Origin of the sequence: Staphylococcus simiae (assembly GCF_017357005.1) — a bacterium.
In the GTDB taxonomy this organism is placed as follows: Bacteria; Bacillota; Bacilli; order Staphylococcales; family Staphylococcaceae; genus Staphylococcus; species Staphylococcus simiae_A.
Map to the genome: position 1 here is coordinate 1 of NZ_CP071589.1, position 57,671 is coordinate 57,671.

A 57,671-nucleotide genomic window follows, 5' to 3' on the forward strand; every position below is an offset into this window, starting at 1 on the left:
ATGTCGGAAAAAGAAATTTGGGAGAAAGTACTCGAAATTGCTCAAGAAAGATTATCTGCAATGAGTTATTCAACTTTCCTTAAAGATACTGAACTCTATTCCATTAAAGATAATGAAGCAATTGTGCTTTCAAGCATGCCATTTAACGCAAATTGGTTAAATCAACAATATGCTGAAATCATTCAAGCCATACTCTTTGATGTAATAGGTTATGATGTTAAGCCACATTTTATTACTACTGATGAATTAGCAAATTATAGTAATAATGAAGTTTCGACTACTAAAGAAACTTCAGATAAACCAAGTGAACCAAATTATGACAACCATGTTTTAGGAAGAGAGCAATTTAATGCTCACAATACCTTCGATACATTTGTTATTGGACCTGGAAATAGATTTCCACACGCAGCTAGTTTAGCTGTAGCAGAGGCTCCAGCAAAAGCATATAATCCTTTGTTCATTTATGGAGGCGTAGGTTTAGGAAAGACCCATCTAATGCATGCCATTGGTCACCATGTCTTAGATAATAACCCTGATGCTAAAGTGATTTATACATCTAGTGAGAAATTTACAAATGAATTTATTAAATCTATACGTGATAATGAAGCTGAAGCTTTTAGAGAAAGATACCGTAATATTGATGTCTTACTTATAGATGATATTCAATTTATTCAAAATAAAGTACAGACTCAAGAAGAATTTTTCTACACATTTAATGAATTGCATCAAAATAATAAACAGATAGTTATTTCAAGTGATCGACCACCTAAAGAAATTGCTCAGTTAGAAGAACGATTAAGATCGCGTTTTGAATGGGGATTAATTGTAGATATCACACCACCAGATTACGAAACTCGAATGGCTATTTTACAGAAAAAAATCGAAGAAGAGCATTTAGATATTCCAGCTGAAGCACTGAATTATATTGCCAACCAAATTCAATCTAACATTCGTGAATTGGAAGGTGCATTAACACGTTTATTGGCATACTCTCAATTGTTAGGTAAGCCAATCACAACTGAATTAACTGCAGAAGCATTAAAAGATATTATCCAAGCTCCGAAATCTAAAAAAATAACAATCCAAGATATACAAAAAGTAGTAGGTCAATATTATAATGTTAGACTTGAAGATTTTAGTGCTAAAAAACGAACTAAATCGATTGCATATCCACGTCAAATCGCAATGTACCTATCTAGAGAACTAACAGATTTTTCATTACCTAAAATTGGTGAAGAATTTGGTGGACGTGATCATACAACAGTTATTCATGCACATGAAAAAATCTCAAAAGATTTAAAAGAAGATCCTATTTTTAAACAAGAAGTAGAAAACTTAGAAAAAGACATACGCAATGACTAAAATACTACGGGAAATAACAACTGTTATATAACAGAAGCGATGTATAGTCCTTTTTCTCTCTAAATTAACAAGTAATAATGAAAATAAGTAACTTTCGAATATGTGGATAATCTTTAAAAGTTGTACACATCATACACAAGTTATGCACATGTGAATAACTTTGCTATTCGTGGATTTTATAGACTTATCCACCAATCCACAGCACCTACTACTATTACTAAGAACTTAAAACCTATATAATTATATATAAACGACTGGAAGGAGTTTTATTTAATGATGGAATTCTCAATTAAACGTGATTATTTTATTAATCAATTAAATGACACATTAAAAGCAATATCACCAAGAACAACATTACCAATTTTGACTGGTATTAAAATTGATGCCAAAGATAATGAAGTTATCTTAACTGGATCAGATTCAGAAATATCAATTGAAATCACTATTCCTAAAACTGTTGATGGTGAGGATATAGTTGATATAACAGAAACAGGCTCAGTAGTACTTCCTGGTCGTTTCTTTGTCGATATTATTAAAAAATTACCTGGTAAAGACGTTAAATTATCTACAAATGAACAATTTCAAACGTTAATAACATCAGGTCATTCTGAATTTAATTTAAGTGGATTAGATCCAGACCAATACCCATTATTACCACAAGTTTCAAGAGATGATGCGATTCAATTATCAGTAAAAGTATTAAAAAATGTCATAGCACAAACCAACTTTGCAGTGTCCACCTCAGAAACACGCCCGGTGTTAACAGGTGTAAACTGGCTTATACAAGATAATGAATTAATATGCACAGCGACTGACTCACACCGCTTGGCTGTAAGGAAATTGCAATTGGAAGATGCTTCTGAAAATAAAAATGTCATCATTCCAGGTAAAGCTTTAGCTGAACTTAATAAAATTATGTCTGATAATGAAGATGAAATTGATATCTTCTTCGCTTCGAACCAAGTGCTATTTAAAGTAGGTAATGTCAACTTTATTTCACGTTTATTAGAAGGTCATTATCCAGATACAACGCGCTTATTCCCTGAAAATTATGAAATTAAATTAAGTATAAATAACGGTGAATTTTACCATGCTATTGATCGTGCGTCATTATTAGCAAGAGAAGGTGGCAACAATGTTATTAAATTAAGTACTGGAAATGATGTTGTTGAATTATCATCAACTTCACCTGAAATTGGAACAGTGAAAGAAGAAGTTAATGCTAATGATGTAGAAGGCGGTAACTTAAAAATTTCTTTCAACTCTAAATACATGATGGATGCACTTAAAGCCATTGATAATGATGAAGTTGACGTAGAATTTTTCGGAACTATGAAACCATTTATCTTAAAACCAAAAGGTGACGATTCAGTCACTCAATTGATTTTACCAATTAGAACATATTAGATTTAGCCAAAGATAAGAGTTGGGACGTAATTAATTTTGTCCTAACTCTTTTTTTAATTTACTCTTATAAGCCATTTAGAGCTGCGATATAAAAATAATTTATATAAATCGATAAATAGAACGTAAAATAAATAAACACGCTAAAAAGCCCTTTAAAATGTCAAAAACATACAAATGTAAAATCACACTGATAAAGTGTGTATGATTACTTATTTATCACTAGTGATATTGAAAATTTAGAAGCTAATGTCAAATTCAAACTAATTATCAATAAGTAAACGATTTCAAACGCTATTTTAAATGAAATTTGTGTCAAAAAAAGGTATAATATATTGATGACATACAAAGAAACGGAGTGATTATTTTGGTTCAACAAGTTGTAGTGGAAGGCGACATTAATTTAGGTCAATTTCTTAAAACAGAAGGTATTATAGAGTCAGGTGGTCAAGCAAAATGGTTTTTACAAGACTTTGAAGTGTTGATCAATGGGGTACGAGAAACTCGTCGTGGTAAAAAATTAGAACATAATGATCGTATAGATATCCCTGAATTGCCTGAAGATACCGGTGCTTTTTTAATCATTCATCAAGGTGAACAATGAAGTTAAATACACTCCAATTAGAAAATTATCGTAACTACGAGGAAGTTACACTTAACTGTCATCCTGATGTTAATATCCTAATCGGTGAAAATGCACAAGGAAAGACAAACTTATTAGAATCAATTTATACCTTGGCATTAGCAAAAAGTCATAGAACAAGTAACGATAAGGAACTCATACGTTTCGATGCTGAGTATGCTAAAATAGAAGGTGAACTTAGTTACAGACATGGCAAAATGCCATTAACGATGTTTATAACTAAAAAAGGTAAACAAGTCAAAGTGAATCACTTAGAGCAAAGCAGACTAACGCAGTACATTGGTCATCTCAACGTGGTTCTTTTTGCGCCAGAAGATTTAAATATCGTCAAGGGCTCTCCTCAAATAAGACGACGTTTTATTGATATGGAGTTGGGTCAAATTTCTGCTGTTTACTTGAACGATTTAACACAATACCAACGTATTTTAAAACAAAAGAATAACTACTTAAAACAACTGCAAATGGGTCAAAAGACAGATTTAACGATGTTAGAAGTATTAAATCAGCAGTTTGCAGAATATGCATTAAAGGTTACGACCAAACGTGCACATTTTATTAAAGAACTTGAAACTTTAGCTAAACCAATACATGCCGGCATTACAAATAATAAAGAGATACTCTCTTTAAATTATTTGCCTAGTCTTAAACTTAGTAATGAAACTGAAGATGACAATGTCTTACTTGAAGAAGTAATGACGATACTGAGTGACAATATGCAAAGAGAAAAAGAAAGAGGTATGAGCTTATTTGGACCTCATCGTGATGATTTAGGCTTTAGTGTAAATGGCATGGACGCACAAACATATGGTTCACAAGGACAGCAACGTACGACAGCTTTGTCTATTAAATTAGCGGAAATCGAGCTAATGAATATTGAAGTTGGGGAATACCCAATATTACTGTTAGACGATGTTTTAAGTGAGTTAGATGATTCACGGCAAACACATCTGCTAAGTACTATTCAACATAAAGTACAAACATTTGTCACAACGACATCTGTAGATGGTATTGATCATGAAATAATGAATAACGCTAAATTGTATCGTATTAATCAAGGCGAAATTATAAAGTAACAGAAAGCGATGGTGACTGCATTGTCAGATGTAAACAACACGGAAAATTATGGTGCTGGGCAGATACAAGTACTAGAAGGTCTTGAAGCGGTTCGTAAAAGACCAGGTATGTATATTGGTTCAACTTCTGAAAGAGGTTTGCACCACTTAGTTTGGGAAATTGTCGATAACAGTATTGATGAAGCTTTAGCAGGATATGCAAACAAAATTGAAGTTATCATTCAAGAAGACAACTGGATAAAAGTAACAGATAACGGACGTGGTATACCTGTAGATATTCAAGAAAAAATGGGACGTCCTGCAGTAGAAGTTATCTTAACTGTTTTACATGCTGGTGGTAAATTTGGTGGCGGAGGCTACAAAGTTTCTGGTGGTCTACATGGTGTAGGTTCATCAGTAGTTAATGCCTTATCAGAAGATTTAGAAGTATACGTTCATAGAAACGATACAATATACCATCAAGCATACAAAAAAGGTGTACCTCAATTTGATTTAAAAGAAGTAGGTACAACAGATGTAACGGGTACAACAATTCGTTTCAAAGCAGATGGCAGTATTTTCACTGAAACACAAGTTTATAACTATGAGACATTACAACAACGTATTAGAGAGTTAGCATTTTTAAACAAAGGTATTGAAATCACTCTAAGAGACGAACGTGATAAAGAAAATATCAGAGAAGACTCATATCACTATGAAGGTGGTATTAAATCTTACGTTGAACTACTCAATGAAAATAAAGAGCCTTTATACGATGAGCCAATCTATATTCATCAGTCAAAAGATGATGTCGAAGTTGAAATTGCCATCCAATACAATTCTGGTTATGCAACGAATTTATTAACATATGCTAATAACATCCATACGTATGAAGGTGGTACACATGAAGATGGCTTTAAACGAGCATTAACACGTGTATTAAATAACTATGGTCTTAACAGTAAGATCATGAAAGAAGATAAAGAAAGATTAACAGGTGAAGATACTCGAGAAGGTATGACAGCCATTGTATCTATCAAACATAGTGATCCACAATTCGAAGGTCAAACTAAAACGAAATTAGGTAATTCCGAAGTTCGCCAAATTGTAGACAAATTATTTGCAGAACACTTTGAAAGATTTTTATATGAAAATCCACAAGTTGCTCGTGTCATTGTCGAAAAAGGTATTATGGCATCACATGCCCGTGTAGCAGCCAAAAAAGCACGTGAAGTGACACGCCGTAAGTCAGCGTTAGATGTGGCAAGTTTACCAGGTAAATTAGCAGACTGTTCAAGTAAAGTACCTGAAGAATGTGAAATCTTCTTAGTCGAAGGTGACTCTGCCGGAGGGTCTACAAAATCAGGTCGTGATTCAAGAACACAAGCAATTTTACCGTTACGAGGTAAAATTTTAAATGTTGAAAAAGCTCGTCTTGATCGAATTTTAAATAATAATGAGATTCGTCAAATGATTACAGCGTTTGGTACGGGTATCGGTGGCGACTTTGACTTATCAAAAGCACGTTATCATAAGATTGTCATTATGACGGATGCCGATGTAGATGGTGCGCATATTAGAACATTATTACTAACATTCTTCTATCGCTTTATGAGACCATTAATCGAAGCTGGTTATGTTTATATTGCACAACCACCGTTATATAAATTAACTCAAGGTAAGCAAAAATATTACGTATTCAATGATAGAGAGTTAGATAAACTTAAAGCTGAACTTAATCCAACACCTAAATGGTCAATTGCACGTTATAAAGGTCTTGGTGAAATGAATGCAGATCAATTGTGGGATACAACTATGAACCCAGAACACCGATCACTACTACAAGTTAAATTAGAAGATGCAATAGAAGCAGACCAAACATTTGAAATGTTAATGGGTGATGTAGTAGAAAACCGTAGACAATTTATTGAAGATAATGCAGTTTATGCCAACTTAGACTTCTAAGTCAGATGAACTGAAATTTGAAGGAGGATCTCTTGATGGCTGAATTACCTCAATCAAGAATAAATGAACGAAATATAACCAATGAAATGCGTGAATCATTTTTAGATTACGCGATGAGTGTAATCGTAGCGCGTGCGTTGCCAGATGTTCGAGATGGATTAAAACCAGTTCATAGACGTATCTTATACGGTCTGAATGAGCAAGGTATGACACCAGATAAGTCATACAAGAAATCGGCACGTATTGTTGGTGACGTAATGGGTAAATATCACCCACACGGTGACTCATCTATATACGAAGCAATGGTACGTATGGCACAAGATTTTAGTTATCGTTATCCACTTGTAGATGGTCAAGGTAACTTTGGTTCAATGGACGGCGATGGTGCAGCAGCAATGCGTTACACTGAAGCACGTATGACAAAGATTACGCTTGAATTGTTACGAGATATCAACAAAGATACAATTGATTTTATAGACAACTATGATGGTAATGAAAGAGAGCCGTCAGTCTTACCTGCAAGATTTCCTAACTTATTAGCGAATGGTGCTTCTGGTATTGCGGTAGGTATGGCAACCAATATACCACCACATAACTTAACAGAACTTATCAATGGTGTCCTAAGCCTAAGTAAGAACCCAGACATCTCTATTACAGAATTGATGGAAGATATTGAAGGTCCAGACTTCCCAACAGCAGGACTTATATTAGGTAAAAGTGGTATAAGACGTGCTTACGAAACTGGTAGAGGTTCGATTCAAATGCGTTCACGTGCTGAAATTGAAGAACGTGGTGGTGGTCGTCAACGTATCGTTGTTACAGAAATACCTTTCCAAGTTAACAAAGCGCGTATGATTGAAAAAATTGCTGAATTAGTAAGAGACAAGAAGATTGATGGTATCACTGATTTACGAGATGAAACAAGTTTACGTACAGGTGTACGTATCGTTATTGATGTTCGTAAAGATGCCAATGCGAGTGTTATTTTAAATAACTTATATAAACAAACACCATTACAAACATCATTTGGTGTTAATATGATCGCTTTGGTTAATGGTAGACCGAAGTTAATCAATCTTAAAGAAGCTTTAGTACACTACTTAGAACATCAAAAGACAGTGGTTCGTCGTCGTACAAAATATAATTTAAGAAAAGCTAAAGATCGTGCGCATATTTTAGAAGGTTTGCGTATAGCACTTGACCATATCGATGAAATTATCACAACGATTCGTGAATCTGAAACAGATAAAGTAGCAATGGAAAGCTTACAAACACGTTTTAAATTAAGTGAAAAACAAGCTCAAGCTATTTTAGATATGCGTTTAAGACGCTTGACAGGTCTAGAACGTGACAAGATTGAAGCGGAATATAATGATTTATTAAATTATATTAGTGAGTTAGAGGCTATCTTAGCTGATGAAGAAGTGTTATTACAATTAGTTCGAGATGAATTGACTGAAATCAAAGAGAAATACGGCGATGAGCGTCGTACTGAAATTCAACTTGGTGGTTTTGAAGATTTAGAAGACGAAGACTTAATCCCAGAAGAACAAATTGTTATTACACTTAGTCATAATAACTATATTAAACGATTACCTGTTTCTACATATCGTGCCCAAAATCGTGGTGGTCGTGGTGTACAAGGTATGAATACATTGGAAGAAGACTTTGTTAGTCAGCTTGTAACATTGAGTACACATGATAATGTGCTATTCTTCACTAACAAAGGACGTGTTTATAAACTTAAAGGTTATGAAGTACCTGAGTTATCACGTCAATCTAAAGGTATACCTGTAGTTAATGCTATAGAGCTTGATAGTGATGAAAATATTAGTACAATGATTGCTGTTAAAGATCTGGAAAGTGAAGAAGATTTCTTAGTATTTGCAACAAAACGTGGTATTGTCAAACGTTCTCGACTAAGCAACTTCTCACGTATTAATAGAAACGGTAAGATTGCAATTTCATTTAAAGAAGATGATGAATTAATTGCAGTACGCTTAACAAGTGGCGATGAAGATATCTTAATCGGTACAGCACATGCGTCATTAATTCGTTTCTCAGAATCAACATTACGTCCATTAGGTCGTACGGCGACAGGTGTTAAAGGTATTACACTTCGAGAAGGTGATGAAGTTGTAGGTCTTGATGTAGCACATACTGATAGTGTTGATGAAGTACTTGTTGTTACTGAAAATGGTTATGGTAAACGTACACCAGTAGATGAGTATCGTTTATCAAATCGTGGTGGTAAAGGTATTAAGACAGCAACAATTACTGAACGCAATGGTAATGTAGTATGTATTACAACAGTATCTGGTGAAGAAGACTTAATGATTGTTACTAACGCTGGTGTGATTATCCGTTTAGATGTAGCTGATATTTCACAAAATGGTCGTGCGGCACAAGGTGTACGCTTGATTCGTTTAGGTGAAGGTCAATTTGTATCTACAGTAGCAAAAGTTAGAGAAGAGCCAGAAGAAGAAGTTGTAGAAGTGAATGAACAACAAGATACTGCAGATGGTACAGATGTAATTAGTGAAACTGTAGTATCAGATCAAACACCTGGTAATACTGTCCATACTGAAGAAATCATTGAACAGAACATTGAAAGTAATGACGGCGATGAGACAGATGAACGCATTGAAATTAGACAAGACTTTATGGAACGTGTCGAAGAAGACATGGAACAAGCATCAGACAATGAAGAAGAATAACAATATATAAAAATAAGACTTCCCTATCATTGAGGGAAGTCTTATTTTTATTGCTTTTTAGCTTTCTAACTGTTTCATAGCGTATGGAATTTCATTAATTAATCGAGATGGTGGAACTACATACATATCTTTAGCTAAATTTTCACCGATATAGCTATGTGTATAAGTAGCACTCATGACAGCATCTTTTAAACTATCAAATTGACCAACGAAACTAGTAATCATACCAGCTAATGTGTCACCCATACCACCTGTTGCCATAGCTGGGCTACCAATCGTTAATTTATAATCTTCATTTTTAAAGAAAATTTCAGTACCATGTTTCTTGAGTACGACTGTTGCACCTAAGCGATTAACCGCTTCGCGATTACGTTCATATGTTTGTTCCTCAATAGGAATACCACTTAAACGTTCCCACTCTTTTAAATGAGGTGTGAAGATTACACGACATGTTGGAATTTGTGGTTTCAGTTTACTAAAAATTGTAATTGCATCACCATCAACAATTAAATTTTGATGTGGTTGAATATTTTGTAATAAGAATGTGATAGCATTATTGCCTTTAAAGTCAACACCAAGTCCTGGTCCGATTAAGATACTGTCTGTCATTTCGATCATTTTAGTGAGCATTTTCGTATCATTAATATCAATGACCATAGCTTCAGGGCAACGAGAATGTAATGCAGAGTGATTGTTAGGGTGTGTTGCAACTGTAATCAATCCACTACCACTAAATACACATGCGCGTGCAGCTAACATAATGGCACCGCCTAAATTAGCAGATCCACCTATTAATAAAATTTTGCCGTAATCACCTTTATGTGAATCTTCTTTTCTTTTAGGAATGTTAATAGAATCTAACGTTTCCATCATGATATAACCTCCGTTATAAAAGTAATCATTACCCATCTAGCGCGTGAGTAATCGTGAAGTGAAGTTTGTCCTATGTTATATCTTTTAGCAGCACTACTTCAATTGTGTGCATCATTATAATATAGAGTCATTAAATACAATAGAAAATACTATACCTGTAACAGCGTTTCGTCAATAGGTAAGTTGTGACATTCATCATATGAGTTAAGACAATTATTAAATTACTTTAGCACATCACATTAGTAGTATGATAATAGAGTATAAATATGGTTGAAACCATTGTTTCTACAACAATGAAAACGTATACTTCAAAGTGATAGATTATATATCACAAGGGGGTATCATCTATGATGACATTGAATTTAGATGGACAAACATTAACAATTGAGGACATAGCTCGTTTTTTACAACAACAATCACGTGTAGCAATTAGTGATGAAGCACTTGAACGTGTTAAAAAAAGTAGAGCTGTCGTTGAACGTATTATCGACAATAAAGAAACTGTTTATGGTATTACAACTGGATTTGGCTTATTTAGTGATGTGTTAATCGATCCTAGTCAATACAATGAATTACAAGTTAATTTAATTCGTTCACATGCATGTGGTGTTGGACAACCATTTTCACAAGAAGTAGCACTTGTTATGATGATTTTACGCTTGAATACCTTATTAAAAGGACATTCAGGCGCAACTGTAGAACTTGTGGATCAATTACAATACTTTATTAACGAACGTATTATTCCTGTTATACCATCACAAGGTTCATTAGGTGCCTCTGGAGATTTAGCACCGTTATCACATCTTGCTTTAGCATTAATCGGAGAAGGTGCTGTATATTATCAAAATGAAGAAACAGATAGTATACACGTATTACAACAATTAGGTAGACAACCACTACAATTACAAGCTAAAGAAGGCTTAGCACTTATCAATGGTACACAAGCGATGACTGCACAAGGCGTCATTAGTTACATAGAATCAGAAAATTTAGGCTATCAAGCAGAATGGATTGCTTCACTCACACATCAAGCGTTGAATGGTATTACAGATGCATATCGTCATGAAGTACATGCAGTACGTAATTTCCAAGAACAAATCGATGTAGCTGCGCGTATGAGAGAGTGGTTAGCAGAATCTCAATTAACAACAAGACAAGGAGAATTACGAGTACAAGATGCGTATACATTACGTTGTATTCCACAAATACATGGTGCAAGTTTCCAAGTGTTTAATTATGTTAAAGAGAAATTAGAACTTGAAATGAATGCAGCTAATGACAATCCATTAATATTTGAAGAAGATAATGAAACATTTGTTATTTCAGGAGGTAACTTCCATGGCCAACCTATTGCATTTGCCTTAGATCATCTAAAACTAGGTATTAGTGAATTAGCGAATGTATCAGAACGTCGATTAGAACGTTTAGTTAATCCACAATTAAATGGGGACTTGCCAGCATTTTTAAGTCCTGAACCAGGGTTACAAAGTGGCGCGATGATTATGCAATATGCAGCAGCTAGTTTAGTTTCTGAAAATAAGACATTAGCACATCCAGCGAGTGTTGATTCCATCACTTCATCAGCCAACCAAGAAGACCATGTTTCTATGGGCACGACAGCTGCTAGACATGGTTATCAAATTGTTGAAAATGCCAGACGTGTGTTAGCAATTGAATGTATTATTGCATTACAAGCAGCAGAGTTAAAAGGCGTAGATAAATTATCACCAAAGACACGCCAAAAATTTGAAGAATATCGTAAAATAGTGCCAGCTATTACACACGATCGTCAATTTCATAAAGATATAGAAGCGGTAACACAATATTTAAGAGACGATGCTTACAGACAATTAGAAATTTAAATAGTAGCAATAAACTCTAAGAGAATCACTTGAAAATATAAGAGTAGTTTGCTATATTAAAAATAACTTAATAAAGTTATTGTTCGTAGGATAAGTAATATAAATAAATTGATTTCAGAGAGCTTGTGGTTAGTGTGAACAAGAATCAATATTTATATGAATCTACCTACTATATGAGAACAATCGGTCATAACCGTTATTTTAGTGAAGTGCAATTTAGTTATAACTAAATTGTTAAATAGGGTGGCAACGCGTAGACCACGTCCCTTGTAGGGATGTGGTCTTTTTTTATTTGTCATAATAAATAGCAGTGATAGTTAAGCAACTTAGATGAATAAGTAGTAGTCTCAGTTGTCAGAGTATCATCACGTGTTAGCCCCCAATAAAAAAGATATTCAAAGGGAAAGGATGAAGGTTAATGTTAGATCTAAAATTATTTAGAAATGAACCTGAAGCAGTTAAGAGCAAAATTAAATTACGTGGAGATGATCCAAAAGTTGTCGATGACGTATTAGAGTTAGATGAACAACGTCGTAAATTAATTGCTGAAACAGAAGAAATGAAAGCACGTCGTAATAAAGTCAGTGAAGAAATCGCTATTAAAAAGCGCAATAAAGAAAATGCTGATGACGTTATTGCTGAAATGCGTTCACTAGGCGATGACATAAAGAAAAAAGATGAGCAATTAAATGATATAGATAATAAAATGACAGGAATTCTTTGTCGTATTCCTAACTTAATTAGTGATGACGTACCACAAGGTGCATCAGATGAAGATAACGTAGAGCTTAAAAAATGGGGTACACCTCGCGAATTTACATTTGAACCAAAAGCACATTGGGATATTGTAGAAGAATTAAAAATGGCTGACTTTGATCGTGCAGCAAAAGTATCAGGTGCTCGCTTTGTTTATTTAACAAATGAAGGTGCTCAATTAGAGCGTGCTTTAATGAACTATATGATTACAAAACATACAACACAACATGGTTATACAGAAATGATGGTACCACAACTTGTTAATGCTGACACAATGTATGGTACTGGTCAGTTACCAAAATTCGAAGAAGATTTATTCAAAGTAGAAAAAGAAGGATTATATACGATTCCAACAGCAGAAGTACCGTTAACAAACTTCTATCGTAATGAAATTATTCAACCAGATGTCTTACCTGAAAAATTCACAGGACAATCTGCATGTTTCCGTAGTGAAGCGGGTTCAGCTGGTCGTGATACAAGAGGATTAATTCGCTTACACCAATTTGATAAAGTTGAAATGGTACGCTTTGAAAAACCAGAAGATTCTTGGGATGCATTAGAAGAAATGACTTTAAATGCCGAAGCAATCTTAGAAGAGTTACAACTACCATACCGTCGTGTCATTTTATGTACTGGTGATATTGGCTTTAGTGCAAGTAAGACATATGATTTAGAAGTATGGTTACCAAGTTACAATGACTATAAAGAAATTAGTTCATGTTCAAACTGTACAAACTTCCAAGCACGTCGTGCAAATATCCGTTTCAAACGTGATAAATCTGCGAAACCAGAATTAGTACACACATTAAATGGTAGTGGTTTAGCAGTTGGTCGTACATTTGCTGCTATTGTTGAAAATTACCAAAATGAAGATGGAACAGTAACAATTCCAGATGCATTAGTACCATTTATGGGTGGTAAAACTCAAATTTCAAAACCAATTAAATAAGTATTAATGTCAAGCAACTGATTCAATACTCTTGGAATTATCGATAAATTTGTCGATGATTTTAAGAGTATTTTTATGTGTGATTATAGTTATGATAATAAGAGAGAATATAGTCAAAGTGCGAAGAAGGCCACAACGAAAAATGATGAGGTAGATAATTTATAAATACAATAATAGGGGAGGGGAGTAACCAAATAATTGAAGTAAAAAACAAACAATAACATCCAAATATTAACAAAATAAACAAGGGTAAGTCTAAACGAATAACGAAAAATTCTGAAATTTCAAAGCTTATTAATTCAAGATTCTTAGACGGTTGTATGTCTAACCTCACACAAACGGTAGTCTAAAGTCATTGCGCATCTACCAACCATATATTAGACTAGGTATATTCTTTTTACATTGTAATAAAAAATTAATTAAAGGAGGTACAGTATAAATGACGCATTTAACATTTAAACAAGGTGTTAAAGAATGTATTCCAACATTGCTAGGTTATACAGGTGTGGGAATTTCATTTGGTATTGTAGCCGCTTCACAAAATTTTAGTATTTTAGAAATTATCTTACTGTGCCTCGTTATATATGCTGGTGCAGCACAATTTATTGTCTGTGCCCTGGTGATTGCTGGTACACCTATGACTGCCATTATTCTCACTACAGCAATAGTCAATTCTAGAATGTTCTTATTAAGTATGTCTTTAGCACCTAATTATAAAACATATAGTTTCTGGAATAGAGTAGGACTTGGTTCATTAGTTACTGACGAAACGTTTGCAGTTGCAATTACCCCTTATTTAAAAGGAGAAAAAATTAATGATCGCTGGTTACATGGTTTAAATATTACAGCTTATCTATTTTGGACAGTGTCGTGTGTTGCAGGTGCAATATTTGGTAAATATATTTCAAATCCAGAAATGCTTGGTTTAGATTTTGCCATTACTGCGATGTTTGTCTTTTTAGGAATTGCTCAATTTGAATCAATAACAAAATCAAGATTCCGTATTTATGTCGTATTAATTGTTGCGGTTATTGTTATGATGTTGATATTGAGTTTAATGATGCCTTCATATGTTGCAATTTTAATTTCAGCTGTTTTAGCAGCAACACTAGGGGTGGTGATGGATAAATGACGATTTCTACATATATGCTCATACTTATTTTATTATGTGGTTTAGTCACGCTCATTATTCGAATTGTGCCATTTATGCTGATTTCTAAAGTACATCTACCTGATAAAGTTATACAGTGGCTATCATTTATTCCTATCACATTATTCACAGCGTTGGTCATAGATTCAATAATACAACAGCCAATGCATGGTCATGGTTACACGTTAAATATGCCTTATGTCATTGCGTTAGTTCCGACCTTATTGCTAGCTATCATTTCTAGAAGTTTGACGATAACGATTGTTGGTGGCATTGTTGTCATGGCATTACTGAGATTTTTCTTTTAAATAGGTTGAACGACATGGCTAACTTAGTTAAAATACTAGTAATTAGAAAATTCTGAATAGTTATCGAAACAGCATGGAATAATTATCACAACAGTGTGTTAGTCACTTTCGAAAATGAGAGTGGGTTACAAATAATAAAAAATATTTCATAGACCTACCCCAGCAAGACTGATTTGCACTAACAACTAACGTTTAACAATTTCATATATCTTATTAGGAGAAGTTGAGGGACTTGGCCCGATGATACTTCAGCAACCGACTTTTTAGCACGGTGCTAATACCAACGAATCACTCGAATGATAAGTATACAAACTTCTTACTGTTCATTGAGTAGGAAGTTTTTTTAATAAGGAGGAAAGTACGATGACAAATTACACAGTAGATACTTTGAATTTAGGTGAATTTACAACTGAGTCTGGAGAAGTAATAAATAATTTACAATTACGCTATGAACATGTTGGGTATCAAGGACAACCATTAGTTGTAGTTTGTCATGCATTAACTGGAAATCATTTAACTTATGGAACTGATGATAACCATGGTTGGTGGAGAGAAATTATTGATGGTGGTTATATGCCGATTAACGATTATCAATTCCTAACATTTAATGTTATAGGTAGTCCGTTTGGTTCAAGCTCACCATTAAATGATCCTGATTTTCCACGTCATCTTACATTAAGAGATATTGTTAGAGCTAATGAATTAGGAATAGAAGCACTTGGGTATGACCATATTAATATTTTAATTGGTGGCAGTTTAGGTGGCATGCAAGCGATGGAAATGCTTTATAATCAACGCTTTACTGTGGATAAAGCGATTATTTTAGCGGCAACAGATAAAACATCGTCGTATAGTAGAGCGTTTAATGAAATAGCGCGACAAGCCATACATATTGGTGGTAAAGAAGGATTGAGTATAGCGCGACAACTTGGTTTCTTAACCTATCGCTCCTCTAAAAGTTATGATCAACGCTTTACACCAGATGAAGTAGTCGAGTATCAACAATACCAAGGTAATAAATTCAAACAACAATTTGATTTGAATTGCTACGTCACACTACTCGATGTCTTAGATAGTCATAATATTGAGCGAGGTCGACAAGATGTAAATCAAGTCTTTGGCCAATTAGATACCAAAGTATTAACGATCATCGATGATTTGTTATATCCAGATGATCAAGTAAAAGCATTAGGCGAACGCTTTAAATATCATCGCCATTTCTTTGTACCAGATAATGTTGGTCATGATGGCTTCCTACTTAACTTTAATAGATGGGCACCTAACTTGTATCATTTTCTAAATTTAAAGCATTTTAAACGTAAATAACTTTATGAGCCTGGGACAAAAAGTATTTTACACTTAAAATGAAGCGTTTGACAGTAACTGTCTAGTTTTTAAAATGCTGAAAAATCAATGTTTTAAAAATTTAGTCAGTGTAGCCATAGTGCAATTACAAAATAAAATTTGTTTCTGTTCCGCTTCCGTAGCTACTGCTGTAAAAGTAAATAAGTGATATATAGCAATATTAATGGGTGGAATAGCGTATGGTATCACACAATCAAGCACTGCCTAATGACTATAATAGGTAGTGTCAAAATTATATTGTATTAAATGTTATACAAACCAAATTCCTTTAATTGTGAAATTGTAGCAAAGAGGTTAAAATGATAGCTATAGTTAAAAATATGGGAGTGGCGTATGTGTTTTCAAAAATACAACCTAAAGCTACAATAATATCAATTATTTCATTACTAATTGTTGCTGTAGCTTTATATCTAATACCTGGTTTAGGGCTAGTACTATGCTTGTTTGCAACAATTCCGGGTATAGTGTTATGGAACAAATCTACGCAATCGTTTGGTATAACTGCATTACTTACTGTGATATTAACGACAGTACTTGGTAATACATTTGTCCTAAGTAGTATTGTGTTAGTTTTAATTGCAAGTTTAATCATTGGCCAATTATTAAAAGAACGAACATCTAAAGAACGTATTCTTTATGTAACGACAGCTTCAATGAGTGTTATCTCATTGATTGGATTTATGTTGTTACAAACTTTCAATAAAATTCCAACATCAGCTGTGTTAGTCAAACCATTCAAAGATGCTTTACATGAAGCGGCAATAATGACTGGTGCAGATGCAAATATGAGACAAATCATGGAAGAAGGATTTAGACAGACAACTGCACAACTTCCTGGTTACCTCATTATGATTACATTTCTTATTGTCTTAATTAATTTAATGATTACATTTCCGATTTTACGAAAATTTAAAGTAGCGACACCAATATTCAAACCACTATTTGCTTGGCAAATTAGCCCAGTCTTATTGTGGGTATATATTATTGTCTTAATTTGTTTAATGTTTACGAATGAACCAAGTATTTTCCAGAGCATTATTTTGAATTTTGAACTTGTGTTATCATTAGTGATGTATATCCAAGGTTTAAGTGTCATTCACTTCTTTGGTAAAGCGAAACGCATACCAAATGTAGTAACCATTCTATTAATGGTTATCGGAACAATACTTACACCTGCGACACATATCGTAGGCTTACTTGGTATCATTGATTTAAGTTTAAATTTAAAACGTATGATGAAGAATAATTTTAAAAAGTGAATAGAGGTGGAATAATGAATCGGCAATCCACTAAGAAAGCTTTACTTATACCATTTGTCATCATGATCATCACAGCCATCGTCTTAATGGGCGTATGGTTTATCTTTAATAGCATTGTAGCTTTGATTGCTTCGGCAATTCTTGTCGTGATGATTATCGTGAGCGTTATATTATTTAGAAAAGCGCTACTGAAAATGGATAATTATGTGGATCATTTAAGTGCGGTAATATCAGCTAATAACAATAAAGCGATAAAGCATTTACCAATTGGTATGGTCATTCTAGATAAGAACGATCACATAGAATGGGTTAATCAGTTTATGTCTGAACATTTAGATACCAATGTGATATCAGAATCTGTAAATGAAGTATTTCCAAATATTTTAAAACAATTAGAAAAAGTGAAAGAACTGCAAATAGAGTACAATCAATATCATTTTAATGTACGTTATTCTGAAAATGATCATTGTTTATATTTCTTTGACGTGACAGAACAAGCACATACACATACATTATATGAAAATTCAAAACCAATTATCGCAACGTTATTTTTAGATAATTATGATGAAATCACACAAAATATGAACGATACACAACGTTCTGAAATTAACTCTATGGTGACACGTGTCATCAGTCGCTGGGCGTCAGAGTATAATATCTTCTTCAAAAGATATAGTTCAGATCAATTCGTTGCGTATTTGAATCAAAAAATATTAGCAGATTTAGAGAAATCCAACTTTGATATTTTAAGTCAGTTACGTGAAAAAAGTGTTGGTTACCGTGCACAATTAACACTAAGTATTGGTGTCGGTGAAGGTACGGAGAACTTAATTGACTTAGGTGAGTTATCACAATCAGGATTAGACTTAGCGCTAGGTCGTGGTGGTGACCAAGTCTCTATCAAGAATATTAACGGTAACGTGCGTTTCTATGGTGGTAAGACTGACCCAATGGAAAAACGTACACGTGTAAGAGCGCGAGTAATTTCTCACGCCTTAAAAGATATTTTAGCTGAAGGTGACAAAGTCATTATCATGGGACATAAACGTCCAGACTTAGATGCGATAGGTGCAGCAATTGGGGTATCTCGATTTGCGATGATGAACAATTTAGAAGCCTATATTGTATTAAACGAGTCAGATATTGATCCAACACTTCGTCGAGTAATGAATGAAATTGATAAGAAACCAGAATTAAGAGAACGTTTTGTAACATCTGATGATGCATGGGATATGATGACTTCTAAGACAACCGTAGTCGTTGTAGATACACATAAACCAGAACTTGTCTTAGATGAAAATGTCTTAAATAAAGCGAATCGTAAAGTAGTGATTGATCATCATAGACGTGGCGAAAGCTTTATCTCTAATCCATTACTTGTTTATATGGAACCATACGCAAGTTCTACAGCAGAACTTGTTACAGAGTTATTAGAGTATCAACCGACAGAACAACGTCTAACAAGACTTGAGTCAACTGTCATGTATGCAGGAATTATCGTTGATACTAGAAACTTTACATTACGTACAGGTTCAAGAACATTTGATGCTGCAAGTTATTTACGTGCACATGGTGCGGATACCATCTTAACGCAACATTTCTTAAAAGATGATGTAGATACGTATATCAATCGTTCAGAATTAATTCGTACGGTGCAAGTTGAAGATAACGGTATAGCCATAGCACATGGTTCAGACGATAAAATTTATCATCCTGTCACAGTTGCACAAGCAGCTGACGAATTGTTAAGTTTAGAAGGTATTGAAGCATCATACGTTGTTGCTAAACGTGAAGATAATTTAGTTGGTATTTCTGCCCGTTCACTTGGCTCAGTTAATGTACAATTAACAATGGAAGCGCTTGGTGGAGGCGGACATTTAACTAATGCAGCTACACAGCTTAAAGGCGTAACAGTAGAACAAGCAATCGCACAGTTACAACAAGCAATTACAGAACAATTAAGTAGGAGTGAAGACGCATGAAAGTAATTTTTACACAAGATGTTAAAGGTAAAGGTAAAAAAGGTGAAGTCAAAGATGTACCAGTAGGTTACGCTAACAACTTCTTATTGAAAAAGAATTTTGCTGTAGAAGCAACACCTGGTAATCTTAAACAATTAGAATTACAAAAAAAACGTGCTAAAGAAGAAAGACAACAAGAAATCGAAGATGCTAAAAAGTTAAAAGAAACATTAGCAAACATCGAAGTTGAAATTTCTGCTAAAACAGGTGAAGGTGGCAAATTGTTTGGTTCAGTAAGTACGAAACAAATTGCTGAAGCTTTAAAAGAACAACATGACATTAAAGTTGATAAACGTAAAATGGATTTACCAAATGGTATCCATTCATTAGGATATACCAATGTACCAGTTAAATTAGATAAAGAAGTAGAAGGTACAATTCGTGTCCATACAGTTGAACAATAAAGATGGATTGAAATAAGAGGTGTAATCAATCATGGATAGAATGTATGAGCAAAATCAAATGCCACATAGCAATGAAGCTGAACAATCTGTCTTAGGTTCCATCATTATAGATCCAGAATTAATTAATACTACTCAGGAAGTCTTACTTCCTGAGTCGTTTTATAGAGGAGCCCATCAACATATTTTTCGTGCGATGATGCACTTAAATGAAGATAATAAAGACATCGATGTTGTAACATTGATGGATCAATTATCTAGTGATGGTACGTTGAATGAAGCGGGTGGCCCTCAATATTTAGCAGAGCTATCAACGAATGTACCGACAACGCGAAATGTACAATATTATACAGATATTGTAGCCAAACATGCGTTGAAACGTAAATTGATTCAAACGGCTGATAGTATTGCGAATGATGGATATAATGAAGAACTAGAATTAGATGAAATATTAAGTGATGCTGAACGCCGTATACTTGAATTATCATCATCACGAGAAAGTGATGGCTTTAAAGATATTCGTGATGTCTTAGGTCAAGTGTATGAAACTGCAGAAGAACTTGATCAAAATAGTGGTCAAACACCAGGTATTCCAACTGGATACCGCGATTTAGACCAAATGACAGCTGGCTTTGGACGAAATGATTTAATTATTTTAGCAGCACGACCATCTGTAGGTAAGACTGCGTTCGCGCTTAATATTGCACAAAAAGTTGCTACACATGAAAGTATGTATACGGTTGGTATTTTCTCATTAGAGATGGGTGCCGACCAATTAGCAACACGTATGATATGTAGTTCAGGTAATGTTGATTCTAATCGCTTGAGAACAGGAACAATGACTGAAGAAGACTGGAGTCGTTTCACGATTGCGGTGGGTAAATTATCACGTACGAAGATATTTATTGATGATACACCAGGTATCCGTATTAATGATTTACGCTCTAAATGTCGTCGACTAAAACAAGAGCATGGTTTAGATATGATTGTGATTGACTACTTACAATTGATTCAAGGTAGTGGTTCTCGTTTCTCTGATAACAGACAACAAGAAGTTTCTGAAATTTCACGTACACTGAAAGCATTAGCACGTGAGCTAGAATGCCCCGTTATTGCACTTAGTCAGTTATCACGTGGTGTAGAACAACGTCAAGATAAACGACCAATGATGAGTGATATTCGTGAGTCAGGGTCTATCGAGCAAGATGCCGATATCGTAGCCTTTTTATATCGTGATGATTACTATAATCGTGGCGGGGAAGAAGATGACGATGATGATAGTAATTTCGAACCACAAACGAATGATGAAAATGGTGAAATTGAAATTATTATTGCTAAACAACGTAACGGCCCAACAGGTACCGTGAAACTACATTTTATGAAACAATATAATAAATTTACAGATATCGATTATGCGCATGCAGATATGATGTAAAAATATTTTTATCCGTACAATTAACTTATTTTATGTTTAATTGTACGGTTTTTGTTTTGTTGTAAATAAAGAATCTTTTGTTAAGTTTGTGTATTACTTAAAGTGTAAAATATCTGTAATGATTGTTATGACAACGTTTTTATAACTTTAATAGTAAAAAATGATATAATTAATTTTGGTTGGATGTCCAAAATTTAATGTTCGATTTTTATTTGCATTATAGGTTTTATATTGGTAGAATATCAAATGGTTAATCGAGAAAAACTTGGAGGTGCTCACATGTCATCAATCGTAGTAGTTGGGACACAATGGGGAGACGAAGGAAAAGGCAAAATTACAGATTTCTTAGCAGAGCAAGCAGATGTTATTGCACGCTTTTCAGGTGGTAATAATGCAGGACATACCATTCAATTTGGTGGAGAAACTTATAAATTACATTTAGTACCATCTGGTATCTTTTATAAAGATAAATTAGCAGTCATCGGTAATGGTGTCGTTGTTGATCCAGTTGCACTATTAAAAGAATTAGACGGTTTAAATGAACGTGGCATTTCAACAAGTAATTTACGTATTTCAAATCGTGCACAAGTAATCTTACCATATCATTTAGCTCAAGATGAATATGAAGAGCGTTTACGTGGCGACAATAAAATTGGTACAACGAAAAAAGGTATCGGCCCAGCATACGTAGATAAAGCACAACGTATAGGTATTCGTATGGCTGATTTACTTGAAAAAGACACATTTGAAAGACTTTTAAAAGCAAATATTGAATATAAAGAAGCTTACTTTAAAGGTATGTTCAATGAAACATGCCCATCATTTGATGATATTTTTGAAGAATATTATGCAGCGGGTCAACGTTTAAAAGAGTTTGTTGTAGATACACCAAAAATATTAGACGATGCATTTATGGCAGATGAAAAAGTATTATTCGAAGGTGCCCAAGGTGTCATGTTAGACATCGATCATGGTACATATCCTTTCGTTACATCAAGTAATCCAATTGCTGGTAACGTTACTGTTGGTGGCGGTGTAGGTCCAACATTTGTATCAAGAGTGATTGGTGTATGTAAAGCTTATACTTCACGTGTTGGAGATGGCCCATTCCCAACAGAATTATTTGATGAAGATGGACATCACATTAGAGAAGTTGGGCGTGAATATGGAACAACAACAGGACGTCCTCGTCGTGTAGGTTGGTTCGATTCAGTGGTCTTACGACATGCGCGTCGTGTAAGTGGTATTACAGATTTATCTATTAACTCAATCGACGTGTTAACAGGATTAGATACTGTTAAAATTTGTACAGCTTACGAGTTAGATGGACAAGAAATTACAGAATATCCAGCTAACTTAGATCAATTAAAACGTTGTAAGCCAATCTTTGAAGAATTACCAGGTTGGACAGAAGATGTCACACAAGTACGTACATTAGAAGAATTACCAGACAATGCACGTAGATACTTAGAACGTATTTCAGAATTATGTAATGTACAAATTTCAATCTTCTCAGTCGGCCCAGACAGAGAACAAACAAACTTACTAACAGAATTATGGTAAGAAAAATCCTCTACGGAGGATTTTTTTATTTTGCCTTTAGGGAGCGGTATAGAACTTATAAATAGTGAGACAGAACTTATAGATGTTGAGATAGAACTTTTAGAAAATGATGTAGTCATCTGATTTCGGTAAGAAGAACTATAGTGGCAAGTTGTTATCTTATAAATGCTGTATCATCTAGACCATTACTGCTCAATGTTTTCAATGAAGTGTACTATGTACTTTGTCTTAATCTCGAAATAAAGATCTTGTTAATTAATAACAGAAGTCGAGGATTTTGAGATGTAACAAAGTATAAGTCGAGATATTGTTCAAACAACAAATACTTTAAACAAGATGCAACGATAATAAATTGAATACCAATCAATTGCAATTTTTCACTTATAACAGTAATTAAAAAATAACAATAAAATTATGTAAAAAATATCTTGTCATGCGAAGTTTGGCTGTGCTATAATCTATCTTGTGCTTAAGAACGGCTCCTTGGTCAAGCGGTTAAGACACCGCCCTTTCACGGCGGTAACACGGGTTCGAGTCCCGTAGGAGTCACCATTTTAGGTCTCGTAGTGTAGCGGTTAACACGCCTGCCTGTCACGCAGGAGATCGCGGGTTCGATTCCCGTCGAGACCGTATATGCCTACCCAACAGGGTAGGCATTTTTTTATATCTTTTTAACATTATATGCTACTGTATAGGGCATAGTTGTTTTATGATCATGTAACTGTTATAGGTTTTCCATTTTTCAGGACTGATAGAGTGAATGCCAATTACAGTCAAACATGTAAGAGAAACGTCTTATATAACTAATATGATGCTTAACTAACGTGTGATGGGTATCACAACTTAACCATAAGTACTCGATATACATCAATAATCTACATCGACGTCCAGTAACATAAATTTAAATACCGACACACATCAATGCTCACTCACTAACTTGTAACACATACCAACGCCCACCACCTTACTTGCAAAGCACAACCATCAATTACTAAACACAGACCAACGCGCAACCAATGCTGATTCTCACACATCACTATTTACTAAACACATACCAACTAATCCCCTAACACCACCGACAACCATAGATAAACCCATAATCAACCAATGCTCACCTAAAAACTGGAAGTCAATATTTTATGACTAAAAAAAGATAGCGATATAACTCAGAAAAAATATTAATTAATAAGTTTATATTGAAAAATAGAATTAATAGGCTATAAATGGTAAATTATATAGTAGGTTACTATGCGTTATATGATATAAAAATGTCACAATAACATATAAATAGTAAGTGACGACCCAACACAAAGTCTCTTAGATAAAAACGACTAGAGTGAAAAATGATAAAATTAGAATGATGATACAAGAAAAGAGGTTTATGCAAATGGCTAGAAAAGTAGTTGTAGTTGATGATGAAAAACCGATTGCTGATATTTTAGAATTTAATTTAAAAAAAGAAGGATATGATGTTTACTGTGCATATGATGGTAACGATGCCGTAGACTTAATTTATGAAGAAGAACCAGATATCGTGTTACTCGACATTATGTTACCTGGTCGTGATGGCATGGAAGTATGTCGTGAAGTACGTAAAAAATACGAAATGCCTATTATTATGTTAACTGCCAAAGACTCAGAAATTGATAAAGTGTTAGGTCTAGAATTAGGTGCAGATGACTATGTAACGAAACCATTTAGTACGCGCGAATTAATTGCACGTGTTAAAGCGAACTTACGTCGTCATTATTCACAACCAGCACAAGAAACAACAAGTGCGACAAACGAAATTACAATTAAAGATATCGTTATTTATCCAGATGCTTATTCTATTAAAAAGCGTGGCGAAGATATCGAATTAACACACCGTGAGTTTGAGTTATTCCATTATTTATCAAAACATATGGGACAAGTAATGACACGTGAACATTTACTACAAACAGTATGGGGTTATGATTATTTTGGTGACGTACGTACAGTGGATGTAACCATTCGTCGTTTACGTGAAAAGATTGAAGACGATCCATCACATCCTGAATATATTGTTACGCGTAGAGGCGTTGGATACTTTCTCCAACAGCACGAATAGAGGTTTAGGCGAATGAAGTGGCTCAAACAACTACAATCCCTTCATACTAAACTAGTAATTGTTTATGTCTTGTTAATTATTATTGGTATGCAGATTATTGGTTTATATTTTACTAATAATCTTGAAAAAGAACTGCTAGATAACTTTAAAAAGAACATTACACAATATGCGAAACAATTAGATATTAGTATAGAAAAAGTATATGACGAAAAAGGTTCTGTCAACGCACAGAAAGATATACAAAATTTATTAAGTGAATATGCGAACCGTCAAGAAATTGGAGAAATTCGCTTTATAGATAAAGATCAAATTATTATGGCAACGACAAAGCAGTCTAACCGTAGTCTAATTAATCAAAAAGCCAATGATAGCTCCGTTCAAAAAGCCTTATCACTAGGGCAATCGAACGACCATTTAATCTTAAAAGATTATGGCAACGGTAAAGATCGCGTGTGGGTTTATAATATCCCAGTCAAAGTAGATAAAAAAGTCATTGGTAACATCTATATCGAATCGAAAATTAATGACGTTTATAATCAATTAAACAACATTAACCAAATATTTATTGTAGGTACCGCCATCTCGCTACTTATCACTGTAATCCTTGGTTTCTTTATTGCCCGAACGATTACCAAACCCATCACTGATATGCGTAACCAAACCGTCGAAATGTCTCGAGGGAACTATACGCAACGTGTGAAGATTTATGGTAATGACGAAATTGGTGAACTGGCATTAGCCTTCAACAATTTGTCTAAACGTGTGCAAGAAGCACAAGCGAATACAGAAAGTGAGAAACGTCGACTCGACTCAGTTATCACACATATGAGTGACGGTATCATAGCGACAGACCGTCGTGGGCGCATTCGTATTGTTAATGATATGGCTCTAAAAATGCTTGGTATGGCTAAAGAAGATATTATCGGTTATTACATGTTAAGTGTCTTAAGTCTAGAAGATGAGTTTAAATTAGAAGAAATTCAAGAAAACAATGATAGTTTCTTATTAGATTTAAATGAAGAAGAAGGGCTTATTGCGCGTGTTAACTTTAGTACCATTGTGCAAGAAACTGGCTTTGTCACAGGTTATATTGCTGTGTTACATGATGTTACGGAACAACAACAAGTTGAACGAGAACGTCGCGAATTCGTTGCCAACGTTTCACACGAGTTGCGTACACCATTAACATCTATGAACAGTTACATTGAAGTCCTTGAAGAAGGTGCATGGAAAGACGATGAATTAGCACCACAATTCCTATCGGTAACACGTGAAGAAACGGAACGTATGATTCGTCTTGTCAATGACCTCCTACAACTATCTAAAATGGATAACGAGTCAGATCAAATTAACAAAGAAATTATCGACTTCAATATGTTTATTAATAAAATTATTAATCGACACGAAATGTCAGATAAAGATACCGAATTTGTCAGAGAAATTCCTAATCAAACAATCTTTACCGAAATCGATCCAGATAAAATGACACAAGTATTTGATAACGTCATTACCAATGCGATGAAATATTCTCGTGGTGATAAACGTGTCGAGTTCCACGTGAAACAAAATCCACTGTATAACAGAATGACGATCCGTATTAAAGATAACGGTATAGGTATTCCAATTAACAAAGTAGATAAAATATTTGATCGCTTTTATCGTGTTGATAAAGCCCGTACACGTAAAATGGGTGGTACTGGTTTAGGTTTGGCAATTTCTAAAGAAATCGTCGAAGCACACAACGGTCGTATCTGGGCTAACAGTGTAGAGGGGCAAGGTACATCTATCTTTATTACACTTCCATGTGAAGTAATCGAAGACGGTGATTGGGATGAATAATAAGGAACATATTAAGTCTGTCATCCTAGCCTTACTTGTATTGATGAGTGTTGTATTAACGTATATGGTATGGGACTTTTCACCGGATATTACAGACGTCGATAATACAGATAGTAAGAAGAATGATACTAAACCATTGACGAAACCGATGACTGCTAATATGGATACGACGATTGCACCTTTTCAAATTATTAATTCTAAGGACGATCATCCTAAAGGAACAGTCGCAACGGTATCTAATGTCACGAAATTAATTAAACCATTGAAGAATAAAAGTGCTAAGTCTGTTGAACATGTGCATCGTGACCATAATTTAATGATTCCAGAATTAGGTCAAGATATTACAATCCTAGATTTCACGTATGACTTACCATTATCGACGTATCTCGACCAAGTGTTAAATAGTAATGCTAAAGTACCTAATCATTTCAATTTTAATCGTTTAGTGATTGATCATAATGCTGACGACCGTATTGTACTATACGCTATTAGTAAAGACCGTCACGACTATGTTAAAGTCACAACGACAGCTAAGTTTGCTAACTTTAAAGACGCTTTAGCAACGATTAAATCAGAAATGAAGCCATATACAGATATCATTACGAATAAAGATAGCATTGATCGAGCGACGCATCTTTTTGCGCCTAGCAAACCTGAAAAGTTAAAAACATATCGTATGGTCTTTAATACGATGAGTGTTGAAAAGATGAATGCTATACTGTTTGACGATTCAACGATTGTCCGTAGCTCGAAAAGTGGTGTCACAACGTACAATAACAACACAGGTGTTGCGAACTATAATGATAAAGATGAAAAATATCATTATAAAAACTTATCAGAAGATGAAAAAAGTTCGAGTAATATGGAAGAAACGATACCAGGTACCTTTGATTTCATCAATAGTCACGGTGGTTTCTTAAATGAAGACTATCGTCTGTTTAGTACGGATAATAACTCTGGAGAATTGACATATCAACGTTTCTTAAATGGTTATCCAACATTTAACAATGAAAATTCAAATGAAATTCAAGTCACTTGGGGAGAAACAGGTGTCTTTGATTATCGTCGTTCACTATTACGTACAGATGTTGTCTTAAATAGTGAAGATGAAAAAGCATTGCCAAAATTAGAATCTGTGCGTTCCAAGTTAGCAAATAATAGTGATATTGATTTTGAAAAAATAACTAACATTGTTGTCGGTTATGAAATGCAAGATAATCCAGATCATAATCATATGGAAGTACAGATTAATAGCGAACTTATACCACGTTGGTATGTTGAATATGATGGTAAGTGGTATATCTATAGTGATGGGGGGCTAGAATAAATGAACTGGAAACTTACGAAGACACTCTTCATTTTCGTCTTTGTTCTAGTTAACATCATGCTAGTTATCATTTATATTAATAAAGTGAATCGTTCACATATCAATGAAGCGGAAAGTAGTAATGAAGTTAACTTTCAACAAGAGGAAATTAAAGTACCAGATAGCGTGTTAAGCAAATCTGTTAAAGATTTACGTTTATCACAAATTACTGGCCGTTCTAAAGACTTTTCAGCACAAGTCAAGGGAGACGATGAGTTAACAACATCAAACTCTGGTAAGCAATTAGAAGCAGACGTTGACCCAAGTATCACAGTTAACGACAATAATTTCAAAGATTTAAAGGATTATTTAAACAATCATGTCTATCATGGTAAGACATATCAACTTAGTGATATTACGTCGAATAATGTGAAGTATGAACAAACATATCAAGATATTCCTATTTTAAATAATAGTAAGGCTACAGTGACTTTTAATGTGAATAATGATAAAGCGACGAGTTATAAACAGACGATGATGGAAGATATTAAGCCGACAGAAGGTACAGACAAAAAACGCCAAGTCATCACGCCTAGAAAAGCGATAGAAGCCTTGTACTTCAATCGTTATCTGAAGAAAGACGATCAAGTTATTAATGCTAGACTCGGCTATTATTCAGTCGTTAAAGAAACGAATGTCCAATTGTTACAACCGAACTGGGAAGTGAAGGTTAAACATCCAGGAAAAGACAAAGTCTATACTTACTATGTGGAAGCAACAAGCAACAATCCTAAAATTATAGATCACTAAGTTGTTGAGAGGCTAGTGCTGTTAATGATGCAGCACTAGCTTTTTTGATTGCGGCGTCAAGTGAGAAATCATACATAAAGGCATTGATTGAAAGCTTAATGTTGTCGTTTTTGGTTAACGTTATATCTATCATAGATACTTATACAGTTATGTCAAAAGCTTTTGTATTCTGTGAAACATTGTTATAATAATTAAGAAATTCATTGTGCGCGGTTATTAAAAAATAATAATTTGAGACAAGTCGATGGACAGTTACAGTTAGAAACGTAAGACAAGCAATAAGTAGACTAAACTTAAATGAATGATAGTTTCTGTAGAGAAAATCATAAAGTTAAGTGAAGTGATACTGCGGTCACTGTGACAGGTGAGTTGTCGACATAGGAAAGGATGAGTCGCTTGATACGAATGAGTGTCTTAGCAAGTGGAAGTACAGGAAATGCTACTTTTGTAGAAAATGATAAAGGTAGTTTATTAGTCGATGTTGGTTTAACAGGTAAGAAAATGGAAGACTTATTTAGCCAAATTGATCGTAACATTCAAGATTTAAATGGTATTTTAGTGACACATGAACATATCGATCATATTAAAGGTCTAGGCGTCTTAGCACGTAAATATAAATTGCCGATTTATGCTAATGAAAAAACATGGCAAGCTATAGAAAAAAAAGATAGTCGTATTCCAATGGACCAAAAATTTATCTTTAATCCATATGAAACAAAAGAAATTGCTGGATTTGATATTGAATCATTCAATGTGTCACATGATGCGATTGATCCACAGTTTTATATTTTCCATAATAATTATAAAAAATTCACCATATTAACAGATACTGGTTATGTATCAGATCGCATGAAAGGTATGATTCGTGGCAGTGATGCTTTTATTTTTGAAAGTAATCATGACGTAGATATGTTGCGTATGTGTCGTTATCCATGGAGTACGAAACAGCGTATCTTAGGAGATATGGGACATGTATCTAACGAAGATGCAGGACGTGCCATGACAGATGTTATCACAGGAAATACGAAACGTATTTATTTATCACATTTATCCCAAGATAATAATATGAAAGATTTAGCACGTATGAGTGTGGGACAGGTATTGAATGAACATGATATTGATACTGAAAAAGAAGTGCTATTATGCGATACCGATAAAGCAGTTGCTACACCTATTTATACGTTGTAATAAGGTGGATAAGTAGTTGTTATGGAGTTACGACGCCCAGTTTGTACATTATAGTGAAAATTTTTATTGTGATGGGATAAACCCCTTCAAAAATATGTAATACTTAAAAATAGGTGTTAATGATAGCTCTAAAATTAAAGAATGAATAAAGTCAGACAAGCGACCTACTAAGTGGGTCGTTTTTTTGTGGATATAGGTGTGTAAAAAGTTGTGGATGAACTTGTGGAAAAGTAAGAAAATAATGATAAAGTACGTCTAAAAGATGACAAAATCAAGGATATATGTCAAATAAATGTTAAGACAGACGCAAAGTTATCCACTAAATTGTTCATAGTTACCCACAAATGTGTATAAAACAATAAGTGATACCCACAATATACACAGACTTATCCACAAAATCACAGGTTATACACTAAAATTTGAGTATAACTGCAAGAAAAAGATCAAAAACTGTGAATTATCCTGTTATAATAAGAGGGAACATTGTTAACAAGTGTATAACTTGTGGATAACTTTATGAATAATAAACACGCTGGAGGACCAAACGCGATGAAAATTACTATCCTATCTGTGGGAAAACTAAAAGAGAAATATTGGAAACAAGCAATAGCAGAATATGAAAAACGTTTAGGCCCATATACCAAAATAGACATCATAGAAGTGCCAGATGAAAAAGCACCAGAAAATATGAGCGACAAAGAAATTGAACAAGTAAAACAAAAAGAAGGAGAGCGCCTCCTAGCAAAAATTAAACCACAAGCCACAGTGATTACATTAGAAATTAACGGTAACATGTTGTCATCAGAAGGATTAGCACAAGAACTCGAACGACGCATGACCCAAGGCCAAAGCGACTTTGTCTTTGTCATAGGTGGATCCAACGGCTTACATCAAGACGTCATCGCACGCAGCAACTATGCCCTGTCATTTAGCAAAATGACCTTCCCACACCAAATGATGCGCGTCGTGTTAATAGAGCAGATATATAGAGGATTTAAAATCATGCGAGGAGAAGCATATCATAAGTGAAACCACGAAATGGGTTTTGAATGGTGAGTATTAACTCCATATTCATTCAAAATATAAGATATATAAAGATAACTGGTCGTATATCTTAAGTAGTAGCTAACAACTGTAATTATGTTTTCATTAAATCTGTTTATATCTAAAATGATTAATATAGAATGCTCCTTTTTGTCATTATTAAATTATAAAAGCAACTTTATAACAAAAACAGTTATTTCAAAATCAACAGTCATTTACCTTATCTAGTAATGATAAAACATTAGAAATGAAATTACAGATATTGAAAAAATAGTAAATATATCAATGAACTTTCAAAAGAGTAATTTCAAGAAACTAAGAATTTAAATAAAAAGTTCAAAGGATTTTATTAAGATGTGTTTGAAAGAAAATCAATCAAAAAGGTGTAGATTTTCCAATAAACTACTTAGAAATAATCATCATAATTTGAAAATTGACAATTTTTTAGACTCATAATATATAATAATGGAAATAGATATAAAATGAAATTAAAGGGGTATAGTATGAAGATTAATATTTATAAATCTAATTATAATTTTCAGGAAACAATCACAAATTTTTTAGAGAATTTAGAATCTTTAAATGATAACAATTATGAACTGCTTAATAATAAAAAACTCGTTAGTTATTCAAAGGAATTAGAATTAATTAGTGAAATTTATATACGTAAAAAAGAGAGAAAAATTTTAGATTGGCAATTATTAGTGAAGAATGTATATCTAGATACTGAGGAAGATGATAATTTATTTTCAGAAGTTGGTCATCATTTTGATGCAATATTATTTTTAAAAGAAAACACTACATTACAAAATAATGTATATATTATACCTTTTGGACAAGCATACCATGATATAAATAATTTGATTGATTATGACTTCGGAATTGATTTTGCAGAAAGAGCAATCAAAAATGAAGACATAGTTAATAAAAATGTTAATTTTTTTCAACAAAACAGACTTAAAGAGATTGTTAATTATAGAAGGAATAGTGTAGATTACGTTAGACCTTCAGAATCTTATGTATCAGTCCAAGGACATCCGCAAAACCCTCAAATTTTTGGAAAAACGATGATGTGTGGTACAAGTATTTCATTGCATGTACCGAATAATAGTCAGCAATTCATAGATAAAATTAGTATGATAATCAAAGAAATAAACGCTGTTATTAGTCTTCCCCAAAAAATTAGTAAATTTCCTAGAGTAGTAACTTTAAAAGACTTTGATAAAATAGAAGTGTTAGATAATTTATTGCTAAAAAAACTATCAAATATTCCAACTACAGAAAATATATCTATAGATATATCAAGACTTTTAGAACTAAGTAATATGATACTTTTATTAGATGACATGCTCGACGTCAACATATATATTAACTCTTCAAAAAAATATACAATAGAGACGTTTGATGCGACTGATACTGAAGTTAATTATATCACTGAAATAAGAGATTACATATTAAACTATGAGGTTAACTCTATAAATGATGTCAGTATAGAAGTGATAGATAATTTGGGTCATTCAAATAAGATCCCACTAAAAATGATACTACATGCTGAAGTTGAAATGGAAGATGGAAAAAAATATTTATTACAAAATGGAAAGTGGGGTTATTTTAATAAAGAATTTTTTGACATTTTGAATGATCATTTGAATGAGATAGAAATTAGGTTTAACACACTAACTCCAACAGATTTAGTATTTGAAGAGGGAGAAGAAGGATATATAAGAAAAATGGTAGAAAGATTTCCAGAAGAATATTTAATGTTACATAAAATATTCATAAAACCAATAAATAATAATTTTAAAGTAAAAGGGAAAGGAATAGAGTTGGCAGACTTATACAATTTTCAAAACAATGAGCTTTTCACGATTAAAAGAGGAATTAATACATCTTTATCTCTTTATAGTTTAGAGCAAAATATAATAGCAATCAATGCTTTAAAATATCCAGAATCATATAATTTTGAAGAATTAACAGACGCTATTCCCGATAATTGGGAAAATATATTTAGGAATATACAACAGAGTATAAATTTTAGTATAGTATGGATTTTACCGATATCATCTATTGATAAGACACCTATAAGTGATACGACTCATACTAATAGCGTAATAAATGAAAACTTTGAATTAACTAACTTAGGTTCAGTATTACTTAAAAATAAATTAGTGGAGTGGTCTCTCTATTTAAAAAATCAAAGAATTAAACCAATAATTTATATGGAAACACCAGCTGAAGATAGAAATTAAATAGAATCATCTATTTTCATAGATTAGCAATAACTATTCTCATAGAATTTGTCAAACTAAATGTAGACGATTCAACAATGAGTCTTTATTATAGAGCTGTAATTTTTCAAATCTTAATCTTGGATAGATATCTTTAATTTTATTAATGATTCCTTTGCCGTAATCAATGATTGATGCTTCGACTTCAACATAGTTATGATGATACCATTTTTGTGTAATACCTAACTTTCAGAACAACCAGAATTTCCCAGTATATTTCTGAGGATTTCTGAAATAGAGTGATTTAATAACTTAGTTAAATTATCGATCTCAATAAATTAGTAATATCTTTATTTGTTTTCTGTACAATATCATTACGAATTTAATATAATTATTCAAATTAATTTTTAAGATTGGATAATAATTATTTTTAATACTCATAGTAGTTCCTTCATTGCTCGTTATTTATTCGTAGAAAGGGTCTGGGACATTAAGTTCTAGGTTTAAGTAAAAAAAAGACAATTTCTATTGAAAATTGATAGAAATTGTCTTTTTCGTTTTTAATTTTGAAATATACAGCTCGTTGAGCTGCTATTTTCCTTATGTTAACTGCCATTAGCACAAATCCAAGTTCACGTTTAACCTTATCGAGCCCTCGAACCGACATTCTAGTGAACCCCAAAATAGCCTTCATGAATCCAAAAACAGGTTCTACGTCAATTTTTCTTTGACTATAGATTTTTTTCGTCTCTGGCTCAGAAAGCTTTTGATTAATTTGAGATTTAAAATACTCCCAATTATAATTTTTCATTATTTTTTTATTTGTTTTTGACTTGGATTTCATACATTGATGTTTGAGTGGACAGTCCGAACAATCATCACATTCATATAATTTAAAGTCTCTTTTAAATCCATATTTATCGTTACGGTAAGCATATCGTTTAAAACCTAATCGTTTTTGATTTGGACAAATAAATTCATCGTTAATTTCATCATAATCCCAATTCTGAGTATTAAAAATGTCACTTTTAAATTTTTTAGTTTTATCTTTAATAAACATTCCATACGTAATTAAAGGTGTTCTATTAAAATCATCTATGATAGACATATAATTTTGTTCACTACCATAACCAGCATCAGCGACGATATACTCAGGTAAATAACCGTAGGTTTCGTTAATCAAAGTTAAAAATGGTATTAAAGTTCTAGTATCTGTTGGATTTTGGTAGACATTATATGATAAAACAAATTGTGAATTTGTCGCTATTTGTAAATTGTATCCTGGTTTAAGTTGTCCATTTTTCATATGATCTTCTTTCATTCTCATAAAGGTAGCATCATGATCTGTTTTAGAATAACTATTGCGGTCTTGAAGAATTGCTTTTTGCTCTTTATATTTCATTTTTCGTTCAGAATAATCATCAAATTTCTTTTTAACTTTTTTAATTTCTGTTCTTTTTTTACGAATTTGCTTTCTTAGTTCTGGTTGTGTTTCATTGTCAATTTGTTGATTTAAATCTTCGATTTCTTTATCCAAATGGCTACCGATTAAATCAACATCTTCTTTTGATAAATCAGTATCTTTATCTTCTATAATCTCTGGTATAATTTTGTCTTTTACCAATTCTTGATAGATTATTTTTGAATTTTCGTTCATATCTGATTCATAGTTTAAAATACTTTTCTTCCATACGAATGTATATCGATTGGCATCAGCTTCTACTTTGGTTCCATCGATAAAAATAGCTTGATCATCAATAAGGTTTTGTTTTAGACACTGACTATGAAATTGGATAAATAAAGATTCGATTAAAGCATCCGTTTTAGGATTAACTCTGAAACGATTAATTGTCTTATACGAAGGTGATTGGTTTTGAGATAACCACATCATACGAAGACTATCATTGAGCAGTCTTTCAATTTTTCTTCCAGAATATACAGATTGTGTATAGGCATATAGAATAATTTTCAACATCATTCTTGGATGGTAAGAAGTCGCACCACGGTAATGTTTGAATTCATCGAATTCTTTATCTGGTATACTTTCAACAATGTCATTAACGTATCTTGAAATATCATTTTGAGGAATTTTTACTGAAGTTTCCATTGGTAGTGTAAGTTGAGTCATGTTATAATCTTTATACATAAGACACCTCGTTAATTTAGTTTATTGGTATTTATTAAATTATACGAAAGTGTCTTATTTTTTTGAAGTATTTACATGTAAAATTACATAAAAACGAAGTATTGTAGTGAAGACTCCTGAGGGAGCAGTGCTAGTCGAAGACTACAGGCTGAGACAGCACCCTAGGAACGCGAAACTACAATACGGAGTATTGAACATAAAATAGCACAAAGACGATTTAAAAATAAAATCATCTTTGTGCTATTATTTTTGGGATTTATGTCCCAGGCTCGTAATTTTATCCTTAACAACTTCCTTTACTTCAATATTTTTTTCAAAGATATATGAATTAGGTAAAATTAAATGAAACGAGTGTAAAAACTTCATGCTAATTTTAAATTACTCTATTTCATTAGGTTCTTTTATTAGTAAAATATAAAAGATATGAGTACTTTCGTAATTAAATTTTATTGGTAATGTACATAATATCAAATATTGTGTTTACAACAACTATATTTTATAATTGAAATAAAAAGGAGCAAAATATATGCAACGAAAGACTATACCTACAAAAGTTCAAAGAACTTTATATGCTGAATCATTAGGATATTGTCTAAATCCTGATTGCAAGGAGAAAATCGTTACTTACGATAGAGATATAAGTGAGAAAGCTCACATAATTGAATATTGTCAATCACAAGATAATAGTTATGAAAATTTAATAATTCTATGTCCAAATTGCCATACTCGGTTTGATAAGAATAAGGAATTTACTGTAGAGGAAATTACAAGTTGGAAAAAAGAACGACAAAAAGAATTAAATAAGATAATAGAAGGAAAATTTTCAAGCTTTGAAGAGTTAGAAAAACAAGTAAAACCCCTCTTGTTAAATAATCAAACAATTTATAATAATTATTATTTGAAAGGTAATAAAAAGCAATGGGAAAATTTTGAAAATGTTATTGTTCTAAATAATACAAAAATAAGGAACTTAATAAATGAAAACGAGGATTTGTTTGAAAATTATGAAAATGGCGAAAATACTAATAGAAAAGTAGTAGAAGATTTTAAGTTGCATGTTGAAGAGTTCCAAAGAACTAGGATAGATGAAGAGAAAATACGTGGAATATTATATCCTAAAAAATTTAATTCAATATTTGGTATCCAAGAAGACTTTCATGAATCATTTATTCCATCAGTTGAATCTTTAGAGTGTTTAATAGATGTGTATTTACAAAATAATAAATTAAAATATATTGATTTAGGAAGTGAACGACCATATATACAGTTAAATAAAAGTGGCGAAAATGAAAAAATATTGTTAGACAATATACCGAGGTTAAAACAATTATATTATTCTTACAACTGTTTTAGAAAAACTAAAGTTAGATTTGAGAGTTTGAACTTTGCTTTAAAATATTTGAAACAAAATGAAATTAATTTTAATTTTAAAGCATTACCTAATTTAAGAGAAATAATTATCAACTCTAATGATATAATTTTTGTATACGAATATTGTCTGACACAAGAATACTTAATGAGAGAAGCTTTTTCAAAGGGGAAAATTATTGTTAACCTTCACAATTGGAATGGCGAAAAATGTATATCAGAAGATGCTAGAGAGCTTGCTAATGATATGGGAATAAAATTGCTAAGTTTGAATGAATACTATCCTTATGTACACAGCATTAAATAATGATACATTAAAGAACTTAAAAAATGAAATGAATATTTATGAAACATTTATCAAAGTATACGTTTTCGGGTCCTTTTTGAATGACCAAGTCTACTCAAATGATATCGATATATTAATTATTTACAGAAAATATTCACAAGAATTTACAAAGGATTTGGACAAATTTAAGACAGAACTAACACAGTTGATAAACTTGCCATTAGATCTTAATGCGCTGAGTGAAAAAGAAGAAAATGATATTAAATTTATTAAGAGATTAAATAATAATTACTTTGTATTAAAGTAGATGAATGATTTAAAATTTAGGTAAAAAGCTGAAAAGTAGTTTTCTGAAATGACTTAGAGTGATAGTAAATAAACTATACAATAGATAGTTTAAAGATAAAAGGTAAAGAGGTAGACTTATAATTAATTCCTCTAGAAAACATACTAAGATTAGGCAAGGTATCATATTTAAAATAAGCAGTATTGAATTAAACCGTTCAATCTAAATTTTTTAAATAGGCTTTTAAACTATATTTGATTTTACGTTTTGCTAATGTGAGGACATTTGATAATTGTACAAGTTCTGATTCATAAATTGTTTGGCGAATCTTGGCGACTTTGATCATGCGAGATGTCGCCATCAAGTTCATATTGAAGAACATAATAAATATGCGACTAGTCACATCCAAAAATCCCCTTACTATTGCCGTAGTAAGGGGATTTGGTGCATACATGCCTGATATCTTTGTTAAATACATTATACCAGCATAGTAATTGAAAATGCAAAACACGTATACAAAAATAGAAGAGTATTTAAAATTTAATTTCTAGGCTTACCATTTTCATAAAGTTTAACCATTTGAAAATAGTTGTTATATAGGGGTGTTCATACATAAAATATGTATTTTAAGGAGCGTAAATTATTACTAAAATCCCATCAAATCAACGATGTATATTTTTTGTATATTGACGTCACAATTTTTAATAACAATAAACCTTGATATCAAGCTTTTTATTAACTAATAAATTTACACAATGTATGCTATAGGTAGTTTTTTATACAATAAATATTCATTATTCGTCTTTTGAACAATTAGTTAGCAACTTTATTTTATTTATAATCTACAAAAAATAGTGAAGCCTTTACCTAATAGGTTATAAAGAGCTTTTTGTCAAAATCAAGTATTATATGCTAAAATTTTTTTGTTTTAGACAAAAATAAATTTAGCTCAACGATAGCCTAGGCTAAGGATTTTTTACGAACATTTAACGCAAAAAATGGGCTTTCACAAAATGAAAGGATTTTGTATAATTAGATTATAAAACATATAGTCTATTACAACATGTGCTTCACACTTTAACCTTACTATTTTTATAGGAAAGAGTGGTGAATGCATATGACAGTTAACATTGAATTTGATATATCGTTAGCATTTCAAATTATCATAGCATTTAGCATTTTACACAAGTATAACAGCAAGAAAAAGTAAGCTCTCGTATGTCAGTACGAGAGCTTATATCTAAACAGGTTAAAGTGTGATATGCGTATTTTGGATTTATAGCTCATATATGTGCTATATGTTTTGGCACCAAGTTCTTCCTAAGACGTTGAGCTAGGTGCTTTTTTGTACTCTTTATAGTACTTTCTTGCATATACACAGTATCTGTAATTCAATAATATCATAATCATTACACATCGACTATATGTTACCGAAAAAAAGTAATGTAATTACTCATTCTCTAAAATAAAATACTTAACTATAGTATTAAACTTCTTAAAATCATTTTCTGTTCATTTATACGAACTCACGTTCTATAATATACATAGGATAATTGTGTTTAAGATTATAGATTTTGATATAACTGAACCATAAATAATAATTTTAAACATCAACATTATGAAGATAATTACTACACTCAATTTCAAACTAGTAATCATGGAAAAATATTAAAGAATCCATGGCAATTATATTTAGATACTTGGAAACATATATTTAATTATCAAGGAATTACTTCACGTAGAGGTTTTTGGTGGGCATTTTTATTTCATGATATTTCATTAGTACTAGTTAATGGGATATTGAATAGATCAACATTTTTAATTTTTATATTAAGAATTGTTATTTTCTTACCAATTTTATCTAGTGCAGTTAGGAGAATGAGGGACGTAAAAAAACCAATATTTATTCCATTTGTATTAATCATTGGTAGTTTAGTTTTTAATGAATATTTGTTTAGTCCATACATTCTATTGTTATCAAGAATTATATTGTTCATTTTAATGATTATATTTATTGTATTTGCTTGCTTAAAAACTAACATTAATAGTAGTCGTCAAAGAATCAATTAATTTAACAGTAGTAAAGTAAAATCATATTAACGTATGTTTCAAGGTCTAACTAACATTCAAAATATAAAAGAAAATTTCATGGAATCATAAATATTGAGTTTAAGTAAGTCTTTACAAGGACCAATCGTTATTTTTTCACATTCTCAGTCAGCATTAATTATAAACTCCATCACACCAACGATTCCCTCTACAGCCAAATATAAGTAATATAATAAAGTCACGTTTTTGAACATCAATCTCTAACGTGACTTTTCTTCATTTCCCAACCATCCAATCACTCCACTTCCCCGAAATACACTTCCCAACCTCTCAATAACTATCCTTCCCCAAATAACTATACCACCACTTACTAAACTCCCACACCCAACAACATCATTAATTTATTTATGAATAAAGCCTTCTACTATGGTATATTTTAATAAATGGTAGAGAACGAAGGATGGATGTACAATGGCTTATCAAAGTGAGTTTTCTTTAGAAAATGAAATGATGGATCAATTAATTTCAAATGGCTATGAAAGGGTATCAATTAAAAATGATGTCCAATTATTAGATAATTTCCGCATGATTTTAAATGAGCGTCATGCTGATAAGTTGGATGGGAAACCACTGACAGATAAAGAATTTCAACGTCTATTGACTATGATCAATGGTAAGGGGATTTTCGAAAGTGCACGTATCCTAAGAGATAAACTGCCACTTAAACGTGATGACGAATCGGAAGTTTACTTATCCTTTTTAGATTCGATAAATTGGTGTCAAAATAAATTTCAAGTCACAAATCAAGTTTCAGTTGATGATACATATAGAGCAAGATATGATGTTACGATTCTCATTAATGGTTTGCCGTTAGTTCAAGTTGAATTAAAACGTAGAGGCGTAGATATTAATGAAGCCTTTAATCAAGTTATGCGTTATCGTAAGCAGAATTACACAGGTTTATTCCGTTATATACAAATGTTTGTTATTAGTAATGGCGTAGAAACACGTTATATTTCTAATAATGATGGTGAAATTTATAAAAGTCATATGTTTTATTGGAGCGATAAAAATAATCACCGAATTAATACGCTTAACGATTTCACAGAATCATTTTTACGACCATGCCAACTTGCTAAAATGATTTCACGATATATGATTATAAACGAAACAGATAAACTATTAATGGCTATGAGACCATATCAAGTCCATGCAGTAGAAGCATTGATACATCAAGCTACAGAAACAGCTAACAATGGTTATATTTGGCATACGACAGGTAGTGGGAAGACACTGACGTCGTTTAAAGCGAGCCAAGTATTATCACAACAAGAAAATATTAAAAAAGTGATCTTTCTTGTAGACCGTAAAGATTTGGATAGTCAAACTGAAGAAGAGTTCAATAAATTTTCTAAAGGCGCTGTTGATAAAACAAATAATACGTCACAGTTAGTACGTCAACTTAATGATAAGAGTTTGCCATTAATAGTGACAACGATTCAAAAGATGTCTAAAGCGATTCAAAATAATGCAGAGGCTTTGGAACAATATAAGACAGACAAAGTTGTTTTTATAATAGATGAATGTCACCGTAGTCAATTTGGAGATATGCATCGCATTGTCCGCCAACACTTTAATAATGCTCAATATTTTGGATTTACAGGTACGCCACGTTTTGAAGAAAATAAAAGCCAAGATGGACGTAGTACCGCAGATATATTTGGCAGATGTTTACATACTTATTTAATCAAAGATGCCATTCATGATGGTAATGTTTTGGGGTTCTCAGTTGATTATATTAATACGATCAAAGGTAATGAAATTGACCAAGACATAGAAGAATTGGTTGAAGATATTAATAAAAGTGAAGTGTGGTTAGCTGATGACAGAGTTGAGCTCATTGTTAGACATATTATCGAAAATCATGACAAATATACACGAAATAGACAATATTCTAGTATTTTAACAGTACAAAGCATTCCTGCATTAATTAAATATTATAAAATGTTTAAGAAAATCAATCAGGAATATGATCAGCCATTAAACATAGCAGGCATATATTCGTTTAATTCAAATGAACAAAGTAAAGAAGAAATGACTGATGAAACATATGCACGCGATGAGCTAGAAGTGATGATGCAAGACTACAATCAGCAATTTGACACTAATTTTACGACCGATACATTTCAAGAGTATTTTAATCATGTCTCTAAAAATGTTAAAAAAGGTATTAAAGATAGTAAAATTGACGTCTTAATTGTAGTTAATATGTTTTTAACAGGATTTGATAGTAAAGTTCTAAATACCTTATATGTAGATAAAAACCTCAAATATCATGACTTGATTCAAGCATATTCACGTACGAATCGTGTTGAAAAGGAAACGAAACCGTTTGGTAAAATCGTCAACTATCGTGATTTGAAACAAGCAACAGATAAAGCCTTGCAATTATTTTCACAAACGGAAGATACTGATCGTGTATTAATGAAAAGTTATGATGAATATAGAGCAGAATTTGCTGATGCTTTAGCAGAATTAAAAGCGATAGCGCCAACACCACAATATATTGATGACATACAAAGTGAAGAAGAACTAAAAATGTTTGTAGAAGCCTATCGCTTAGTCTCTAAATTAATACTTAAAATGAAAGCATTTGATGAATTTGAATTTAATGTTTCTACTATTGGTATGGAAGAACAAGAATTTGAAGATTATAAGAGTAAATACTTTGCGATATACGACAGAGTGAAACCTAAAAGAGGCGAAAAGGATAAAGTATCAATATTAAATGATATTGACTTTGAAATTGAAATATTACGTAACGATACTATTAATGTATCTTACATTATGAACCTTGTTAGACAAATTGATTTATTAGATAAAGTCGAGCAACAACGTAACCGAGAACAAATCAGACGTATATTAGATACTGCAGATGATCCTAAATTACGTTTGAAACGTGACTTGATTAAAGAATTCATTGATAAAGTTATACCTGATTTATCTGAAGATGAAGACGTTGATGAAGTATATATGGAGTTTGAAAATACCAAACGTGAAGAAGACTTTAATGATTTTGCAGATAAAAAGTCAGTAGATGAAGACATGTTAAAAAAGATTACAAGTGAATTCGAATACAGCGGTATTCTTAACAATGACAAGATAAAAGATTTAGTAACAGGTATGAAACTAAGAGAAAAAAGACAAACAAAAATAGCTATAGCATCATTTGTGGAAGAAATGACAGAGAAATATAGCTAGTTGCAAGCATATTGAATGTAATAATCATTAAATAAATGGAGGAATGGTACATTGTCTATTACAGAAAAGCAACGTCAACAACAGCAAGAATTATATAAACATCTATGGTCTATTGCCAATGATTTAAGAGGCAATATGGATGCCAGTGAATTCCGTAATTATATATTAGGTTTAATTTTCTATCGCTTTTTGTCTGAAAAAGCCGAAGAAGAAGTGGCAGAAGCATTAGCTGATGAAGATTTGACGTATGAAGAAGCATGGAATGATGAAGAATATAGAGCAGACCTGCAAGAAGAATTGATTGAAAATGTAGGTTACTATATTGAGCCACAAGATTTATTTAGTGCGATGGTTAAAGAAATTGAAAACCAACGTTTCGATATTGAACATTTAGCTCAAGCAATCCGTAAAGTTGAAACATCAACTTTGGGGCAAGATAGTGAAGAAGATTTCATCGGTTTATTCAGCGATATGGATTTAAGTTCAACTCGTCTAGGTAATAATGTTAAAGAACGTACGGCATTAATTAGTAAAGTAATGATTCATTTATCAGAATTACCATTTGTGCATAGTGATATGGAAATCGATATGTTAGGTGACGCTTATGAATTCTTAATTGGCCGTTTTGCAGCAACTGCAGGTAAAAAGGCTGGCGAATTCTATACACCACAACAAGTGTCCAAAATTTTAGCGAAAATTGTCACACTAGGTAAAGATAAATTAAGAAATGTTTATGACCCTACGTGTGGATCAGGTTCATTACTGTTACGTGTAGGTAAAGAAGTTAAAGTGTATCGTTATAATGGTCAAGAACGTAATAATACAACATATAACTTAGCACGAATGAATATGTTGTTACATAATGTACGTTTTGAAAATTTTGATATTCAAAATGGAGATACTTTAGAAAATCCTGCTTTCTTAGATGAAAAATTTGATGCTGTAGTGGCTAATCCACCATATAGTGCCAAATGGTCTGCGGATAGTAAATTCAATGATGACGAACGTTTTAGTAATTACGGTAAGCTAGCACCTAAATCTAAAGCTGATTTTGCGTTTATCCAGCATATGATTCATTATTTAGATGACGATGGCACAATGGCGGTAGTCTTACCTCATGGTGTCTTATTCCGTGGTGCTGCTGAGGGAACCATTCGTCGTTATTTAATAGAAGATAAGAACTATTTAGATGCAGTGATTGGGTTACCTGCTAATATTTTCTATGGTACAAGTATTCCTACATGTATTTTAGTCTTTAAAAAATGTCGCGAAGCGGATGACGATGTGGTATTTATCGATGCATCACAATCATTTGAAAAAGGTAAAAATCAAAATCATCTTACAGATGCTGATGTAGATAACATTGTAACGACTTATCAAAATAGAGAAACAATAGATAAGTATAGCTATGTAGCTTCATTAAATGAAATTAAAGAAAATGATTACAACTTAAATATACCTAGATACGTCGATACATTTGAAGAAGAAGAACCTATTGATTTAGAACAAGTACAACAAGATATAAAAAATATCGATAAAGAAATCGCTGACGTTGAAGCAGAAATTAACAATTACCTGAAAGAACTAGGGGTGTTGAAAGATGAGTAACGAGAATAGAAAAGTCCCTGAATTGAGATTCCCAGAGTTTACAGGTGAGTGGGAAGAGAAGAAATTAGGGGAATATTTAATAGAATGTACTAAATGCGGTACTCAATTTGAAACAGGCTTTCCAGTTGCTACGTCTTCAAGACATGGTTTATACAAACAAGAAGATTATTTTGATGGCAAAAGAACTTTCAGTAAAGATAATGTGCAATATAGCATAGTACCTGTGGGTTATATAACTTATAGGCATATGAGTGATGACAATATTTTTAAATTTAATATGAATAGTTTTGATGGCAGTGTATTAGTAAGTAAAGAATACCCAGTTTTTACTGGAAATGATTTAGCAGATAATAGGTTTATAATTAATGAATTAAATAACAATTCTAGGTTTACGAAGTTTTGTATAATGCAAAAAAAAGGAGGAACAAGAACTAGACTTTATTATAAAGTATTAAAAAACTATTCGAGTTTCTTCCCTAACAAGCTTGAGCAGAAAAAAATTGGAAACTTCTTTAGCATACTTGATCGACAGATTGAATTAGAAGAACAAAAATTAGAACTATTAAAACAACAGAAAAAAGGCTATATGCAAAAAATATTTTCACAAGAATTACGATTTAAAGATGAAAATGGTAATGATTATTCTGCGTGGAAAGAGAAAAAATTAAATGAATTGTATGATAAAGGAAAAGCAGGAGGCACTCCAAAATCAACTGAATCTAAATATTACAATGGAGATATATCATTTTTATCAATTAGTGATATAACTGAACAAGGTAAATTTTTAAGACAAACAGAAAAATCTATTACTCAAGCTGGTTTAGAAAATAGTACTGCGTGGGTAGTGCCTAAGAATTCTATAAATTATGCTATGTATGCCTCTGTAGGTTATTTAAGTATAAATAAAATTGAAGTAGCTACAAGTCAAGCCATTTTTAATATGGTTTTTAATAACTACTCTTTAGTAGAATACTTATATTATTATCTTAACTATATTAGAGATACAGGAATACTTGAAAAGTTAGTAGGTACTGGTACTCAAAGTAACTTATCAGCTTCAACTATGAAAAACATGAATGTTAACCTGCCTGAATTTAATGAAATGGTAAAAATATGTAATTTCTTCAGTAAATTAGATGATTTTATTGAAAAGCAGTCAGCTAAAATCAAACTATTGAAAGAGAGAAAAAAAGGTTTACTACAAAAAATGTTTACTTAATTCTGATAAAAAGGCTATTATATTAACAAATTTAATAGAAGAGAGATTCTGAAAATAGTCCAAGACAATGTACCAACTGTAAGGAACGTCAGAAAAAGTGAAAAAGGTTGAATCGTCTATATTCATAGATTAACAATATCTATTCTCATAGAATTTGTCCAACTAAGTGTAGACGATTCAAACTATATAAATATAATACATTAAAATTTATATGAAAAATAATGTAATTATGTATTTTTTGAAATCATCTATCGATATTATGAGTTGTAAAATCGAGTACAACACTAATAAAATCTAACAATAGAAAAATAAAGGTGATATAAATGAAAAAGTGGATAGATGAAGTTATAGAATCAATGCAAAGGCTAGGCGGAGATGCTACATATAAAGATTTATATGTAGATATAGCCAATTTTTCTCAAAAAAATTTAGAAGAACTAAATGATTATAAAGCACAAATCAGAGATACGATTCATAGGCACTCTAGTGATTCAAAAAGATTTAAAGGAAGAAAAGGAAATGAAAATGATATATTTTTTTCAATTTCAGGTTTAGGTAATGGACATTGGGGATTAAGAGATAAAAAAGATTACCAACAAAAAAGTGAGATAAATCTAACATCTCTTTTAGAAGAGTTTCCAGAAGGAAAGATAACATTAAATAAACATTTGAAGAGAGAAAGAAATGCTTCGTTAATTCAAAAAGCTAAAAAACAATTCATGGAAATTCACGGGAAGCTATTTTGTGAAGTTTGTAAGTTTGAATTTAAAGAAAAGTATTCGAAAATTATCGATACAGATTTTATAGAAGCACATCATCTAAAGCCAGTTAGTGAAATGGCAGAAAATGAAACAACAAATATAAATGATATAGTTATGTTATGTCCTAACTGTCATAGAATGGTGCATAGATATAGACCATGGATAAAAAAGAAGGAAAGTTTGAAAAAAATATTAAAATAAGAGAAAGTATTAGTGGAAATCTTTTGTTTTAATTCTTTTATTGTTAAAAAATAATATATTTATAGATTGTTAGTTCTAACTCATCAAACAATAAAATTTATGAGCATAATATATTTTTTATTTAAGTAATCTATAAAATTTAATCGCCTACATTCATAGATGAACAATATCTATTCTCATAGACTTTGTCTAAACTATATGTAGACGATTCATTTAGAATAAAATATAGAAAAAATTTAAAATTGTAAATATAGAAGTACACTTAATATATTCACCAATTTAAATTTATTCTTAGGTTAGGTGTATTATTTTCATATAGGAATGGAGATTCTTTAGCAGTAATAAAATCTTTTTGTTTTTGTCTATATCTAAGAGTTCCTATCATGATATAACAAGCATCAATTGCTCGTGTAATCCCAACATAATGTAAATTTAAGAATTGTATATACTCCTCTTTTGATATCCAATCGCGTTTTGGTGGGAAAATCCATTCATATAAATCGAACAGAAAAACACATTTGAATTCTAATCCTTTTGATTTATGTAATGTCATGATATTTATTTCATTTTCTGATGCAGGTTTGAAGCTATGTAAACTTTTTTCATTACTTATAACTTCTTCTAATTTTTCGAAAATTTGTTGATCCGGTTTATCAGGATAAATTAATTGGGCAATGTTATAAAACTCTTCAATGTTGGACATGAGATCTTTTTCATTTAACTTAAATATTTTATCGATAATTTTTAGTCCTTTTTGAAAGCTTTTATAGTTCAATTCTTCATTTATGTATCTACTAACAAAATCTAGAACAGTGATAGAGTTCTCTTTATATAAATAATAGGATGATAAAATGTCATTATACAAAGATGCCCAACTTCCACTTAAGTTATCTAAAGCTGTTTCAATAAACAATTTATTATTTATTGTTAAAAAATTAGCTGCCCTTTTAGCTGAATTATTAGTTTTACATAAGATTGCAAAGTCACTATTTTTATGCAAATTATATTTTTTCTTTAGTTTTTCAAGATTTTTTTCTATAGAATGGATGATATTTTCATCTGTTCCAGAGACGTTAACTTTGAACACTCTTTTTTCTTGTATATTCTTCTCTCTTTTGATACCCATAAGCTCTAAAGAATAATTTGAAATTGAATCATGACATCTATGGTTTCTAGTAATTTCTAGATGTTTAAAATTGCTCATTTTTATTAGTGATAATAAATATTTTGAATATCTTCCACTAAATGCATAGATAGCTTGATCTAAGTCGCCAACTGCTATACCTTTAATTCCGTTATTTACTAACTCTAAGAAAACATTATGTTGAACTTTACCACAGTCTTGATACTCATCAATAAAGATATGAGTATATCTTGCTTTAAGATAACGTAAACTTTGTGGGACTTCTTTAAGTATATATAAAGCTGTTTCGCCACAAATTTCTAAGAATATCAAACCATCTTGTAATGATTTTTTTAGTATTTTAAATGTTTTATTATCTACGTTATTTTCTTTTAGGTTTTTAAGTTGTTTATATTCAGGATAATCATCAATTGAATTTTTTATTTCCAAGGGTTTCCCTTTACCACATAATATCTTTGCAAAAGGGATAATAATTTCAGAAATGTAAAATTTATCAATAGTTCCGAAAAAGTGACTTTTATTTTCTCTTTTTCTATTCTTATAACGGGATTCAAGTTCTTGACTAGCTTTTCTAGTAAAAGATATAGCTATAACACCTTGAAAACTCAATAAGTTTGTGGATATATCTATAATTTTTTCTATTATTGTATGTGTTTTTCCACTCCCTGGTTTAGCAGTAACGACTAAATTTCCTATTTCTTTGATAATCTCCAGTTGTTCTTCTGTAGCCTTGATTACTTTACTCATTACCATTAACCACCTCTTCTGCTAAATGTGCAATTCGTTTAAGAGGGTTAGAAATTTTATCCTCCATTAAACATACTAGTTCATCAAAATCATTTTTTAAAAAGTTAAACATATTCTCAGCTTTAGCTTCTTGCATTTTATCTACAGTATCTTTTTCATTGTCAGTATCATAGAAATGTTTTAAAGAATCAAATAAACCGCTATGAACTAAATCATATTCAAGATCTGTTTGAGATAAATATATGTTAAAATCTTCTAATTTTTCTTTGATCTCTTCAGCAAAATCAATAGCATCTTGTGGACGATTATTAGATTTGTCCCATTCATTTTTGTGATTATTCTCTTCCCAAAATTTTAATAATTCTTCATTATTGTCTTTTAATAAAAACTCTCTATATATACCCATAACTCGTGATATACCTGCGTGATAAGAAATTGTAATATTTTCATTTTTTTTAGTTTTATTAAAAATATCATTATCAGTACGTAATACAAATGGAATATCTAAAGCTAAACAAATTTTAATATAAGGTTTAAATCCTATACCGTTTACTGTAATTATAGAAACATTTAATTTATCTAAATCAATATTTAGTTTTTTTGCAAGTGCAGTATAAAATAGTTTTTCTGATGGACCTTCTACTAAAAAAACTGCATTTACGAAAAATACATCAGAAGTGATTGCATCTAATCTATAACCAAAATCATCAAACTCCCATTGTAATTCTTTACTGCAACCTCCTTTTGCTACTTTTGTAGATTTATTTCTAGTATACAATTTCACTATATTGTTTGGCCTAAATTCGGATGCTATATGAGGAGAGTGAGTAGTAATGAATATTTGTTCATCAAATTTATCTAACAAGTAACTAGAAAGTTTACGTTGTTGTTGTGGGTGTAAATGGGCTTCTGGTTCTTCAATTGCGTAAAAAGTAACTTTTTCTAATGACTTTATGCTTTTTTGTTTAGAAACCCATGTTGCTAAAAAAATTTGATTATTTCTACCATCTCCTCCTAAAGTTAAAGCACCTTCATCTGTATTATAATTTAGCTCAATATTACTTAACAGTTTATCAACATCAGAATTAGCATTTTTAAAAGTTAATTTTTGACCAACATTATGTATAGCAAGTAATTCTAATTCCGTGTTGACTTTATCTAAAGATTCGCGAATATAATTTAAACCATCTATTTTTCTATTCATATTATTCAAATCTTTTTTTATATTATTTATTGATTCTTCATCTTGTTTGTCTTGTTCTTCTGTTAATTGTGATTTAGCATCTTCGATTATTTGATTTTTTTCTCTTTTCATAAAGGAATCTAAATTTCTATTTGTATTTACGTACTCCATATTTAATCGTTTGATATAAAAACGAGAACTTTTTGATTCTAATAGTTCTTCAGAAGGACCAGCAAGTATATTATATTCACCTTTTTTTGAATTTTCATATTTTATGAATACTGTTCCATCATTGATATCACCTTTAAATGTTGCTAATAAACAATCTTCACATACATTTGTTATCTTAACTGTTATTTCAATGTTTTCTGCTTGAGTATATACATTATAATCACTATCAAACAAGTCCAAATCTCTGTCACTTAAACTTCGATCAAAAAGTAGTCTTAATGCAAATATTAGATTTGTTTTTCCGATATCATTTGCTCCTATAATTAAAGATTTTTGGGAAAAATTTATTTTTTCTTCAATAAAGTTTCTGAATCCTTTTATCTTAATCCATTCTATATCCATTTAATTGAACCTCCTGTATATTCAAAAATATTATTTAATTAGTAAATAAATTAATGCTCATTATTCAACACTTTCTCACTTTTAGTTATAAATTTCCAAAGAAAATTTAGAGGTTTTAAAGTTATTAAGTATCGATGTATTTTCGTATTCATTCAATTTTTCTATCATAATTAATTATTTTCTGTCATCTTCAATTTAAAGTATTTTATAATAAAATTCAAAGTTTACATAAATACTATTATAAAAACTGAATCGTCTACACTTAGTTGGACAAATTCTATGAGAATAGATATTGTTAATCTAAGAAAGTAGGCGATTTTTTATGGTAAGAGACAGAAGAACATTTAGTCCAGAATTTAAATACAAATGGTTAAACTTTATGAAAATGGTAAGCCTAGAAATGAAATTATACGTGATTATGATTTAACACCTTCGACTTTGTCGAATTGGATTAAACAACATCAAAGTACAGGTTCGTTTAATCATCAAGATAATTTATCTGAAGAAAAACAAGAACTTTAAAAATTACGTAAAGAAATTCAACATTTAAAATTAGAAAATGACATTCAAAGAAAACAGCGCTGATCATGGGACGAAAATAGAAGTCATTCAACAGAATGAACATCAATATTCAGTATCAGCAATGTGTAAAGTCCTAAATATACCAAGAAACACGTATTACGATTCAATAAATAGAAAACATAATAAGACTAAAAATGATGACTCAACTCTAGAAAACATTGTTATTAATATGTTTAATTCTAATAGAAAAAGCTTTGGGACTAGAAGAATTAAAAATGAGTTGAATAAGCTTGATATTATTGTTTCAAGACGCAAAATTGGTCGCATTATGAAAAAACACAACCTTGTATCAGTGTATACAAAATTGAAATACAAACATCATCCATCGCAAACCAATGAACAAAAAATCAACAATCATTTAAATCGATCATTTAATAGAGAACTTCCTATAGAAGTTTTGGTTAGTGATTTAACGTATGTCAAGGTCAATGGAAAATGGTATTACATATGTTTATTTATTGACCTTTTTAATAGAGAAATCGTCGGTTTCGGTGCAGGTAAAAATATGGACGCTAAGCTTGTGACAAAAGCCATAAGTAGCATTCAACATAATCTTGAACATATTGCATTATTTCATACTGATAGAGGTAAAGAATTCGATAGTCAATTGATAGATGATGTCTTAGAAACATTTAATATTAAGCGTTCTTTAAGCACAAAGGGTTGTCCGTATGATAATGCAGTGGCAGAAGCTACAATGAAAGCCTTAAAGACTGAATTCATAAACCAAATGACATTTGAAGATTTAAATATCAATTAGAAACAGAATTATTCGATTTTGTACATTGGTTTAATCATTTTAGACCACATTCTCCACTACAATATTTAACACCTGTAGACGTTAAACAACGTCTTATAGAAAATGTCTAAATTATTGTTGACATACCAAAATGATATAATATAAAAGTCGTCGTTTTACTTCTGTGTTTTAACTAACATGGAAGGAGGTGACACCATGTTAAACACTTTATTTGTAGCACTTATAGCACCTATTATCGCAGGTATTGTAATCACGTGGTTTTCACATTGGTTAAACAAACGTGATAAATAATCTGACGGCGACATAACCAATACACCGAAAAGACCCCGATAACTATAGCAGTAGTTATCGGGGTCGGTGTTTACCATGCAAACACTTTATTTGTTAATTAAATTATAACACTAGAGTGTTGAGAAATGCAAAGGACGCATTCATTTCTCTTTTGAATATTTTTTCAACATTTTTAAAAACTCTAATGAAAAAGAGTAGGCATCTCCTGGCCAACGAGAGGAAATATAATGACGGTCTTTAACCACAAATCCTCTATTTAGATTTTTATAAGAATCTCTTAGTAATCCCATATTGCCTTTTTTGAAATTTTTTTTATTCGTTAATGCATTAATAACTTCATCTTGAACTGTTTGTGTATAGGTTCGATAATAATCTCCGACTCGATTCTTTGTTAAGTAATAAGCCATTAACTCTTGTCTCTTTAATAGCCCTGTTGTTTTATAATCTGAAATAATTGATTGATTTGTCTGTGGATCAATTGTTCTAGCTAGAACAATAGTTCCGTGACAAATTGCCCCAACTGGTTTTTTTTCTTCAAAAAAAGAACGAACTTTATCTTGTAAAACAGTAGACTCTAAATAATCTTTCATTCCAGAGTCATGGCCTCCAGGTAAAATAAGCCCATCAAACATGTTTACATCAATATTTTCATATTTAATTGGATTATTAAATTGACGATTTTGTAACATATCATTATAAGTATTTATAGCGTCTTTACTAGCCATTAAGGCCCATTTTAAAGGTCCCAATCCCTCTCCTGTTAACATTCTATTATCAGCTCTACCATTTTTGCCATTTGGTGTAGCAAAAATAACTTGGATATTGTTCATTATTAGAATTGACCAGGGAATGGCTACTTCAGTTGGATCAAAATCTCTATTTGGAATCGGTATAAGAACTTTCATCAATTTATCCCTTCTTTTATCATTAACAGAATTATGTGATATCACTTTCCTGTTATTCTTACATATGTTAAACCACTAATTAAGATCTTCATAGCCAGATTTATAGTAAACAAACTATTCAAATGGTTTTTATATGTTTAATTCACGATTGATAAAATTTAAACTAGCTTCATGCAAATCTTCTAACGCTTCTTTCTCAATAGGGAAATGAGAGCCGTTCCGTAATATAACTTTTTTTACTTTCACTTTTGAAATATTATCTAACACTAAATCACTTAAATGTAGTGGACTCCATTTATCTTTTTCTGGTTGTGTCAATAAAATCGGACATATATTAAAATCTTTAGGTTCTATATCAGGTTGATAATTCATATAACTATAAATAAATTTCATTGTTACACTAATACCAGCAGAAGTTTCATCTTTTAACAAAACATCCAAACAACGTTTATTATTAACAGAAGCCCACATTTTTGAAGAGGTGCTCAATTTCATTTTCCTTCTACCTAATCCAATTTTGGTTTGTATACCTGCAAGTGGCACTCCAATTTTAGCCCAAAATGCATTATTAGTTGTTTCTAAACGAACTTGACTTTTACGTTGATCTAGAAATGTCATACCAATAATACCTTTAACTTTCTTATTTTTGGATGCCACATGATAAGTTTCCATTCCACCTGCAGAAAGACCATATAAAAATATTGGACGGTTGTCTTTTTCTAGTTCAGCATCAATTAGGTCACTGCCACACTGTACCCAATCATCATAAGAAATAGTCATTTGAGGATTTACCTTTGTCACTCCATATGTCGGCATATCAACTGAAATAGTTTCGAATCCTTCTTTCGCCATTGGTCCAGCAAAAATCATTGATATTTGTCGAGCGTTACTACCTACTCCATGAAAACAAATGATTTTTGCCTTGGCATTTTTATTACGAAATGTATCAAGATGGACTTTATTTTCTTTCCAATTCCATATTTCTTCCTTTGGCTCATGATCACTTGTAAAATGAAGTTCTTTAGGTAAAAATGTTTGAAAATCTTTCCAAGCTTGTTGATTTTGATAAGTTGTCATATTTACCTCCAATTGAATTTTTATAATATATTTGTTAGGAATATATTAACAATCAGAAATATAAGACGCATTAACATTTGATAATAGATTAGAGTTCTTTCCGAATTCTACTCAATGATTCTTTTGTAATTCCAAGGTAAGAAGAGATAACGTATTGGGGTATTCGATCTTCTAAATGTGAGTAGTTCTTTTTAAAATCTAAATAACGTTGCGATGCATCTAGGCACTGGAAATTATATTCTCTTTTCATTTTGTACATAATTATATTTTCTAAAAACTCACTATAAGCTTTTGCCGTTTCTTTATAAGAAAGTAAAATGTTTTTAAAATCATTTCCTTTAAAACGAAGGCAATGCAAATCTTCTAATGCTTCAAAAACCTCAAAACTACTCGATTGAAATAATGATTCCCCCATCATGTAGTCATTTTCAGATATTAAAAGTTTAGTAATATCATTTCCTTTAATATCAATATAATAACTTCGAGCCAGACCTTTTAAAATAAGATAAACAAAATCAAGCTTATCATCCAAATTTAATATAACTGAGTTTTTAGAAAATGAAACTTCTTCTGCTATATTTGTAATCTCATTAATAACTTGTGAATTAATATTTTCAACATCTTTCATAGCGTGACTAATAATTTTTTTCTTTTCTTTGAAATTCATCTTATCCCTCATTTTGAGACCCTAATTTATTTAGTTAACATAATAGACCTTTTATCAGAACTACACAAACATCTTCTATAAAAAGCCTCGCTTACGTTCTTTCAATAAATCAATTTTTCTTCCATTTCCTAAATTTCCAGATACTCATGTTTTGCAATTTGTTCAATTCTTCTTCAGCATTCTCAAAACTATTTGAAAGTATTTCATATTCTTCTTTCAAATCTTCGTGTTTATAACCTAATTCATTATACTCATTCTGTAAATCAGTATAAGCAAGCTGTGTTTCACTTGCTTCATTGTCACTTTCTAATTTGGTTTGAATATCTTCTAACATTTGTTTAAGCTCGTTATTGCTATTAGTAACTGCTTGCGTAAGTGATGAGGTTACTTGTTGTATAATATGACTTTCTATATCATCCAATGACTGAAGCTGTTGTTTAACCATAGTTTCATTAGTAGGTAAAGTTTCAGCCACTTCTATACCTTTCTCCACTTTAACGATTGTATATCATAGTGTGGTATGTCAACAGTAATTTAACAAGTGGTCAATATCAACAACACTTTGATTTGTATAAAAAAGTTATTCTTTCAAAATCGTTATTGTTAAACATGAACGGAATATAAAAATGCATTTATTTTATTACCATAATTATTGAATATTTTATCCATTTTTATCATCTCTTATATAATACATTTTATTTTTGCTTTCTTTAAATAACGTTTTAAAGTTGTTAATTAATTTTATGGTTTGTCTATTGGTGTTAATAATGAACTATTACATATAATCAAAAGAATGATTATTTTGAGCGGTGACACAATATGATCAAATTTATAAAAAACAAACTAACAATTATTAAAATATTACAATTTATAATTTTGTTAATATGTTGTTTATGTTAAGATGAATGCGTATTACATATATTTTAATAAATTTAGGGGGATTTAATTATGAAAAAAGTAGGAATTTTAGGAACAACAGCATTAGCAGGCGCATTATTATTTACAGGTATTAGTTCACATGAAGCAAATGCTGCTGAATCATCAGTAAACGCAAATAACGCCCAATCTATTGCAAGTCAAGTTTGGAAAGAAGACGGTAACAAACCAGAGCTTGTCGATTTCCAAAAAGCTCAAGATAAAGGAGACTATTACTTACTAGTTTATAATAATAAATCACATGTAGGTAATGGTGCTGTTAGAGTATATAAAGATGGTACTGTAGAAAGTGGATCAGGAGTTTTAGCTACAGGTGATGAAGGTGAATTTTACAAAAATGGTAAATACCAATTTGATGATGTAAATAATAATGGCCAAGCTCAACAAGAGCAACAACAAACTACTACTAATAACAATGTAGCAACTCAAAATGGTCAACAAACACAAGAACAAGCGACTGCTCAAGTACAACAACAAGTACAAGCTAAAGAATTACCAGTAACTGGTGAAGAAACTAATACTGGTTTCGTAGCATCAATTGCTACTACATTATTAGCAGTTGGTTCATTACTAACATTCAAACGTTTTTCTAAAAACAATAAATAATTTTTTAATAAGCTACTAGCCTGCAAAGAGGTTAGTAGCTTTTTTTGAAAAGATTGAACTAATTATGATTTAAATTTAGGTTGATTGGTTTTCATTTTGCTAAGTACTAGACTTAATTATCAACCACAGTACGAAATTTTATACCAATGAAGTTAACATAAGTCGTAAGTAGCTTGATAATCAGCAAGTGGTATTGCTTATATAGTATTAGTAACGCTTTTAATACTGTTAATTATTGTGAATATAAATATGATAAACACTTATATAGAAGATAATAGAACTGAAGGATAATATTTTGAATACTCATACATAGGTACTCTTATTTTTACAATTTCCACCCAACTCCAACCATTCCCCCACATCCTCATAAAATTCAAAAAAATTCCTAAATTATAATTTGAAAATTTTGAAATACATCATAAAAGCATGTAGGATGAAAGTAAGCGCTTTCCAAAATTAATAAGGAGTGGTCAATAATGACGAATAAGAATTACCCGGACACAATGAAAGCAATTGTAGCATATGCACCTGGAGACTATAAATATGAAACAGTGAAGACACCTGTGATTGAAAATGCGAAAGAAATTATCGTTAAAGTAGAAGCATGTGGCATTTGTGCTGGCGATATTAAAGCATATGATGGTGCACCTAGTTTCTGGGGTGATGAAACTCAACCTGCATATATTAAGGCACCAATGATACCTGGTCATGAATTCATCGCGCGTATTGTTGCTAAAGGTGATGAAGTCACTGACTTTGACATAGGTGATCGTGTCATTTCTGAACAAATTGTACCTTGTTGGGAATGTAGATTTTGTAAACGTGGAGAATATTGGATGTGTGAAAAGCATGACTTATACGGCTTCCAAAATAATGTCAACGGCGGCATGGCTGAATACATGAAATTTACTAAGGAAGCAATTAATTATAAAGTACCTGAAGATTTACCAATTGAACAAGCTATATTAATTGAACCCTATGCTTGTAGCTTACACGCAGTGCAACGTGCGAATATCAAACTCGGTGATTTCGTTGTCATATCTGGCGCTGGCACACTAGGACTTGGTATGGTTGGTGCAGCTAAAAAAGCAGGCGCAGAAACACTCGTAGTCTTAGATATGAAAGAAGATCGCTTAGAGTTAGCCAAGAAATTTGGTGCAGATATTGTGATGAATCCAGCAAAAGTGGACGTCGTTAAAGAAATTAAAGACATGACAGAAGGATATGGTTGCGATACTTATATTGAAGCAACGGGTCATCCTAAATCTGTTGAACAAGGCTTAAGTGCCATTAGAAAATTAGGACGCTTTGTGGAATTCTCAGTATTTGGCGAACCTGTCACAGTTGATTGGAGCATTATTTCTGACCGTAAAGAACTAGATTTAATGGGAAGTCATTTAGGACCATACTGTTATCCACTTGTCAT

Annotated in this window: 40 protein-coding genes, 2 tRNA genes, 1 pseudogene, 1 riboswitch and 1 other annotated feature (1 of these 45 running past the window's edge); of the genes and pseudogenes, 35 read left to right on the forward strand and 8 right to left on the reverse strand. The window is 31.6% G+C overall.

The genetic code is table 11. The annotated features are described in order from the left end of the window. The 6 genes from dnaA (at position 1) to gyrA (ending at position 9,143) form a co-directional block, all read left to right on the forward strand. Positions 1-1,362: a chromosomal replication initiator protein DnaA gene (gene dnaA, locus J3R86_RS00005; RefSeq protein ID WP_207517521.1), complete on the forward strand. Its 1,362-nt coding sequence runs from the start codon at positions 1-3 to the stop codon at positions 1,360-1,362. Between the two features lie 273 nt (positions 1,363-1,635). Continuing rightward, complete coding sequence (dnaN, locus tag J3R86_RS00010) at positions 1,636-2,769, forward strand: DNA polymerase III subunit beta (protein WP_207517522.1); 1,134 nt, start codon at positions 1,636-1,638, stop codon at positions 2,767-2,769. Positions 2,770-3,124: 355 nt separating this feature from the next. Beyond that, a complete protein-coding gene (gene yaaA / locus J3R86_RS00015) occupies positions 3,125-3,370 on the forward strand; it encodes a S4 domain-containing protein YaaA (RefSeq protein WP_088177445.1) in 246 nt (81 codons plus the stop codon). After that, on the forward strand, positions 3,367-4,482 hold the full coding sequence (recF, locus tag J3R86_RS00020) for a DNA replication/repair protein RecF (protein WP_207517523.1): 1,116 nt from the start codon (positions 3,367-3,369) through the stop codon (positions 4,480-4,482). The genes yaaA and recF overlap by 4 nt, the downstream gene beginning before the upstream one ends. A 9-nt stretch (positions 4,483-4,491) precedes the next feature. Beyond that, a complete protein-coding gene (gene gyrB, locus J3R86_RS00025; RefSeq protein WP_207517524.1) occupies positions 4,492-6,426 on the forward strand; it encodes a DNA topoisomerase (ATP-hydrolyzing) subunit B in 1,935 nt (644 codons plus the stop codon). Positions 6,427-6,461: 35 nt separating this feature from the next. Continuing rightward, the gene (gyrA, locus tag J3R86_RS00030) at positions 6,462-9,143 is read left to right on the forward strand and encodes a DNA gyrase subunit A (protein WP_207517525.1); all 2,682 of its coding nucleotides are present in this window, start codon (positions 6,462-6,464) and stop codon (positions 9,141-9,143) included. A 57-nt stretch (positions 9,144-9,200) separates the two neighbouring features. Here the strand turns inward: gyrA and J3R86_RS00035 are convergent, their stop codons facing one another. Then, positions 9,201-10,013: an NAD(P)H-hydrate dehydratase gene (locus tag J3R86_RS00035; protein ID WP_207518474.1), complete on the reverse strand. Its 813-nt coding sequence runs from the start codon at positions 10,011-10,013 to the stop codon at positions 9,201-9,203. Between the two features lie 353 nt (positions 10,014-10,366). Between J3R86_RS00035 and hutH the strand changes: the two genes are divergently transcribed. The 19 genes from hutH (at position 10,367) to J3R86_RS00135 (ending at position 33,610) form a co-directional block, all read left to right on the forward strand. Beyond that, positions 10,367-11,878, forward strand: a complete 1,512-nt coding sequence (gene hutH / locus J3R86_RS00040; protein ID WP_207518475.1) for a histidine ammonia-lyase — start codon at positions 10,367-10,369, stop codon at positions 11,876-11,878. 78 nt (positions 11,879-11,956) lie between these two features. Beyond that, positions 11,957-12,149: a binding site (T-box leader), on the forward strand. A gap of 147 nt (positions 12,150-12,296) precedes the next feature. Then, positions 12,297-13,583, forward strand: coding sequence for a serine--tRNA ligase (gene serS, locus J3R86_RS00045; protein WP_207517526.1), 1,287 nt, complete (start codon positions 12,297-12,299; stop codon positions 13,581-13,583). A 439-nt stretch (positions 13,584-14,022) separates the two neighbouring features. Beyond that, positions 14,023-14,715, forward strand: a complete 693-nt coding sequence (locus tag J3R86_RS00050) for an AzlC family ABC transporter permease (RefSeq protein WP_207517527.1) — start codon at positions 14,023-14,025, stop codon at positions 14,713-14,715. Beyond that, positions 14,712-15,041 carry an AzlD domain-containing protein gene (locus tag J3R86_RS00055; protein WP_207517528.1) on the forward strand — a complete coding sequence of 110 codons (330 nt, stop codon included), beginning with the start codon at positions 14,712-14,714 and terminating at the stop codon, positions 15,039-15,041. Before J3R86_RS00050 ends, J3R86_RS00055 begins: the two co-directional genes overlap by 4 nt. 207 nt (positions 15,042-15,248) lie before the next feature. Continuing rightward, a riboswitch (SAM riboswitch) is annotated at positions 15,249-15,347 on the forward strand. A 57-nt stretch (positions 15,348-15,404) separates the two neighbouring features. Then, positions 15,405-16,367, forward strand: coding sequence for a homoserine O-acetyltransferase MetX (gene metX, locus J3R86_RS00060; RefSeq protein ID WP_207517529.1), 963 nt, complete (start codon positions 15,405-15,407; stop codon positions 16,365-16,367). Positions 16,368-16,726: 359 nt separating this feature from the next. After that, positions 16,727-17,665, forward strand: a complete 939-nt coding sequence (locus J3R86_RS00065; RefSeq protein ID WP_207518476.1) for a YybS family protein — start codon at positions 16,727-16,729, stop codon at positions 17,663-17,665. Positions 17,666-17,679: 14 nt separating this feature from the next. After that, positions 17,680-19,647 (forward strand): DHH family phosphoesterase, encoded by a 1,968-nt coding sequence (locus J3R86_RS00070; protein WP_207517530.1) that lies wholly within the window; start codon positions 17,680-17,682, stop codon positions 19,645-19,647. Beyond that, positions 19,644-20,090: a 50S ribosomal protein L9 gene (gene rplI, locus J3R86_RS00075; protein ID WP_002461662.1), complete on the forward strand. Its 447-nt coding sequence runs from the start codon at positions 19,644-19,646 to the stop codon at positions 20,088-20,090. The genes J3R86_RS00070 and rplI overlap by 4 nt, the downstream gene beginning before the upstream one ends. Positions 20,091-20,121: 31 nt before the next feature. Beyond that, positions 20,122-21,522, forward strand: coding sequence for a replicative DNA helicase (dnaB, locus tag J3R86_RS00080; protein ID WP_207517531.1), 1,401 nt, complete (start codon positions 20,122-20,124; stop codon positions 21,520-21,522). A gap of 279 nt (positions 21,523-21,801) precedes the next feature. Then, complete coding sequence (locus J3R86_RS00085) at positions 21,802-23,085, forward strand: adenylosuccinate synthase (protein WP_207517532.1); 1,284 nt, start codon at positions 21,802-21,804, stop codon at positions 23,083-23,085. A gap of 477 nt (positions 23,086-23,562) precedes the next feature. Continuing rightward, positions 23,563-23,637: transfer RNA gene (locus J3R86_RS00090), tRNA-Glu, on the forward strand. Positions 23,638-23,642: 5 nt separating this feature from the next. Further along, positions 23,643-23,715, forward strand: a tRNA-Asp gene (locus J3R86_RS00095). A gap of 757 nt (positions 23,716-24,472) precedes the next feature. Continuing rightward, a complete protein-coding gene (yycF, locus tag J3R86_RS00100) occupies positions 24,473-25,174 on the forward strand; it encodes a response regulator YycF (protein WP_207517533.1) in 702 nt (233 codons plus the stop codon). A gap of 12 nt (positions 25,175-25,186) precedes the next feature. Next, the gene (gene walK / locus J3R86_RS00105) at positions 25,187-27,013 is read left to right on the forward strand and encodes a cell wall metabolism sensor histidine kinase WalK (protein ID WP_207517534.1); all 1,827 of its coding nucleotides are present in this window, start codon (positions 25,187-25,189) and stop codon (positions 27,011-27,013) included. Continuing rightward, a complete protein-coding gene (gene yycH, locus J3R86_RS00110) occupies positions 27,006-28,340 on the forward strand; it encodes a two-component system activity regulator YycH (RefSeq protein ID WP_207517535.1) in 1,335 nt (444 codons plus the stop codon). The genes walK and yycH overlap by 8 nt, the downstream gene beginning before the upstream one ends. Beyond that, on the forward strand, positions 28,341-29,129 hold the full coding sequence (locus J3R86_RS00115; protein WP_207517536.1) for a two-component system regulatory protein YycI: 789 nt from the start codon (positions 28,341-28,343) through the stop codon (positions 29,127-29,129). A 387-nt stretch (positions 29,130-29,516) separates the two neighbouring features. Then, positions 29,517-30,317 carry an MBL fold metallo-hydrolase gene (locus J3R86_RS00120; protein ID WP_207517537.1) on the forward strand — a complete coding sequence of 267 codons (801 nt, stop codon included), beginning with the start codon at positions 29,517-29,519 and terminating at the stop codon, positions 30,315-30,317. A gap of 549 nt (positions 30,318-30,866) precedes the next feature. Beyond that, the gene (rlmH, locus tag J3R86_RS00125) at positions 30,867-31,346 is read left to right on the forward strand and encodes a 23S rRNA (pseudouridine(1915)-N(3))-methyltransferase RlmH (protein WP_207518477.1); all 480 of its coding nucleotides are present in this window, start codon (positions 30,867-30,869) and stop codon (positions 31,344-31,346) included. 518 nt (positions 31,347-31,864) lie between these two features. After that, positions 31,865-33,610 carry a DUF6119 family protein gene (locus J3R86_RS00135; RefSeq protein WP_207517538.1) on the forward strand — a complete coding sequence of 582 codons (1,746 nt, stop codon included), beginning with the start codon at positions 31,865-31,867 and terminating at the stop codon, positions 33,608-33,610. Positions 33,611-34,079: 469 nt separating this feature from the next. Here the strand turns inward: J3R86_RS00135 and J3R86_RS00140 are convergent, their stop codons facing one another. Then, positions 34,080-35,735: an IS1182 family transposase gene (locus J3R86_RS00140; RefSeq protein WP_207517263.1), complete on the reverse strand. Its 1,656-nt coding sequence runs from the start codon at positions 35,733-35,735 to the stop codon at positions 34,080-34,082. A 526-nt stretch (positions 35,736-36,261) separates the two neighbouring features. On the opposite strand from J3R86_RS00140, the gene J3R86_RS00145 reads away from it, so the two are divergent. From J3R86_RS00145 to J3R86_RS12125, 6 genes are all read left to right on the forward strand, one after another. Further along, entirely contained in the window at positions 36,262-37,410 is a 1,149-nt protein-coding gene (locus tag J3R86_RS00145; protein WP_207517539.1) for an HNH endonuclease signature motif containing protein, read from the forward strand. After that, positions 37,391-37,696 carry a nucleotidyltransferase domain-containing protein gene (locus tag J3R86_RS12285; RefSeq protein ID WP_207517540.1) on the forward strand — a complete coding sequence of 102 codons (306 nt, stop codon included), beginning with the start codon at positions 37,391-37,393 and terminating at the stop codon, positions 37,694-37,696. The genes J3R86_RS00145 and J3R86_RS12285 overlap by 20 nt, the downstream gene beginning before the upstream one ends. Before the next feature lie 2,499 nt (positions 37,697-40,195). Next, positions 40,196-42,985 carry a type I restriction endonuclease subunit R gene (locus J3R86_RS00160; protein WP_207517541.1) on the forward strand — a complete coding sequence of 930 codons (2,790 nt, stop codon included), beginning with the start codon at positions 40,196-40,198 and terminating at the stop codon, positions 42,983-42,985. Between the two features lie 51 nt (positions 42,986-43,036). After that, entirely contained in the window at positions 43,037-44,593 is a 1,557-nt protein-coding gene (locus J3R86_RS00165; RefSeq protein ID WP_207517542.1) for a type I restriction-modification system subunit M, read from the forward strand. Further along, positions 44,586-45,812, forward strand: a complete 1,227-nt coding sequence (locus tag J3R86_RS00170) for a restriction endonuclease subunit S (RefSeq protein WP_207517543.1) — start codon at positions 44,586-44,588, stop codon at positions 45,810-45,812. The genes J3R86_RS00165 and J3R86_RS00170 overlap by 8 nt, the downstream gene beginning before the upstream one ends. A 323-nt stretch (positions 45,813-46,135) precedes the next feature. Further along, the gene (locus tag J3R86_RS12125; RefSeq protein ID WP_242685730.1) at positions 46,136-46,774 is read left to right on the forward strand and encodes an HNH endonuclease; all 639 of its coding nucleotides are present in this window, start codon (positions 46,136-46,138) and stop codon (positions 46,772-46,774) included. Positions 46,775-47,045: 271 nt separating this feature from the next. On the opposite strand, the gene J3R86_RS00180 is transcribed toward J3R86_RS12125, so the two are convergent. After that, positions 47,046-48,665, reverse strand: a complete 1,620-nt coding sequence (locus tag J3R86_RS00180) for a UvrD-helicase domain-containing protein (protein ID WP_207517544.1) — start codon at positions 48,663-48,665, stop codon at positions 47,046-47,048. After that, the gene (locus J3R86_RS00185) at positions 48,658-50,421 is read right to left on the reverse strand and encodes an ATP-dependent nuclease (RefSeq protein WP_207517545.1); all 1,764 of its coding nucleotides are present in this window, start codon (positions 50,419-50,421) and stop codon (positions 48,658-48,660) included. Before J3R86_RS00185 ends, J3R86_RS00180 begins: the two co-directional genes overlap by 8 nt. 322 nt (positions 50,422-50,743) lie before the next feature. On the opposite strand from J3R86_RS00185, the pseudogene J3R86_RS00190 reads away from it, so the two are divergent. Next, a pseudogene (locus J3R86_RS00190) lies at positions 50,744-51,873 on the forward strand (IS3 family transposase). A gap of 85 nt (positions 51,874-51,958) precedes the next feature. Then, entirely contained in the window at positions 51,959-52,054 is a 96-nt protein-coding gene (locus J3R86_RS00195; protein ID WP_207517546.1) for a type I toxin-antitoxin system Fst family toxin, read from the forward strand. A 140-nt stretch (positions 52,055-52,194) separates the two neighbouring features. On the opposite strand, the gene J3R86_RS00200 is transcribed toward J3R86_RS00195, so the two are convergent. From J3R86_RS00200 to J3R86_RS00215, 4 genes are all read right to left on the reverse strand, one after another. Beyond that, positions 52,195-52,959 (reverse strand): type 1 glutamine amidotransferase domain-containing protein, encoded by a 765-nt coding sequence (locus J3R86_RS00200; RefSeq protein WP_207517547.1) that lies wholly within the window; start codon positions 52,957-52,959, stop codon positions 52,195-52,197. Positions 52,960-53,088: 129 nt separating this feature from the next. Beyond that, a complete protein-coding gene (locus J3R86_RS00205) occupies positions 53,089-54,036 on the reverse strand; it encodes an alpha/beta fold hydrolase (protein WP_207517548.1) in 948 nt (315 codons plus the stop codon). Between the two features lie 88 nt (positions 54,037-54,124). Continuing rightward, a complete protein-coding gene (locus J3R86_RS00210) occupies positions 54,125-54,703 on the reverse strand; it encodes a Crp/Fnr family transcriptional regulator (RefSeq protein WP_207517549.1) in 579 nt (192 codons plus the stop codon). 109 nt (positions 54,704-54,812) lie between these two features. Next, positions 54,813-55,196: a hypothetical protein gene (locus J3R86_RS00215; RefSeq protein ID WP_207517550.1), complete on the reverse strand. Its 384-nt coding sequence runs from the start codon at positions 55,194-55,196 to the stop codon at positions 54,813-54,815. 455 nt (positions 55,197-55,651) lie between these two features. Here J3R86_RS00215 and J3R86_RS00220 point away from each other — a divergent pair, with 455 nt between their 5' ends. Both J3R86_RS00220 and J3R86_RS00225 read left to right on the forward strand, forming a co-directional pair. Further along, entirely contained in the window at positions 55,652-56,245 is a 594-nt protein-coding gene (locus J3R86_RS00220; protein ID WP_207517551.1) for an LPXTG cell wall anchor domain-containing protein, read from the forward strand. A gap of 476 nt (positions 56,246-56,721) precedes the next feature. Then, positions 56,722-57,671, forward strand: the 5' portion of a protein-coding gene (locus tag J3R86_RS00225) for an MDR/zinc-dependent alcohol dehydrogenase-like family protein (protein ID WP_207517552.1). 133 nt of this gene lie beyond the right edge of the window; the window shows 950 of its 1,083 coding nt (coding positions 1-950); its start codon is at positions 56,722-56,724; its stop codon lies beyond the right edge, outside the window.

Bases quoted from the DNA above. Each gene is read 5' to 3' on its own strand.
- J3R86_RS12125 (WP_242685730.1), top strand. From the start codon at position 46,136: ATGAAAAAGTGGATAGATGAAGTTATAGAATCAATGCAAAGGCTAGGC.
- gyrB (WP_207517524.1), top strand. From the start codon at position 4,492: ATGGTGACTGCATTGTCAGATGTAAACAACACGGAAAATTATGGTGCT.
- serS (WP_207517526.1), top strand. From the start codon at position 12,297: ATGTTAGATCTAAAATTATTTAGAAATGAACCTGAAGCAGTTAAGAGC.
- yycF (WP_207517533.1), top strand. From the start codon at position 24,473: ATGGCTAGAAAAGTAGTTGTAGTTGATGATGAAAAACCGATTGCTGAT.
- J3R86_RS00135 (WP_207517538.1), top strand. From the start codon at position 31,865: ATGAAGATTAATATTTATAAATCTAATTATAATTTTCAGGAAACAATC.
- J3R86_RS00120 (WP_207517537.1), top strand. From the start codon at position 29,517: ATGAGTCGCTTGATACGAATGAGTGTCTTAGCAAGTGGAAGTACAGGA.
- J3R86_RS12285 (WP_207517540.1), top strand. From the start codon at position 37,391: ATGTACACAGCATTAAATAATGATACATTAAAGAACTTAAAAAATGAA.
- J3R86_RS00085 (WP_207517532.1), top strand. From the start codon at position 21,802: ATGTCATCAATCGTAGTAGTTGGGACACAATGGGGAGACGAAGGAAAA.
- recF (WP_207517523.1), top strand. From the start codon at position 3,367: ATGAAGTTAAATACACTCCAATTAGAAAATTATCGTAACTACGAGGAA.
- J3R86_RS00205 (WP_207517548.1), bottom strand. From the start codon at position 54,036: ATGACAACTTATCAAAATCAACAAGCTTGGAAAGATTTTCAAACATTT.
- J3R86_RS00115 (WP_207517536.1), top strand. From the start codon at position 28,341: ATGAACTGGAAACTTACGAAGACACTCTTCATTTTCGTCTTTGTTCTA.
- J3R86_RS00200 (WP_207517547.1), bottom strand. From the start codon at position 52,959: ATGAAAGTTCTTATACCGATTCCAAATAGAGATTTTGATCCAACTGAA.
- hutH (WP_207518475.1), top strand. From the start codon at position 10,367: ATGACATTGAATTTAGATGGACAAACATTAACAATTGAGGACATAGCT.
- gyrA (WP_207517525.1), top strand. From the start codon at position 6,462: ATGGCTGAATTACCTCAATCAAGAATAAATGAACGAAATATAACCAAT.
- rplI (WP_002461662.1), top strand. From the start codon at position 19,644: ATGAAAGTAATTTTTACACAAGATGTTAAAGGTAAAGGTAAAAAAGGT.
- yycH (WP_207517535.1), top strand. From the start codon at position 27,006: ATGAATAATAAGGAACATATTAAGTCTGTCATCCTAGCCTTACTTGTA.
- J3R86_RS00140 (WP_207517263.1), bottom strand. From the start codon at position 35,735: ATGTATAAAGATTATAACATGACTCAACTTACACTACCAATGGAAACT.
- J3R86_RS00050 (WP_207517527.1), top strand. From the start codon at position 14,023: ATGACGCATTTAACATTTAAACAAGGTGTTAAAGAATGTATTCCAACA.
- walK (WP_207517534.1), top strand. From the start codon at position 25,187: ATGAAGTGGCTCAAACAACTACAATCCCTTCATACTAAACTAGTAATT.
- dnaA (WP_207517521.1), top strand. From the start codon at position 1: ATGTCGGAAAAAGAAATTTGGGAGAAAGTACTCGAAATTGCTCAAGAA.
- dnaN (WP_207517522.1), top strand. From the start codon at position 1,636: ATGATGGAATTCTCAATTAAACGTGATTATTTTATTAATCAATTAAAT.
- J3R86_RS00180 (WP_207517544.1), bottom strand. From the start codon at position 48,665: ATGAGTAAAGTAATCAAGGCTACAGAAGAACAACTGGAGATTATCAAA.
- J3R86_RS00160 (WP_207517541.1), top strand. From the start codon at position 40,196: ATGGCTTATCAAAGTGAGTTTTCTTTAGAAAATGAAATGATGGATCAA.
- J3R86_RS00065 (WP_207518476.1), top strand. From the start codon at position 16,727: ATGGGAGTGGCGTATGTGTTTTCAAAAATACAACCTAAAGCTACAATA.
- J3R86_RS00195 (WP_207517546.1), top strand. From the start codon at position 51,959: ATGTTAAACACTTTATTTGTAGCACTTATAGCACCTATTATCGCAGGT.
- J3R86_RS00070 (WP_207517530.1), top strand. From the start codon at position 17,680: ATGAATCGGCAATCCACTAAGAAAGCTTTACTTATACCATTTGTCATC.
- dnaB (WP_207517531.1), top strand. From the start codon at position 20,122: ATGGATAGAATGTATGAGCAAAATCAAATGCCACATAGCAATGAAGCT.
- J3R86_RS00185 (WP_207517545.1), bottom strand. From the start codon at position 50,421: ATGGATATAGAATGGATTAAGATAAAAGGATTCAGAAACTTTATTGAA.
- J3R86_RS00145 (WP_207517539.1), top strand. From the start codon at position 36,262: ATGCAACGAAAGACTATACCTACAAAAGTTCAAAGAACTTTATATGCT.
- metX (WP_207517529.1), top strand. From the start codon at position 15,405: ATGACAAATTACACAGTAGATACTTTGAATTTAGGTGAATTTACAACT.
- J3R86_RS00055 (WP_207517528.1), top strand. From the start codon at position 14,712: ATGACGATTTCTACATATATGCTCATACTTATTTTATTATGTGGTTTA.
- J3R86_RS00210 (WP_207517549.1), bottom strand. From the start codon at position 54,703: ATGAATTTCAAAGAAAAGAAAAAAATTATTAGTCACGCTATGAAAGAT.
- J3R86_RS00220 (WP_207517551.1), top strand. From the start codon at position 55,652: ATGAAAAAAGTAGGAATTTTAGGAACAACAGCATTAGCAGGCGCATTA.
- rlmH (WP_207518477.1), top strand. From the start codon at position 30,867: ATGAAAATTACTATCCTATCTGTGGGAAAACTAAAAGAGAAATATTGG.
- J3R86_RS00035 (WP_207518474.1), bottom strand. From the start codon at position 10,013: ATGGAAACGTTAGATTCTATTAACATTCCTAAAAGAAAAGAAGATTCA.
- J3R86_RS00170 (WP_207517543.1), top strand. From the start codon at position 44,586: ATGAGTAACGAGAATAGAAAAGTCCCTGAATTGAGATTCCCAGAGTTT.